Origin of the sequence: Aeromicrobium jepli (assembly GCF_047246605.1) — a bacterium.
Taxonomy (GTDB): domain Bacteria; phylum Actinomycetota; class Actinomycetes; order Propionibacteriales; family Nocardioidaceae; genus Aeromicrobium.
Genome location: NZ_JBFOKO010000011.1, coordinates 1 through 56471, shown reverse-complemented (window position 1 = coordinate 56471; position 56471 = coordinate 1). Strand labels below are relative to the sequence as shown.

The 56471-nt window shown below is 73.0% G+C and carries 56 protein-coding genes and 1 tRNA gene (1 of these 57 running past the window's edge); 21 read left to right on the top strand and 36 right to left on the bottom strand.

What is annotated here, in order from left to right; genetic code table 11:
- Positions 1 to 1474 carry the 5' portion of a long-chain-fatty-acid--CoA ligase gene (locus AB3M81_RS16785; RefSeq protein WP_412905075.1) on the bottom strand. 89 nt of this gene lie to the left of the window's left edge, so the window shows 1474 of its 1563 coding nt (coding positions 1-1474); the start codon lies at positions 1472 to 1474; the stop codon falls past the left edge of the window.
- An 87-nt stretch (positions 1475 to 1561) separates the two neighbouring features.
- Positions 1562 to 2422, bottom strand: coding sequence for a phosphoribosylaminoimidazolesuccinocarboxamide synthase (locus AB3M81_RS16780; protein ID WP_412905074.1), 861 nt, complete (start codon positions 2420 to 2422; stop codon positions 1562 to 1564).
- Between the two features lie 82 nt (positions 2423 to 2504).
- Here AB3M81_RS16780 and AB3M81_RS16775 point away from each other — a divergent pair, with 82 nt between their 5' ends.
- Positions 2505 to 3689 (top strand): MFS transporter, encoded by a 1185-nt coding sequence (locus AB3M81_RS16775; RefSeq protein ID WP_412905073.1) that lies wholly within the window; start codon positions 2505 to 2507, stop codon positions 3687 to 3689.
- Positions 3690 to 3707: 18 nt separating this feature from the next.
- The gene (locus AB3M81_RS16770) at positions 3708 to 4256 is read left to right on the top strand and encodes a maltokinase N-terminal cap-like domain-containing protein (protein ID WP_412905072.1); all 549 of its coding nucleotides are present in this window, start codon (positions 3708 to 3710) and stop codon (positions 4254 to 4256) included.
- Between the two features lie 248 nt (positions 4257 to 4504).
- Here AB3M81_RS16770 and purB read toward each other — a convergent pair whose 3' ends face one another.
- The 8 genes from purB to AB3M81_RS16730 form a co-directional block, all read right to left on the bottom strand.
- Positions 4505 to 5926, bottom strand: coding sequence for an adenylosuccinate lyase (gene purB, locus AB3M81_RS16765; protein ID WP_412905071.1), 1422 nt, complete (start codon positions 5924 to 5926; stop codon positions 4505 to 4507).
- A gap of 40 nt (positions 5927 to 5966) precedes the next feature.
- Complete coding sequence (locus AB3M81_RS16760) at positions 5967 to 6962, bottom strand: Lrp/AsnC family transcriptional regulator (protein ID WP_412905070.1); 996 nt, start codon at positions 6960 to 6962, stop codon at positions 5967 to 5969.
- Between the two features lie 102 nt (positions 6963 to 7064).
- Complete coding sequence (purD, locus tag AB3M81_RS16755) at positions 7065 to 8309, bottom strand: phosphoribosylamine--glycine ligase (RefSeq protein WP_412905069.1); 1245 nt, start codon at positions 8307 to 8309, stop codon at positions 7065 to 7067.
- 58 nt (positions 8310 to 8367) lie between these two features.
- A complete protein-coding gene (locus AB3M81_RS16750; protein WP_412905068.1) occupies positions 8368 to 8895 on the bottom strand; it encodes a hypothetical protein in 528 nt (175 codons plus the stop codon).
- A 43-nt stretch (positions 8896 to 8938) separates the two neighbouring features.
- Complete coding sequence (locus AB3M81_RS16745; RefSeq protein WP_412905067.1) at positions 8939 to 9853, bottom strand: hypothetical protein; 915 nt, start codon at positions 9851 to 9853, stop codon at positions 8939 to 8941.
- Positions 9854 to 9886: 33 nt separating this feature from the next.
- On the bottom strand, positions 9887 to 10600 hold the full coding sequence (locus AB3M81_RS16740) for a hypothetical protein (RefSeq protein ID WP_412905066.1): 714 nt from the start codon (positions 10598 to 10600) through the stop codon (positions 9887 to 9889).
- A gap of 63 nt (positions 10601 to 10663) precedes the next feature.
- Positions 10664 to 11179 (bottom strand): hypothetical protein, encoded by a 516-nt coding sequence (locus tag AB3M81_RS16735; RefSeq protein WP_412905065.1) that lies wholly within the window; start codon positions 11177 to 11179, stop codon positions 10664 to 10666.
- Positions 11180 to 11208: 29 nt separating this feature from the next.
- Entirely contained in the window at positions 11209 to 12492 is a 1284-nt protein-coding gene (locus AB3M81_RS16730; RefSeq protein ID WP_412905064.1) for an adenylosuccinate synthase, read from the bottom strand.
- Between the two features lie 242 nt (positions 12493 to 12734).
- On the opposite strand from AB3M81_RS16730, the gene AB3M81_RS16725 reads away from it, so the two are divergent.
- The 3 genes from AB3M81_RS16725 to AB3M81_RS16715 are packed head-to-tail and all read left to right on the top strand — an operon-like array spanning position 12735 to position 16412.
- Positions 12735 to 14129: a condensation domain-containing protein gene (locus tag AB3M81_RS16725; RefSeq protein WP_412905063.1), complete on the top strand. Its 1395-nt coding sequence runs from the start codon at positions 12735 to 12737 to the stop codon at positions 14127 to 14129.
- Positions 14126 to 15526 (top strand): condensation domain-containing protein, encoded by a 1401-nt coding sequence (locus AB3M81_RS16720; protein ID WP_412905062.1) that lies wholly within the window; start codon positions 14126 to 14128, stop codon positions 15524 to 15526. Before AB3M81_RS16725 ends, AB3M81_RS16720 begins: the two co-directional genes overlap by 4 nt.
- Positions 15527 to 15536: 10 nt before the next feature.
- Positions 15537 to 16412, top strand: a complete 876-nt coding sequence (locus AB3M81_RS16715) for a diacylglycerol/lipid kinase family protein (protein WP_412905061.1) — start codon at positions 15537 to 15539, stop codon at positions 16410 to 16412.
- A gap of 3 nt (positions 16413 to 16415) precedes the next feature.
- Here AB3M81_RS16715 and AB3M81_RS16710 read toward each other — a convergent pair whose 3' ends face one another.
- The 6 genes from AB3M81_RS16710 to AB3M81_RS16685 all read right to left on the bottom strand — a co-directional run bounded on the left by AB3M81_RS16710 (position 16416) and on the right by AB3M81_RS16685 (position 20527).
- Positions 16416 to 16820: a DUF3151 domain-containing protein gene (locus AB3M81_RS16710; protein ID WP_412905060.1), complete on the bottom strand. Its 405-nt coding sequence runs from the start codon at positions 16818 to 16820 to the stop codon at positions 16416 to 16418.
- A 30-nt stretch (positions 16821 to 16850) separates the two neighbouring features.
- Positions 16851 to 17288: a universal stress protein gene (locus AB3M81_RS16705; protein WP_412905059.1), complete on the bottom strand. Its 438-nt coding sequence runs from the start codon at positions 17286 to 17288 to the stop codon at positions 16851 to 16853.
- A gap of 173 nt (positions 17289 to 17461) precedes the next feature.
- Positions 17462 to 18478, bottom strand: coding sequence for a class II fructose-bisphosphate aldolase (gene fbaA / locus AB3M81_RS16700; RefSeq protein WP_412905058.1), 1017 nt, complete (start codon positions 18476 to 18478; stop codon positions 17462 to 17464).
- Between the two features lie 31 nt (positions 18479 to 18509).
- Positions 18510 to 19118 carry a TrmH family RNA methyltransferase gene (locus AB3M81_RS16695; protein WP_412905057.1) on the bottom strand — a complete coding sequence of 203 codons (609 nt, stop codon included), beginning with the start codon at positions 19116 to 19118 and terminating at the stop codon, positions 18510 to 18512.
- Positions 19115 to 19759, bottom strand: a complete 645-nt coding sequence (gene pyrE, locus AB3M81_RS16690) for an orotate phosphoribosyltransferase (RefSeq protein WP_412905056.1) — start codon at positions 19757 to 19759, stop codon at positions 19115 to 19117. The genes AB3M81_RS16695 and pyrE overlap by 4 nt, the downstream gene beginning before the upstream one ends.
- A gap of 111 nt (positions 19760 to 19870) precedes the next feature.
- Complete coding sequence (locus tag AB3M81_RS16685; protein ID WP_412905055.1) at positions 19871 to 20527, bottom strand: class E sortase; 657 nt, start codon at positions 20525 to 20527, stop codon at positions 19871 to 19873.
- A gap of 238 nt (positions 20528 to 20765) precedes the next feature.
- Here AB3M81_RS16685 and AB3M81_RS16680 point away from each other — a divergent pair, with 238 nt between their 5' ends.
- Positions 20766 to 21938 carry a pyridoxal phosphate-dependent aminotransferase gene (locus tag AB3M81_RS16680; protein ID WP_412905054.1) on the top strand — a complete coding sequence of 391 codons (1173 nt, stop codon included), beginning with the start codon at positions 20766 to 20768 and terminating at the stop codon, positions 21936 to 21938.
- 77 nt (positions 21939 to 22015) lie between these two features.
- The gene (locus AB3M81_RS16675; protein WP_412905053.1) at positions 22016 to 24061 is read left to right on the top strand and encodes a discoidin domain-containing protein; all 2046 of its coding nucleotides are present in this window, start codon (positions 22016 to 22018) and stop codon (positions 24059 to 24061) included.
- Positions 24062 to 24139: 78 nt separating this feature from the next.
- On the opposite strand, the gene AB3M81_RS16670 is transcribed toward AB3M81_RS16675, so the two are convergent.
- Positions 24140 to 24215 (bottom strand) — tRNA-Thr (locus AB3M81_RS16670).
- 84 nt (positions 24216 to 24299) lie between these two features.
- On the opposite strand from AB3M81_RS16670, the gene AB3M81_RS16665 reads away from it, so the two are divergent.
- Positions 24300 to 24599 (top strand): chorismate mutase, encoded by a 300-nt coding sequence (locus AB3M81_RS16665; protein ID WP_412905052.1) that lies wholly within the window; start codon positions 24300 to 24302, stop codon positions 24597 to 24599.
- Between the two features lie 96 nt (positions 24600 to 24695).
- Here AB3M81_RS16665 and AB3M81_RS16660 read toward each other — a convergent pair whose 3' ends face one another.
- The 5 genes from AB3M81_RS16660 to topA form a co-directional block, all read right to left on the bottom strand.
- Positions 24696 to 26216 carry an alpha/beta hydrolase gene (locus tag AB3M81_RS16660; protein WP_412905051.1) on the bottom strand — a complete coding sequence of 507 codons (1521 nt, stop codon included), beginning with the start codon at positions 26214 to 26216 and terminating at the stop codon, positions 24696 to 24698.
- Complete coding sequence (locus tag AB3M81_RS16655) at positions 26213 to 27343, bottom strand: DNA polymerase III subunit delta' (protein WP_412905050.1); 1131 nt, start codon at positions 27341 to 27343, stop codon at positions 26213 to 26215. The genes AB3M81_RS16660 and AB3M81_RS16655 overlap by 4 nt, the downstream gene beginning before the upstream one ends.
- A complete protein-coding gene (gene tmk / locus AB3M81_RS16650; RefSeq protein ID WP_412905049.1) occupies positions 27340 to 28002 on the bottom strand; it encodes a dTMP kinase in 663 nt (220 codons plus the stop codon). The genes AB3M81_RS16655 and tmk overlap by 4 nt, the downstream gene beginning before the upstream one ends.
- A 63-nt stretch (positions 28003 to 28065) precedes the next feature.
- Positions 28066 to 28674, bottom strand: coding sequence for an aquaporin Z (aqpZ, locus tag AB3M81_RS16645; protein ID WP_412905048.1), 609 nt, complete (start codon positions 28672 to 28674; stop codon positions 28066 to 28068).
- A gap of 200 nt (positions 28675 to 28874) precedes the next feature.
- Positions 28875 to 31550, bottom strand: a complete 2676-nt coding sequence (topA, locus tag AB3M81_RS16640) for a type I DNA topoisomerase (RefSeq protein WP_412905047.1) — start codon at positions 31548 to 31550, stop codon at positions 28875 to 28877.
- Positions 31551 to 31661: 111 nt separating this feature from the next.
- Between topA and AB3M81_RS16635 the strand changes: the two genes are divergently transcribed.
- Entirely contained in the window at positions 31662 to 32834 is a 1173-nt protein-coding gene (locus tag AB3M81_RS16635; protein ID WP_412905046.1) for an MFS transporter, read from the top strand.
- Here the strand turns inward: AB3M81_RS16635 and AB3M81_RS16630 are convergent, their stop codons facing one another.
- Both AB3M81_RS16630 and AB3M81_RS16625 read right to left on the bottom strand, forming a co-directional pair.
- Positions 32835 to 34286 carry a DUF7059 domain-containing protein gene (locus AB3M81_RS16630; RefSeq protein WP_412905045.1) on the bottom strand — a complete coding sequence of 484 codons (1452 nt, stop codon included), beginning with the start codon at positions 34284 to 34286 and terminating at the stop codon, positions 32835 to 32837.
- A gap of 2 nt (positions 34287 to 34288) precedes the next feature.
- A complete protein-coding gene (locus AB3M81_RS16625) occupies positions 34289 to 34621 on the bottom strand; it encodes an STAS domain-containing protein (RefSeq protein WP_412905044.1) in 333 nt (110 codons plus the stop codon).
- Between the two features lie 114 nt (positions 34622 to 34735).
- Between AB3M81_RS16625 and AB3M81_RS16620 the strand changes: the two genes are divergently transcribed.
- On the top strand, positions 34736 to 37024 hold the full coding sequence (locus AB3M81_RS16620; RefSeq protein ID WP_412905043.1) for a DEAD/DEAH box helicase: 2289 nt from the start codon (positions 34736 to 34738) through the stop codon (positions 37022 to 37024).
- 113 nt (positions 37025 to 37137) lie between these two features.
- Positions 37138 to 38883 carry a BCCT family transporter gene (locus AB3M81_RS16615; protein WP_412905042.1) on the top strand — a complete coding sequence of 582 codons (1746 nt, stop codon included), beginning with the start codon at positions 37138 to 37140 and terminating at the stop codon, positions 38881 to 38883.
- 20 nt (positions 38884 to 38903) lie between these two features.
- Here AB3M81_RS16615 and AB3M81_RS16610 read toward each other — a convergent pair whose 3' ends face one another.
- From AB3M81_RS16610 to ssd, 8 genes are all read right to left on the bottom strand, one after another.
- Positions 38904 to 39254, bottom strand: coding sequence for an Rv3654c family TadE-like protein (locus AB3M81_RS16610; RefSeq protein WP_412905041.1), 351 nt, complete (start codon positions 39252 to 39254; stop codon positions 38904 to 38906).
- Positions 39251 to 39586 (bottom strand): TadE family type IV pilus minor pilin, encoded by a 336-nt coding sequence (locus AB3M81_RS16605; protein ID WP_412905040.1) that lies wholly within the window; start codon positions 39584 to 39586, stop codon positions 39251 to 39253. The genes AB3M81_RS16610 and AB3M81_RS16605 overlap by 4 nt, the downstream gene beginning before the upstream one ends.
- A complete protein-coding gene (locus AB3M81_RS16600; protein WP_412905039.1) occupies positions 39583 to 39771 on the bottom strand; it encodes a DUF4244 domain-containing protein in 189 nt (62 codons plus the stop codon). The genes AB3M81_RS16605 and AB3M81_RS16600 overlap by 4 nt, the downstream gene beginning before the upstream one ends.
- Before the next feature lie 66 nt (positions 39772 to 39837).
- A complete protein-coding gene (locus tag AB3M81_RS16595) occupies positions 39838 to 40026 on the bottom strand; it encodes a DUF4244 domain-containing protein (protein WP_412905038.1) in 189 nt (62 codons plus the stop codon).
- Positions 40027 to 40147: 121 nt separating this feature from the next.
- Entirely contained in the window at positions 40148 to 40837 is a 690-nt protein-coding gene (locus tag AB3M81_RS16590; protein WP_412905037.1) for a type II secretion system F family protein, read from the bottom strand.
- Positions 40834 to 41622, bottom strand: coding sequence for a type II secretion system F family protein (locus tag AB3M81_RS16585; protein ID WP_412905036.1), 789 nt, complete (start codon positions 41620 to 41622; stop codon positions 40834 to 40836). The genes AB3M81_RS16590 and AB3M81_RS16585 overlap by 4 nt, the downstream gene beginning before the upstream one ends.
- Positions 41619 to 42737, bottom strand: coding sequence for a TadA family conjugal transfer-associated ATPase (locus AB3M81_RS16580; protein ID WP_412905035.1), 1119 nt, complete (start codon positions 42735 to 42737; stop codon positions 41619 to 41621). Before AB3M81_RS16580 ends, AB3M81_RS16585 begins: the two co-directional genes overlap by 4 nt.
- Positions 42734 to 43768, bottom strand: a complete 1035-nt coding sequence (gene ssd, locus AB3M81_RS16575) for a septum site-determining protein Ssd (RefSeq protein WP_412905034.1) — start codon at positions 43766 to 43768, stop codon at positions 42734 to 42736. The genes AB3M81_RS16580 and ssd overlap by 4 nt, the downstream gene beginning before the upstream one ends.
- A gap of 132 nt (positions 43769 to 43900) precedes the next feature.
- Here ssd and AB3M81_RS16570 point away from each other — a divergent pair, with 132 nt between their 5' ends.
- Positions 43901 to 44710 (top strand): HAD family hydrolase, encoded by an 810-nt coding sequence (locus tag AB3M81_RS16570; protein WP_412905033.1) that lies wholly within the window; start codon positions 43901 to 43903, stop codon positions 44708 to 44710.
- 1 nt (position 44711) lies between these two features.
- Here the strand turns inward: AB3M81_RS16570 and AB3M81_RS16565 are convergent, their stop codons facing one another.
- A complete protein-coding gene (locus tag AB3M81_RS16565) occupies positions 44712 to 45428 on the bottom strand; it encodes a Fic family protein (protein ID WP_412905032.1) in 717 nt (238 codons plus the stop codon).
- Between the two features lie 62 nt (positions 45429 to 45490).
- Here AB3M81_RS16565 and AB3M81_RS16560 point away from each other — a divergent pair, with 62 nt between their 5' ends.
- The 3 genes from AB3M81_RS16560 to AB3M81_RS16550 are packed head-to-tail and all read left to right on the top strand — an operon-like array spanning position 45491 to position 48792.
- Positions 45491 to 46171: a methyltransferase domain-containing protein gene (locus AB3M81_RS16560; RefSeq protein ID WP_412905031.1), complete on the top strand. Its 681-nt coding sequence runs from the start codon at positions 45491 to 45493 to the stop codon at positions 46169 to 46171.
- A 3-nt stretch (positions 46172 to 46174) separates the two neighbouring features.
- Entirely contained in the window at positions 46175 to 47299 is a 1125-nt protein-coding gene (locus AB3M81_RS16555; protein WP_412905030.1) for a sensor histidine kinase, read from the top strand.
- 20 nt (positions 47300 to 47319) lie between these two features.
- Positions 47320 to 48792: a GuaB1 family IMP dehydrogenase-related protein gene (locus tag AB3M81_RS16550; RefSeq protein ID WP_412905029.1), complete on the top strand. Its 1473-nt coding sequence runs from the start codon at positions 47320 to 47322 to the stop codon at positions 48790 to 48792.
- 114 nt (positions 48793 to 48906) lie between these two features.
- Here AB3M81_RS16550 and AB3M81_RS16545 read toward each other — a convergent pair whose 3' ends face one another.
- From AB3M81_RS16545 to AB3M81_RS16535, 3 genes are all read right to left on the bottom strand, one after another.
- The gene (locus tag AB3M81_RS16545; protein WP_412905028.1) at positions 48907 to 49833 is read right to left on the bottom strand and encodes a hypothetical protein; all 927 of its coding nucleotides are present in this window, start codon (positions 49831 to 49833) and stop codon (positions 48907 to 48909) included.
- Between the two features lie 197 nt (positions 49834 to 50030).
- Positions 50031 to 51239, bottom strand: a complete 1209-nt coding sequence (locus AB3M81_RS16540) for a hypothetical protein (RefSeq protein ID WP_412905027.1) — start codon at positions 51237 to 51239, stop codon at positions 50031 to 50033.
- Between the two features lie 88 nt (positions 51240 to 51327).
- Positions 51328 to 51810 carry a TetR family transcriptional regulator gene (locus tag AB3M81_RS16535; RefSeq protein ID WP_412905026.1) on the bottom strand — a complete coding sequence of 161 codons (483 nt, stop codon included), beginning with the start codon at positions 51808 to 51810 and terminating at the stop codon, positions 51328 to 51330.
- A gap of 60 nt (positions 51811 to 51870) precedes the next feature.
- On the opposite strand from AB3M81_RS16535, the gene AB3M81_RS16530 reads away from it, so the two are divergent.
- From AB3M81_RS16530 to AB3M81_RS16505, 6 genes are read left to right on the top strand one after another with little or no spacing between them, the layout of a single operon-like run.
- Positions 51871 to 52464 (top strand): biotin transporter BioY, encoded by a 594-nt coding sequence (locus AB3M81_RS16530; RefSeq protein ID WP_412905025.1) that lies wholly within the window; start codon positions 51871 to 51873, stop codon positions 52462 to 52464.
- Positions 52461 to 53123, top strand: a complete 663-nt coding sequence (locus AB3M81_RS16525; protein WP_412905024.1) for an energy-coupling factor ABC transporter ATP-binding protein — start codon at positions 52461 to 52463, stop codon at positions 53121 to 53123. Before AB3M81_RS16530 ends, AB3M81_RS16525 begins: the two co-directional genes overlap by 4 nt.
- Positions 53120 to 53722: an energy-coupling factor transporter transmembrane component T family protein gene (locus AB3M81_RS16520; protein WP_412905023.1), complete on the top strand. Its 603-nt coding sequence runs from the start codon at positions 53120 to 53122 to the stop codon at positions 53720 to 53722. The genes AB3M81_RS16525 and AB3M81_RS16520 overlap by 4 nt, the downstream gene beginning before the upstream one ends.
- Before the next feature lie 45 nt (positions 53723 to 53767).
- Positions 53768 to 54505 carry a LytR/AlgR family response regulator transcription factor gene (locus AB3M81_RS16515; protein WP_412905022.1) on the top strand — a complete coding sequence of 246 codons (738 nt, stop codon included), beginning with the start codon at positions 53768 to 53770 and terminating at the stop codon, positions 54503 to 54505.
- Positions 54502 to 54888: a DUF485 domain-containing protein gene (locus AB3M81_RS16510; RefSeq protein ID WP_412905021.1), complete on the top strand. Its 387-nt coding sequence runs from the start codon at positions 54502 to 54504 to the stop codon at positions 54886 to 54888. The genes AB3M81_RS16515 and AB3M81_RS16510 overlap by 4 nt, the downstream gene beginning before the upstream one ends.
- Complete coding sequence (locus tag AB3M81_RS16505) at positions 54885 to 56393, top strand: sodium/solute symporter (RefSeq protein ID WP_412905020.1); 1509 nt, start codon at positions 54885 to 54887, stop codon at positions 56391 to 56393. The genes AB3M81_RS16510 and AB3M81_RS16505 overlap by 4 nt, the downstream gene beginning before the upstream one ends.
- Positions 56394 to 56471 lie beyond the last annotated feature (78 nt).

Below are 56471 nucleotides of genomic sequence, written 5' to 3'. Positions count from 1 at the left end.
CGAACTGGCCCTTGGCCCACTCGCGCAGCTCGGCCTCGGTGGTCTCGTCACCGGGCGTGCGCACGACGACGGCCTTGATCTCCTCGCCGTGGGACTCGTGCGGGACGCCGATGACGGCGACCAGCGAGACCGCGGGGTGCGTCATCAGCACCTCCTCGAGCTCGCGCGGGTACACGTTGTAGCCGCCGCGGATGATCATGTCCTTGCTGCGGTCGACGATGTAGAAGTAGCCGTCCTCGTCCTTGCGCGCGAGGTCGCCCGTGCGGAACCACTCGCCCTGGATCGCCTCGGCCGTCGCCGCGGGACGGTTGTAGTAGCCCTTCATGATGCCGTGGCCCTTGATGGCGATCTCGCCGATGGCCTCGGGGTCCTCGGGCAGGTCGCTCCAGTCGTCGTTGATGAGCTTCATCTCGACGCCCTCGACCGGCTTGCCGATCGAGCCGACGCGCACGGGCTCGCCGCGGACGCCGAACGAGGCGACGGGCGACGTCTCGGACAGGCCGTAGCCCTCCTGGATGACGATGCCGAACTTCTCCTCGAACTGGCGGTGGATGTCGGCCGGCAGCGCCGCGCCGCCGGACGCGGCCGTGCGCATGTTCTTGGCGATCGTGGCGACGTCGACGTTGCCGTCGGACGCGGCGAGGGCCTGCAGCAGGCCCCAGTACATCGTCGGCACGCCCGCGAAGAACGTGATCTGCTCCTTGAGCAGGATGTCGAGCGCGGCCTGCGGCTCGAAGCGCGGCAGGTAGACGATCGTGCCGCCGTAGAGGACGGCGCTGTTCTGGATCACCGTCTGGCCGAAGATGTGGAACAGCGGCAGCACGGCCAGGTACGTGTCCGGGTCGCTCTCGTCGGCGCCGAACAGCGAGACGCCCAGGCCCGCGTTGGCGCGCAGGTTGCGGTGCATGAGCTCGGCGCCCTTGGGCTGGCCCGTGGTGCCGGACGTGTAGAGGATGACGGCCGTGTCGTCGTCCTCGCGCTCGACGGTCTCGAACGCGGGCGACTGCTCGGCGACGAGCGGGCCGTAGAACTCCGGGCCCTCGATGGGCTTCGGCGCGGCCGAGTCGAGCTTGATGAGGAAGAAGTCCTTGCAGCCCTCGACCTGGTTGAAGCCCGCCCACGCGCGGTCGCCGATCGGCAGGTCCGGGGTGCCCTCGAAGGCGAAGAACGCGACGGCGTCGGAGTCGTCGAGGTGGTAGGCGACCTCACGCTCGCTCAGCAGGACGTTGAGCGGGACGACCGTCGCGCCGGCCTTGAGGATGCCGAAGTAGATGACCGTGAAGTACGGGACGTTCGGGATCGAGATCGCGACCTTGTCGCCGGGCTTGATGCCGCGCGACACCAGCAGGTTCGCCACCTGGTTGGCGGCGCCGTTGAGCTGCGCGTAGGTGAGGCGGGTGTCGCCGAAGACGATGGCGGTGCGCTCGGGGTACTTCGCGGTGGTGTCGTCGAGGATGGCGGCGAGGTTGGTCACGATGCCTGCTTTCCGGGGGTGTGGCCTGGCTTACATCGTCACTGTAATCGAGGCGCAGTCCACCCCGTCAGGCCGCCCGGACCGCGGTCACCAGGTCAGGCCGGTGAGCCGCTCGTAGGCCTCGATGTAGCGCTCGCGGGTGCGCTCGACGATCTCCTCGGGCAGCCGCGGCGGGGGCGTGTCCGAGGCCCGGTCCCAGCCGGACGCGTCCGAGGTGAGCCAGTCGCGGACGAACTGCTTGTCGTAGCTGGGCTGGGCGCGGCCGGGCTCGTAGCGGTCGGCCGGCCAGAAGCGCGAGGAGTCGGGCGTGAGGACCTCGTCGGCCAGCACGACGGTGCCGTCCGGGCGCGCGCCGAACTCGAGCTTCGTGTCGGCCAGGATGATGCCGCGGTCACGGGCGATCTCCTCGGCGCGGCCGTACACGGCCAGGGTCAGCTCGCGCAGCCGCTCGGCCATCTCGACGCCGACCGTCTCGACGACGGCCTCGAAGGAGACGTTCTCGTCGTGCTCACCGAGGTCGGCCTTCGTCGCGGGCGTGAAGATCGGCTCGTCCAGGCGCGACCCGTCGACGAGGCCGTCCGGCAGCGGGATGCCGCACACGGCGCCGGTCTCGCGGTAGTCGATCAGGCCCGAGCCGGTCAGGTAGCCGCGCGCGACGCACTCGACGGGGAACATGTCCAGCCGCTCGACGACGAGGGCGCGTCCCTTCACGACCTCGGGGACGTCGGTGCTCACGACGTGGTGCGGCACGAGGTCGCTGAGCTGGTCGAACCACCACAGGCTCATCCGCGTGAGGATCTCGCCCTTGTCGGGGATGCCCGGCTCGAGGATGAAGTCGTACGCGCTGACGCGGTCGGACGCGACCATCAGCAGGTGGTCGCCGTACGTGTACAGGTCGCGGACCTTGCCCGAGTGCAGGTGGGTGGCTCCGGGGATCTCCAGCGGCATGGCATCAGGCTAGAGGTTGCGTCACCCGTCCTGCCCGTCGATCCTCTGTAAACATCAGTTACAGATGTGGCAGGCTGACCCCGTGTCCTCCACCCGGGCCCTCATGGCGACGCTGCTGACGGCGGCACTGGTCGTCTACAGCGCGCAGGGCATGCTCGTGCCGGTCCTGGCGCCGGTCACGCGGCTCGTGGGGCTCGGCGAGGTCGACCTGGGCGCGGTCATGACGCTCTCGGCCGCGATGCTCGTCGTCACCGGACCGTGGTGGGGCCGCGAGGTCGACCGCCGCGGCGTGCACGCCGTCCTCGTCCGCGGCCTCGCCCTCGCGACGATCGGGTCGGCCGGCTTCGCCGTGATGACCGAGATCGCCGCCCACCAGGAGCTGCCGCGCTGGCTCGTCCTCGCGGTGTTCGCCCTCACCCGTGGCGTCCTCTACGGCCTGGGGTTCGCCGCCGTGCCCGTCGCCGGCCTGACCTACCTCGCGTCCACGAGCGAGGGCGCCGCCGCCCGCACACGGGCCATGGGCGCGTTCGGGGCGGTGCAGGGCGTCTCGCTCGTCCTGGGGCCGGCCCTCGGCGGGCTGGCCGCGATCGGCGGGCTGCTGCTGCCGGTGCACGTCGCCCCCGTGCTCGTGGGCGCCACGCTCGTCGCCGTGTGGCTGCTGCCCGCACCCGAGCGGCAGGAGCGCCCCGAGCGCGAGCGCCTGGGCTTCCGCGACCCGCGCGTCCTGCCCTACCTCGTGGCGGGAGCGTCGCTGTTCCTCGGCCTGGCGCTGGTCGAGATCATCCTGGGCTTCCTCGTGCAGGACCGGCTCGGCCTGACGGACGCCGAGACCGCCCGGGTCGTCGCGGTCGCGGGCGTGCTGATCGGCATCGGCTTCGCCCTGACCCAGGCGCTGCTCGCGCCGCGGATGCCGGGCGGGCCGCGGGGACTGCTCGTGGTGGGCAGCCTGGTCGCCGCCGCCGGCTACGTCGCGGCGATGTTCGCGGACTCGCCCCTGACCCTGCTTCCGGCCATGGTGGTCATCGCCGCCGGGCTGGGCCTCGCACTGCCCGGCTACAACGCGGGCGCGACGCTCGCCGTCGAGCCGTCCGAGCACGCCGCCGTCGCCGGGCAGCTGGCGGCCACCGTCGGCCTGACGTACGTGGCCGGACCCGTGCTCGGTGCGGCGCTGTACTCGCTCGACGACCTCGCCCCCGTGATCGGCGCCGCCGTGCTGTCGGTCGCGGCCGCGGCCCTGGCGGCCACGCGGCTCTCGCGCCCGGCCTGAGCCGTGCCACGATGACGCATGGGCATCGTTCATCCCGGCTCCGAGCTGACCCCCACCAAGGCGCAGCTGCTGCAGCAGTGGGCGCCGCGCCAGTCGTGGTGGCCCGGCGGCGACACCGTGCCGGACTTCCAGGCGAACTTCCGCTTCGACGACCCCGAGGGCGAGGTCGGCATCGAGACGTTCCTCATCCCCCTCGGCGACCAGGTGCTGCACGTCCCGCTGACGTACCGCTCCGCGCCGCTCGACGGCGGTGAGCTGCTCGGCGAGATGGACCACTCGGCACTCGGCCGGCGCTGGGTCTACGACGGCGTCAGCGACCCCGTCTACGTCGCCGAGGCGACGCGCGTCATCCGCGAGGCCGACACCGAGGTCACGATGCTCATGCCCGACGGCACGCCCATCCCGCGCCGCCGCGTGACGGCCGCCGTGCGGGGCAGCGGCCACGGCGACGGCACCCTCCACGTGGAGCGCGTCCTCCAGGCCGACCTCCCCGACACCGCGACGGGCTCCCTCACGGCCACGTGGCGCGAGCACCCCGCCCCGCTCGTCCTTGCCTGGCTGGGCTGAACCGACCCGGCAAGCGCAGCGAGACGGCGTATCGAGACCACCCGAGGAGCGTGGGCCGCAGCGTCACGATCACGCGAGCACCCGCCCCCGGTGATCGAGTGCCGGCGAGCGCAGCGAGACGGTGTATCGAGATCACCCGAATCGGACGTGGTCTCGATACACCCGCTCGTTCCTCGCGGGCACTCGACCACCGGGGCCTCCCGGGCACTCGACCACCGGGGCCTCGCGGGCACTCGTCCCCGGCAGGGTCAGAGGATCGCGCCGGGGGTGTAGGCGGCGGCGTCGCGGTGGCGGGCCATGACCTGCTCGGCCTGGGCCACGACCGCGCCGACCTGCGAGACGGCCGCGCCGGTGAACGTGAGCGGCTCGGCGACGAGGCGCTGCAGGTCGTCCGACGTCAGTCCGAGTCGCTCGTCGGCCGCCAGCCGGTCGAACAGGTCGTTCTCGGCCGTGCCCTTCTCGCGCATCTCGAGCGCGACGGCGACGGCGTGCTCCTTGATCGCCTCGTGCGCGTTCTCGCGCCCCACGCCGTGGCGCACGGCCGCCATCAGGACCTTGGTGGTCGTCAGGAACGGCAGGTAGCGGTCGAGCTCGCGCTGGATGACGGCCGGGAAGACGCCGAACTCGTCGAGCACCGTCAGGAACGTCTCGAACAGGCCGTCGGCGGCGTAGAACGCGTCCGGCAGCGCCACGCGGCGCACGACCGAGCACGACACGTCGCCCTCGTTCCACTGGTCGCCGGACAGCTCGCCCACCATCGAGGCGTAGCCGCGAAGCACGACCGCGAGGCCGTTGACGCGCTCGCACGAGCGCGTGTTCATCTTGTGCGGCATCGCCGAGGAGCCGACCTGGCCGGGCTTGAAGCCCTCGGTGACCAGCTCGTTGCCGGCCATGAGGCGGATCGTCAGCGCGAGGCTCGAGGGCGCGGCCACGAGCTGCACGAGCGAGCTGATCGCGTCGAAGTCGAGGGAGCGCGGGTAGACCTGGCCGACGCTCGTGAACGTGCGCTCGAAGCCCAGGTGCGCGGCGACGCGCTGCTCGAGCTCGGCCAGCTTGGCCTCGTCGCCGCCGAGCAGGTCGAGCATGTCCTGGCCCGTGCCGACGGGGCCCTTGATGCCGCGCAGCGGGTAGCGGGCGATGAGCTGCTCGACGCGCTCGATGCCCACGAGCAGCTCGTCGGCCGTCGTGGCGAAGCGCTTGCCGAGCGTCGTGGCCTGCGCGGCGACGTTGTGGCTGCGGCCGGCCATGACGAGCTCGGCGTGCTCGGCCGCGAGGCGGGCCAGACGAGCGAGCGCGGCGACGGCACGGTCGCGCAGCAGCTCGAGCGAGGCGCGGACCTGCAGCTGCTCGACGTTCTCGGTGAGGTCGCGCGACGTCATGCCCTTGTGGATGTGCTCGGTGCCGGCGAGCGCGGCGAACTCCTCGATGCGCGCCTTCACGTCGTGGCGGGTGACCCGCTCGCGCGCCGCGATGGACTCGAGGTCGACCTGGTCGACGACCGCCTCGTAGGACTCGATGACGCCGTCGGGCGTCTCGATCCCGAGGTCGCGCTGCGCACGCAGCACGGCGATCCAGAGCCGGCGCTCCAGGACGATCTTGTGCTCGGGCGACCAGATGCGGGCCAGCTCGGCCGAGGCGTAGCGGGAGGCGAGGACGTTCGGGGTGGTCACGGCCCCATTGTCGCAGGGGCTTCGGACGGCCCGACGCCCGTCACGCCACGTGGACGATGCGACCCTCGTCGTCGAGCACGTGACCTTGGCGCTTGACGCTGCGCGCGACGGTGGCCCGGCTCTTGACCTCCCAGCCCGAGGCGAGGCCGGACGCCGCGGACTCGAAGACCGGCAGCCGGTCGAGCGAGCCGAAGCGGGCGATCACCGCCAGGTTGGCCGGACCGACGATCGCGGCGCAGCGCAGCACCGCCGGCAGCTCGGCGATGGCACGGCCCGCGACGTGCGGGTCCTCGACGCACGCCTCCAGCAGGACGCCGCGCGCGGCACCACCGGCGGAGGCGACGACGTCGCAGCCGAGCCGGACGGCGCGCGAGCGCAGCACGCGGTCGAGCAGCCGGCGCGCGGTCGGCTCGGACAGGCCCATGCGGCGACCGAGGTCGGCCAGGCTCATCCGCGGGTCCTCGAGCAGCACCTCGGTGATCTCGTGGACGACGTCGGGCGCGGGTGGCGTGACCCGGCCGGTCTTCGCCGGCAGCAGGTCGCGAGCCTTCTCCGGCGCGAGGGCGCCGAGGCGCCACTGCGCGTCCTCACGGTGCACCTGCGACAGGAAGTACGCGCGGACGCCCGTGACGTCCTCGTCGCGGCCGACGAGCTCGTCGACGGTGGCGCGCATCGCGCCCAGCCCTCGGCCGACCAGCGTCATCATGACGTCGTCGTCGCCCGCCAGCAGGTCGACGGCGTAGGCCTCACGGACCTCGGCCAGGCGCTGCGCGACCGCGACCTGGGTGCCCGGGCGCGTGCGCAGCATGACGAGCACGGCGTCGCGCCCGGGCGCGAGCTGCTCGGCGCTGGGCCGGACGACGAACCACGCGAGCCGCTCCTCCTGCAGCCGTCCCCAGCGACGGGCGGCGGTGACGGGATCGACGCCCACGGCACGGCCGATCGCGCTCCAGGGAGCGCGCGGCGCCACCTGTAGGGCGCTCACGAGAGCGAGATCGGTTTCCGACAGCACCGGGAGCGGTCGCGACTCGTCCATACGCCGCACGCTAGCGGAATCGCTCGTGAATGCGCACTCAAGTGACGTTTCTCGGACAAGTGCCCCAGACGAGTGACGGATCACGGCACGGCGACGCAGGCCTCAGCTCGGCAGGTGGAGCGCGATGTCCCGGCGGTGGTGCGCGCCGCGGATCGAGATGAGGTCCACGCCAGCGTACGCTCGCTCGCGCGCCTCGGCGAGCGAGCAGCCGACCGCGGTCACCGACAGCACGCGACCGCCGGCGGTCACGAGGTCGCCGTCCTCGTCGATCTTGGTACCGGCGTGGATCACGTCGACGCCCTCGAGCGCGTTCGCCTCGTCGACGCCCTCGATGCGGTCGCCGGTGACGGGCGCCTGCGGGTAGTCCTCGGAGGCGATCACGACCGTCACCGCCGCGCCGTCGTGCCACTGCGGCAGGCCGACCTCGCCGAGCCGGCCGGTCGCCGCGCCGTGCAGCAGCGCCGACAGCGGGGTCTTGAGCAGCATGAGCAGCGCCTGGGTCTCGGGGTCGCCGAAGCGCGCGTTGAACTCGACGACTCGGACGCCACGACTGCTGAGCGCGAGGCCGGCGTAGAGCAGCCCCTGGAACGGCGTGCCGCGCGAGGCCATCTCCTTGACGGTCGGCACGAGGACGCGACGGCACACGTCGGCGACGAGGTCCTCCGGCGCCCAGTCGAGCGGCGTGTACGCGCCCATGCCGCCCGTGTTGGGGCCCTCGTCGCCGTCGAGCGCGCGCTTGAAGTCCTGCGCGGGCTGCAGCGGCAGCACCGTCTCGCCGTCGGTGATCGCGAAAAGCGACACCTCGGGGCCGTCGAGGTACTCCTCGATGACGACCCGGTCGCACGCGACACCGTGGGCGAGCGCGGCCTCGCGGTCGTCGGTGACCACGACCCCCTTGCCGGCGGCGAGCGCATCGTCCTTGACCACGTACGGAGCGCCGAACGTGTCGAGCGCGTCGGCGACCTGCTCGGGCGTCTCGCACACGCGCGCCATCGCGGTGGGGACCTCGGCGGCGGCCATGATCTGCTTGGCGAACGCCTTGGAGCCTTCGAGCTGCGCGGCCTCGCGGCTGGGACCGAAGCACGCGACCCCGGCCTCGCGCACGGCGTCGGCGACGCCCGCCACGAGCGGTGCCTCGGGGCCCACGACGACGAGGTCGACACCCGTCCGCACGGCCAGGTCCGCGACGGCCGAGCCGTCGAGCGGGTCCACTGGGTGCAGGGTCGCGATCGACGCCATGCCGGGGTTGCCGGGCGCCGCGTGCACCTCGGTGACCTGCGGGTCGCGGGACAGGGCCAGGGACAGGGCGTGCTCGCGGCCGCCGGTGCCGATGACGAGAACCTTCACGCGCCGAGCCTAGCGAGCCGCCGGCGCCGGGCCGACCCTCCGCACGCCGACGGGACGCTCAGCCGCGCTCGCGGTCGGCGGCCGCGCGCTCCCGCGCGGTGCGCGCGAGCTCCGTCCAGGGCTGTGCGCCGTCGGTCCGGGTGAGGAACGAGCTCCACGTCAACGGCACGTCGGCGGGCAGCTGCAGGGCGTCGAACGCGCGGCTCCAGCCCGCCAGCAGGCGCGCGTCGTACCGGCCCGCGGCCAGCAGGAACGAGGTCACCGCCGCGACCGTGGCGCGACGGTCGTCGTCGGCGCCGTGCAGCAGGGCGGCGAGGTCGGCGCCGAAGGCCTCGGCGTCGAACTCGGGCCAGGTCGCCGCCGTGTGCAGGCCGTCGCGCAGCAGCACGGGCAGGCGGTCCCACTCGGTCGAGTCCTCCCGGCCCGGACCGAAGGCGACCGTGGCGAGAGCCGCCACGACCCCTGCCGCGCCGATGCCCGAGAAGAAGCCGGCCATCGCCTCGGGACGCGACCGCTGACGCTCCAGGACACGCACGAAGCGCGTCAGGCGAGCGGCGTCCCGAGCGCTGACGGGCGGTTCGGTCATGGCCGGTCCGGTGCCTTCCGGGGTGAGTGAGGTGGTCATCGCGTCAGTCCCAGAACGAGACGGTGTCCCAGACCTTGCCGGCGGTCTCGGAGATGTCGTCCCAGTGGTCGACGACCTCGGCCCCGGCCCACACGAGGCCGCTGCCGACCGCGAGGGCGCCGGTCACGGGGTTGGGCGCGATGAGGAACGCGGTGGTGGACGCACTGAACGCGGTCTCGGCGACGTCCGCGACGTAGCCCGCGCCCTCGCGCTGGAAGGCGTCGACGGGATTGCCCTGCTGCACGAGGTTGGCGACGCCGGCGCCGGTGCTGACGACGCCGCCCACGATGCCGAGCCCGCGCATGAAGCCCAGGCCGCTCGCGCGGAAGTTCAGCGGGTCGCCCCAGCCGCCGTTGCGCAGCATCGAGCCGGGCGCGTTGACCCACTTGGGCGCCTTGAGCAGGCTCGTCGGGGGCGCGGCGTGGCGCGGGCCGGCGAGCATCCAGCGCGCCCAGTCGCCTGCGCGGCCGGACTGCTGCGCGAGCCGCGTCAGCATCGAGCGGCCCACCATGCCGGTCTGGAACACCGGGGCGACGCCGCGCGCCATCTTGGTCATCTTGCCCAGCGACGTGGCGATCGAGACGAGCGGGAAGTCCTCGTCGTTGCCGAAGATGTTGCCGAACTCGGCGCCGAGGTACTCGCCGAGCAGGTCGTTGAGCTTGTCCTGGATGCCGGCCATGGACATCGAGACGGTGCCCTCGCCGGACTCGTCCAGCAGCACGGCCACGTCGGCCAGCCCGTAGAGCATCGTGGCCTGCTCCTCGAGCCACGTCGCCTTGTTCTCGATGTCGTCCAGGCTGGGCAGCGCGATGGGGCTGGACCGGCGGGCGGACGCCGCGTTGGTGCGGATCGCCTGCGCGAGCTCCTCGGCGCGGCCGGCGGCGGTGGTGAGCTTGCCGTAGTCGAGTTCGACGGTCATGGGTGCGTTCCTCTCCCGAGCGCAGGACGGGGATCAGGCCTCGGCGGGCTGCGAGGCCCGGCCCGTGACGACGTCGCCGAGGACCGCGAGGACCTCGTCCAGGCCGAGCGGCACGAGCGTGACGTCGACCTGCTCGTCTCCCGTGCGCGGCGGGTGGTCGACCCGGTACCAGCCCTGCGTGCCCGCGTCGACGATCGTCACGCTCGCGTCGACCGGGCGCTGGGCCCAGTTGCCGCTCGCGCGCCACGCCAGGCGCCACTGCTCGATGACGTCGTCGAGCGCGGCGTCGCCCGTGGCGCGGACGCCGCGGGCCGAGACGGCCGCGTCGATGACGGAGGTGTCGGTGGCGACCGGCTGCCGGTCGGGGACGATCTCGCGATCGAAGATGCCCAGCCACTGGCGCAGCTGGTCGCGCACCAGGGGGAACTCGGTGGCCGTGACGACGACCTGGCCGTCGGCGTCGGGCGTGCTGGTCGTGGCGCGGCCGTCGGGGCGCCAGCCGATGAACAGGGGCGTGAGGCTCGCACCGTCGAAGCGCTCGACCACGACCGACCGCGCGGGCGCGACGGCGATCTCGACGAGCCCGGCCGCGACGGGGTTCAGCCCGGTGCCCTCGACGATGCCCGCCTCGCGCAGCCGTCCGGGCACGTCGCCGGGCGCCGTGGTGCCGGCGTGGACCTCCGCCAGCAGCAGCAGGTCGTCGTAGCCGACCGTGAGTTGCAGGAAGGTCTCGTCGAGGTGGGGCACGGAAGCTCCTGGGGTCGCGGGGGTGGTCATGGCGTCAGGCGGTCCGGCCGCGCGGCTGTGCCCTCACAGGCACTCCCGCATCGCGAACCACAGGGCGACGTGCTCGTCCGTGGCATCGGACGACACGCGGGGCGGGACGAGGTCGTGCTCGCGCACGAACGAGAACTCGGTCACGAGCATGTTCAGCGGCGCGGCCCAGCGGCGGGAGGTGACGAGCACCCCGCGGTCGCTGCGCAGCGTCAGCAGCGTCGGCAGGCCGCGGTCGGTGAAGCGCAGCCCCGGCAGGGCGAGGGCGCCGTCGCCCGCGACGTCGTGGCGGCGGCGGCGCACGAGGCCCGCGGCGCCGGACGGGCGCGTGATGGTCCCGGCCCGGGTGCCGTCCACGACGACGGGGACGCCCGCGTCGAACGGGCTGCGCCACGGCTCGCGCTGGCGCTCGCTCGCGGGGCGCGGGTCGGTGAGGTCGATCTGGACCGTCGCCCGGCCCACCGTGGCCACGACGGCGTCACCGCGCCGGCTCACCCGCACGGGTCCCCACGAGGCCCGGCCGAAGGCCTGCCAGTCGTTCGCGTCGCTCACACCATCTCCCCCATGAATGTGATCGGATCCTAGAGCAGGTCGTGCAGGACCACCGTCTGGTCGCGGCCGGGGCCGACGCCGACGGCGCTGATCCGCGAGCCGCTGATCGCCTCGACCTCGCGCACGTACGCCTGGGCGTTCGCCGGGAGGTCCGAGAGCTCGCGGGCGCCGCTGATGTCCTCGTCCCAGCCCGGGAAGAACTCGTAGATCGGCTTGGCGTGGTGGAAGCCGGTCTGCGTCATCGGCATCTCGTCCACGCGCTCGCCGTCGACGTCGTAGGCGACGCAGACCGGGATGCGGTCCCAGCCGGTCAACACGTCGAGCTTGGTCAGCACGAAGTCGGTGACGCCGTTGATGCGCGCCGAGTAGCGCGCGACGGGCGCGTCGTACCAGCCGCAGCGGCGCGGGCGGCCCGTCGTGGTGCCGAACTCGCCGCCGTTCTTGCGCAGGCGCTCGCCGTCCTCGTCGAACAGTTCGGTCGGGAACGGGCCCTCGCCGACGCGCGTGGCGTAGGCCTTGACGATGCCGATCACGCGGCTGACCTGCGTGGGCGGGATGCCGGAGCCGGTGCACGCGCCGCCGGCCGTGGCCGACGAGCTCGTGACGAACGGGTACGTGCCGTGGTCGACGTCGAGCAGCGTGGCCTGGCCGGCCTCGAGCAGCACCGTCTTGTCGGCCTTGAGCGCCTGCTCCAGCACGAGGCTGGTGTCGGCGACCATCGGGCGGAGGCGGTCGACGTGGCCGAGCAGCGACTCGACGATCTCGTCGGCCTCGACGGCCCGGCGGTTGTAGATCTTGGTGAGGATCTGGTTCTTGAGGTCCAGGGCGCCCTCGACCTTGGCGCGCAGGATCTTCTCGTCGAACAGGTCCTGGATGCGCACGCCGAGGCGGTTCATCTTGTCGGCGTACGTGGGGCCGATGCCGCGACCGGTGGTGCCGATGCGGCGGCTGCCCAGGAAGCGCTCGTTGACCTTGTCGAGCGTGCGGTTGTAGTCGGCGATGACGTGCGCGTTGGCGCTCACGAGCAGGGCCGAGGTGTCGATCCCCCGCTCGTTCAGCCCGTCGATCTCGTGGAACAGCACGTCGAGGTCGATCACGACGCCGTTGCCGATGACGGGGACGCAGCCGGGCGTCAGGATGCCGCTGGGCAACAGGTGCAGCGCGTACTTCTCGTCGCCGATGACGACGGTGTGGCCGGCGTTGTTGCCGCCGTTGAACTTGACGACGTAGTCGACGCGGCTGCCGAGGAGGTCGGTGGCCTTGCCCTTGCCCTCGTCACCCCACTGGGCGCCGACGATCACCACTGCGGGCATGCGGTCCACCCCTCTCAGACGGAAAGCCCGCCAAGCGGGCTCGTGCGGGCCCATCCTACCGATCCGGGACGCCGGGCGGCCCGTCCCGTCGCGCGACCCGCCTCGATCCGCACCTGTTCGCGGACTGGACAAACGTGACCGCCGTCACTCGAAGGTGGGGTAGCCTCCGCGTAACTGCTCGTGTAACGCTGAGTTGCAACGCTCTCCGGGGCACCTCGTGGCAGCCGAAGGAGGACTCCTGGATGCAGCATCCCCACCGCTTGACGCTCGTGCCCGCCGGCGACATCCACCTGTGGGTGCCCCGCTCCTCGACGCTGCGCGCGTTCGCCACCGCCGCCCCGGACCCCCGACCGGTGACCCCCGACCAGCAACGCCGGCTCGAGGTCGCCGGCGAGCCGCGCGAGGTCGACGACGACGTCAACCCCTGGATCGGCCTGCGCGCCACGCTCCACGAGGCGGACTTCACGACCTTCGCCGGCACGCTGCGCCGCTTCTGCGCGCGCCACGAGAGCCTGCGCTGCATGTTCGTGCGACGTCCCGACGGCTCGTTCGAGCGCCGCATCGTCGACGCCGCCCAGATCGCCTTCCAGCCGCACTTCCTCGGCCACCACGACGACCCCGCCGAGGCGTTCGACGCCGTGATGGCCGAGCTCGACGACCGCACGGGGCCGCTCAGCTGGCCGGCGGCCACCGTCGTCACCGTCACCGACGAGCACGGCGACATCACGGTCTTCGCCGCCTTCGACCACGTGACGTTCGACGGGTACAGCGCGTACCTGACGATGGGCGAGCTCAAGCAGCACCTGCGCGACGAGCTGAGCCACGCTCCCCTGCCCGAGCCGGTCGGCAGCTACGTCGACTTCGCGGTCGAGCAGCGGGCGGTCCAGGACGCGATCGGCCCGGACGACCCGGCCCTCGAGCCGTGGCGCCGCGCCGCCGACGCGACCGGCGACCTCCCGGGCCTGCCGCGGGCGACCGGTGTCCGCCGCGGCGACCGGCTCCGCCACCGGCTGCGCTTTCCCACGTTCGCCGGGCCCCGGCTCAGCACCGCGTTCGAGCAGTGGGCGGACGACCTGGGGATCCCGCGCGCGCTGGCGTACACCGCCGTCCTGCTGCAGGCGATGGGCGCCGAGGAGGACGACCGCGTCCTGACGGTCCTCATGTCGACCCACAACCGCCACCGGCCCGAGTACCACGAGGCGATCGGCTGGTTCTCCGGGATCGTCCCGCTGACGGTCGACCTCGGCCGCGACCTGCCGCTCGTCGAGGTCGTCCGCCGCACCGCCGAGGCCTGGCGGTTCGCCCGGACGGCCGAGACGGTGCCGCTGCCCCTGGCGAACTCCCTGCTCGGCACCCGGATGCGCCCGTCGGTCGTGCTGTCGTTCCTGGAGTCGCGGCACTGCCCCGGCCGCGACGACTGGGAGGAGCTCAACGCGACCGTCTTCCTCGGCGAGGTCGAGCCCAGCGACGAGATGCACGTCTACATCAACGCGATGCCGTACGGCACCGAGCTCGCGCACCGCTCCCCCGACACCCCGCCGTGCACCGAGTGGCTGGACCGCGTCATGGCCCGCATGCGCGAGCAGATGACCACCGTCACGCGGCGCGCGACCGATCCGCTGGAGGCCCGCCGATGAAGATGAGCCGGCTCGAGGAGCTCGACACGATCGACGGGGAGGTCTTCCTGCTGCGGCCCTCGGCCGCGTCGCAGGCCGCCGTGGCCGCCGCGCCGGCCAACGGCCACCTCCCGTCGTACATGCAGGACCAGCACATCCGCCTGCGCCGGGCGATGGAGCGCGAGGGCTCGGCCGACGCGAACTGGCTCGGGCTGTGCTTCGACGTGCAGGGCCGGCTCGACGTGCCGGCCCTGCACCGCGCCGCGACCACGTGGGTGCGCCGGCACGAGGTCATGTGGGGCACGTTCCGCGAGGACCCCGAGGACTCGAAGCGCCCGCTCACGCGTCACGCCATCGAGCCCGAGGAGCTGACGCTCAGCGTCACCCCCCTCGGCACGTACCCCGGCCCCGAGGTGAACCGCGTCCTGCTGGAGCACCTGACCGCCTCCGTCGACCCGGTCGACAACCTCGGCTACGCGCTCGCCGGCATCGCGGGCGAGGACCGCTCGACGATCTTCTGCGCGCTCGACCACTGCTACGGCGACGGCTTCAGCGTCCTGCTCGCGTACATGGAGCTGTCGGCCCTGTACGCCGCCGAGACCGGCGGCCCGCCCGCCGAGCTGCCCGAGCAGAAGGGCTACATGACGTTCGCCCAGGAGGAGCGCGCCGCCGCGCGCCGGTTCGGCATCGACCATCCCGCGATGCAGTTCTGGGCCGACCACATGATGGACGGCGCGGGCGAGAAGGACGGCTTCCCGATGGACCTGGGCATCGCGGAGGGCGAGCGCTTCTGGCTCATCCCGATGTCCTACGACATCCTCACCGGCGAGGAGTGCGACCGGCTCGAGGCGATCGCCAAGGACGAGCAGGCCACGTTCCCGTCGCTGGTCTACGCCTCGTTCGCGATGGCCGCGCGCGACCTCGCCGGCCGCAGCGCGTACCGGTTCCTCAATCCCGTCGCCACCCGCACCAGCCCGGACCTGCTGCCCACGATGGGCTGGATGGTCAACGTGCTGCCGATCCACATCCCGGTCGGCCCCGACGACGGCCTGTTCGACCTCGCGCGCGTCGTCCGGGCGCGGTTCCGCGAAGCACGGGTGTGCGAGCCCGTCCCCGCCCTGCGGGTCGTCGAGGTCATGAGCGAGGCCTTCGGCTTCTCGGTCGAGGGCACGCACCGGCCCTCGATCGTGTCCTACCTGGACGGTCGCATGATCCCCGGCCAGGAGCGCTGGGCGGCGGACCGCTTCCACGGCACGACCGGCCAGGGCTACGACGACGACGTCAACGTGTGGGTCAACCGCACCCCCACCGAGCTCTACGTCATGTGCAGCGTGCCGCAGACGCCCACGGCCGTCGAGAGCGTCGACCGGTTCTTCACCCACGCGTCCGACCTGCTGCGGGGCGCGTTGTCGCGATAGCGTCGAGCCCGTGCAGACCTGTCTCGCGATCAGCAACGCCTCCGCCGGCTCCTCGGACGAGCGCACGATCGGGCAGGTGCTGGACGCGCTGCGCGAGACGTGCGACGTCACCCACGTCGCCACGCGCGACCCCGAGCACCTCGCCGAGACGCTCGCCGCCCACCCCGACGTCGACCTCGTCGTGTCGATGGGCGGCGACGGCAGCCTCCACGCGGTGGTGCAGGCGCTGCACGACGCCGGGCGACTGCCCGACACCCCGGTCGGCCTCGTGCCGCTGGGCACCGGCAACGACTTCGCCCGCACCCTCGAGCTCGACGAGGACCCCGTCGCGGCGGCCCGCGCGATGGCGGCGGGCCGGGTGCGGCGCATCGACGTCCTGCTCGACGGCGACGGCACGGTGGTCGTGAACGCCGCCCACGTCGGCATCGGCGCCGAGGCCGCGGCCCGCGCCGAGCCGGTCAAGAGGTTCCTCGGACCGCTCGCGTACGTCGTGGGCGCGGTCTCCACGCTCTTCACGCCCGCCGCGGACGTGCGCGTCACGATCGACGGCAAGCGGCTCGAGGGGCGCGTCGCGCAGGTGGCGGTGGGCAACGGCCGCTTCGTGGGCGGCGGCGGCGAGCTGCTGCCGCGCGCGATCGTGGACGACGGCGCGATGGACGTCGCGGTCGCGTTCGCCGCGACGGTGCGCCAGCGCATCCTGTACGCGCTGCACCTGCGCCGCGGCACGCACCCCGACCAGGACTTCGTCCACTACACGCGCGCCGCCACCGTGGAGGTCACCGGCGAGCACACCCGGTGCACCACCGACGGCGAGCTCTCGGACCCGCGTGCGGAGCACCGCTGGGACGTCGTGCCCGACGGCCTCGCGATGCGCCTGCCCGCCTGAGGGTCAGCCGACGAGCGCCTCGTAGCCCTCGCGGCTCGACTCGCGCAGGAACTCGCGGCAGCGGTGCGCCTCCTCGTCGTCGCCGAGGCGCTCGGAGGTGTTCGCCAGCGCCGCGAGCGAGTGCAGGAAGCCACGGTTGGCCTCGTGCGACCACGGCACGGGGCCGTGCCCGCGCCAGCCGTTGCGGCGCAGCGCGTCGAGCGAGCGGTGGTAGCCCGTGCGGGCGAACGCGTACGCCTCGATCTCGCGGCCCTGCGCGAGCGCCTCGTCGGCCAGCAGCGCCCAGGCACGCGTCGAGTCCGGGTGCCGGCGCGCGACCTCGGCGGGCTCGACGCCCTCGGCGAGCAGGCCGGCGCCGGGGTCGGCGGGCAGCAGGGTCTCGGGCGGCTCTCCCAGCAGGTTCGTCATGTCCCCGAGCCTAGGCGGCGGCCGGTGGCCTCAGGCGCGCTGGTGGGTGTGCGCGATGTAGACGTCGCACGGGGCGTGCGCGGCGACGTAGCGCGCGATGCTGCCCAGGATGCGCGAGACGCCCTGCACGCGCTTGTTGCCCACGACGATGACGTCCGCGTCGAGCTCGGTCGCCGCGGTCACGAGCGCCTCGCCCGGCGTGCCCGCCGACGGGCCGAACGTGATCTCCAGGTCCGGGAACTCCTGGCGGATCTCGACGAAGACGTCGTGCGCGACGCCCTCGGCGGTCTTCTCGTTGCTGACCAGGATCTCCTCCTGGCCGACGCTGATCCGCTCGGCCTCGAAGCTCCCGTACGCCGACAGGATGTGCAGCCGCGCTCCGTAGGCGGCCGCCAGCTCGGCGGCCGTGCGGGCGGCGGCGGCCGCGGTGCGGGAGTTGTCGACGCCGGTGACGACGATCTTGGGCATGGTGGTCCCCCTTCTGCCGGGCACGGGCTGCCGGTCTCGCCAGAGCCTACTGGCCGATCGGGGCACGGGCGCGCCGGACCACGGCATCTGGACACCGAGTTACACCTGTGGTGCCAGGGGTGGGAACGCCGACGGCGGGGACGACCTTGTCATCCCCGCCGTCGGTGGGTGGATCAGTGCGTGCCGGCGCTGCGCAGGTTCTGGCAGGCCTCGACGACGCGCGCGGCCATGCCGGCCTCGGCGGCCTTGCCCCAGGCGCGCGGGTCGTAGGTCTTCTTGTTGCCGACCTCGCCGTCGACCTTCAGGACGCCGTCGTAGTTGGCGAACATGTGCCCCGCGACGGGGCGCGTGAAGGCGTACTGCGTGTCGGTGTCGACGTTCATCTTCACGACGCCGTAGTCGACGGCCGCGCTGATCTCCTCGGGCAGCGAGCCCGAGCCGCCGTGGAACACGAAGTCGAAGGCGCGCTCCTTGCCGAAGCGCTCGGCGACGGCCTCCTGCGCGGCCTTGAGGACCTCGGGACGCAGCTTGACGTTGCCCGGCTTGTAGACGCCGTGGACGTTGCCGAACGTGAGCGCCGTCAGGTAGCGGCCCTTCTCGCCCAGGCCGAGCGCCTCGACGGTGGCGATGGCGTCCTCGGGCGACGTGTAGAGCTTGTCGTTGATCTCGGCCTCGACGCCGTCCTCCTCGCCGCCGACGACGCCGATCTCGACCTCGAGGATGATGTTCGCCGCGTGCGCCTTGGCCAGCAGCTCCTCGGCGATCTGCAGGTTCTCGTCGAGCGGCACGGCCGAGCCGTCCCACATGTGCGACTGGAAGTACGGCAGGCCGCCGTTCCTCACGCGCTCGGCCGAGGCCTCCAGCAGCGGGCGGACGAAGCCGTCCAGCTTGTCCTTGGGGCAGTGGTCGGTGTGCAGCGCGACGTTGATCGGGTACTTCTTGGCGACCTCCTGCGCGAACGCGGCGAAGGCCAGCGAGCCCGAGACCATGTCCTTGACCGTGGGGCCCGAGAGGTACTCGGCGCCGCCGGTGGAGATCTGGATGATGCCGTCGCTGCCGGCCTCGGCGAAGCCCGCCAGCGCGGCGTTCAGGGTCTGCGAGGACGAGACGTTGATCGCGGGGTAGGCGAACGAGTTGGTCTTCGCCTTGTCGAGCATCTCGGCGTAGACCTCGGGAGTGGCGACGGGCATGGGTCCTCCTGTGTGGGAACTCGAGTTGCGGTCAGTATTCCACCGACGACAGGTCGGCATGCTCACGGATCCAGGCGTGCATCGCGATCGCCGCGGCCGCTCCGGCGTTGATCGACCTCGTGGACCCGAACTGCGCGATCGCGACCATCCGGTCGCACGCGCGCGCGACCTCGTCGGTGAGTCCGGGGCCCTCCTGGCCGAAGACGAGCACGGTGTCGCGCGGCAGGCGCGTGGTCTCGAGCGGGACGGCGCCGGGCAGGTTGTCCACGCCCACGATCGCCAGCCGCTCCCCGGCCGCCCAGGCGACGAAGTCCGCGGCGTCCGCGTGGTGCCGCACGTGGACGTAGCGGTCGGTGACCATCGCGCCGCGGCGGTTCCAGCGGCGGCGGCCGATGATGTGCACGCCAGCGACGTTGAACGCGTTGGCGGTGCGCACGATCGAGCCGATGTTGAAGTCGTGCTGCCAGTTCTCGATCGCGACGTGCAGCCCGTGGCGGTGGGTGTCGAGGTCCGCGACGATCGCCTCGACCGTCCAGTAGCGGTACCGGTCGACGACGTTGCGGGCGTCGCCGTCGCGCAGCAGCTCGGGGTCGTAGCGCGGGTCGTCGGGCCACGGCCCCTGCCACGGGCCGACGGTCACGCCACCCCGTAGGTCTCGCGGTAGGCGCGCACGGCGGGCAGGTGCTCGGCGAAGCGGCCGGTCTGCTCGAGGTACTCGATGATGTCGTCGAAGCTGACGATCGACGTGACGGTGATGCCATGGTCGCGCTCGACCTCCTGGATCGCCGAGAGGTCGCCCGTGCCGCGCTCGCGGCGGTCGACCGCCACGACGACGCCGGCCACCGAGGCGTCGAGGCCCTCCACGAGCGCGATGACCTCGCGGATCGCGGTGCCGGCGGTGATGACGTCGTCGATCACGAGCAGGCGGCCGCGCGGGGCGGCACCGACGAACAGGCCGCCCTCGCCGTGGTCCTTCGCCTCCTTGCGGTTGAAGCACCACGGCACGTCGCGCTCGTGGTCCTGCGCGAGGCGCACCGCCGTGGCCGCGGCCAGAGGGATGCCCTTGTACGCGGGACCGAGGAGGACGTCGAACTGCGTCCCGGACTGCGCGATCGCGTCGGCGTAGAAGCCACCGAGCGCGGACAGCCGGGCCCCGGTGTCGAAGGCGCCGGCGTTGAAGAAGTACGGCGACGTGCGCCCGGACTTCAGCGTGAACTCGCCGAACCTGAGGACCTCGTGCTCGAGGGCGAACTCGATGAAGCGGCGCTGGTAGTCGTGCACGCCGCCAGCCTAGGGCGCCGTCGGTTTCCCCGGTTAAGTAGGTTTCCTGTCACTTCGCGAGGTTCGCGAACCACACGAAGTGACGGATTCCCCGCTTAACCGGGGAAACCGTCACCCCTTGCGCTCGGCCGAGACCAGCTCGCCGGTCACGACGTTGCGGTCGTCGGTGCGGAAGATCTCCGAGCACGTGACCAGGGTGATGAGCCGCTCGGTGGGCTCCTCGCCGGCGGCGTCCGGGTCCGGCACGGGCCACAGCGGCCACGAGGTGGTGAACGGGACGCGGATCTCGTCGCCGTCCTGGCGCAGCGTGTAGGTCAGCACGTGCGTGCGGGTCTCGACGACGACCTCGTCGCCCTCGCGCAGCTTCGGGAAGTCGCGGAACGGCTCGCCGTGGGTCACGCGGTGACCGGACAGGACGAGGTTGCCGACGCGACCCGGCTGGGCGCCCTCGGTGTACCGGCCGACGCCGCGGGCGAGGGTGGCGTCGTCGTCGCCGTTGAGGATCGGCACCTCGAAGTCGTCGCCGAAGCGCGGGATGCGCAGCAGGCCGACGCCGTCGATCCGCTTCGCGTCACCGGACTCGCCGGCGTCCCACTGCTGGACGATCTCGGTGCGCAGGCGCTCGTGCTCGCGCTGCGCCACGACGTTGGTCCCCCAGAACTGCCACGCGAACCAGCCCAGGATGCCGACCCCGGCGAGGACCAGCACGAGGCCCACCACGAGGAGCAGGCGCGAGCCCCGCGAGCGCCGGGCGGAGGTCGTGGTCATGGGCTCCATTGTCCAGTTCAGCGCAACGAGCGCGGGATCCGTGTGACCAGTGTGACGCAGATCTTGTCAATTTCCCTCCCGAGCCCTGGATCGCGCATGTATGCTGAAGGTGCAGTTCAGGAGCCCCTCCGGGAGCTTCGAGAGACTAGCCATCGGCCCGCCGTTTCACCCCCCGAGAACGGCGGGCCGACCTCTTTCCTCCACCGCCTCCCCGGCCCCGCGCGGCTAGGGTCGAGGCGTGAAGCACAGCAGCGCTCGCCTCGACGGCCTCGGCGTCACGATCTTCGCCGAGATGAGCCGCCTGGCCGTCCGGACCGGCGCGGTGAACCTCGGCCAGGGCTTCCCCGACGAGGACGGGCCCGAGCAGGTCAAGGAGGCCGCGCGCCGCGCGATCTCCGAGGGCCACAACCAGTACCCGCCCGGCACCGGCATCCCCGCGCTGCGCGAGGCGATCGCCCGGCACCAGCGGCGATTCCACGGCATCGAGCTCGACCCCGAGCGCGAGGTCATCGTCACCACGGGCGCGACCGAGGCGATCGCCAGCGCCGTGCTCGGCCTCGTCGACCCGGGTGACGACGTGCTCGTCCTGGAGCCCTACTACGACTCGTACCGCGCGGTGATCCAGATGGCCGGCGGCCGGCACCGCGCCGTGACGCTGCGCGCGCCGGACTTCCGGTTGCCCGTCGACGAGCTCCGGGCCGCCGTCACGCCGCGCACCACGGCGATCCTGCTCAACACCCCGCACAACCCGACCGGCACCGTGCTCGACGCGGCCGAGCTGGCCGCCATCGCCGAGGTCGCGATCGAGCACGACCTCGTCGTCATCAGCGACGAGGTCTACGAGCACCTGACGTTCGACGTCCCGCACGTGCCGATCGCGACCCTGCCCGGCATGGCCGAGCGCACGCTCACGATCAGCAGCGCCGGCAAGACGTTCTCGTTCACCGGGTGGAAGGTCGGCTGGGCGACGGGTCCGGCCTCGCTCGTCGACGCGGCGTTCGGCGCGAAGCAGTTCCTCAGCTACACCTCCGGTGCGCCGTTCCAGCACGCCGTCGCCGAGGCCCTCGACCTGCCGGACGCGTTCTACGCGGACCTCAACGCGAGCCTGCACCGCCGCCGCGACCTGCTGTGCGACGGGCTGGAGCAGGTGGGCCTCGAGGTCTTCCGGCCCGCGGGCACCTACTTCGCCTCGACGGACATCGCCGGATGGGGCCACGCCGACGGACTGGAGTTCTGCCGGGCACTGCCCGAGGCCGCGGGCGTGGTCGCCATCCCGAACCAGGTGTTCCACGACGACCGCCCGGACGGCTCGAACCCCGGCCGGACCTCGGTGCGCTGGGCGTTCTGCAAGCGGCCCGAGGTGATCGAGGAGGCGCTGCGCCGTCTCGCGGGCGCACGACCCTCCGGATGAGCCCGGTGTAACTGGGTGTTGCCCCCGGGACGTCGGGCGTCCTACAGTCCATGGAACACGTGAGACCGGGGGGATTCATGAGACGAAGGATCAAGGCTGCGGCGATCGCGGCGCTGACGGCGGTCGTGCTGGCGACCGGCAGTGGGGCCTCGGCCGAGACCGGATGGTGGGTGCCGACGTCGACGCCCTCTCCCGAGTCGGAGGTCAACGCGACGGGTGAGCCGGACCGGGGCACGAACGCCGACGGCACCGTCACGGGCTACATCGACGCCCACACGCACATGTTCATGGACCTGGGCATGGGCGGGAACGCCGTCTGCGGGTCGACGTGGAGCGAGAAGGGCATCGCGGACGCGCTCAAGGACTGCGACCGCCACCAGGTCTCGCTGCTGGAGAACCTGACCAACAGCGCCGCCGGACGCGGACCGCTCGACCAGCACGACCCCGTCGGCTGGCCGACGTTCAAGGACTGGCCGAGCTACTCGTCGCTGACCCACCAGCAGATGTACTACAAGTGGGTCGAGCGGGCGTGGCGCGGCGGCCAGCGGATCATGGTCAACGACATGGTCTCGAACCCGGGACTGTGCCCGATCCTGGGCGTCCTCGCGGGCCCCAACAAGTACAGCTGCGACGACATGGACACGGTCCGCCGCGAGATCCAGGCGACGTACGACCTGCAGGACTTCATCGACCGGCAGTACGGCGGCACCGGCAAGGGCTGGTACCGCGTCGTCCGCACGCCGCAGGAGGCCCGCAAGGTCGTCGCCGACGGCAAGCTCGCCGTGGTGCTGGGCGTCGAGGTCTCGGAGCCGTTCGGCTGCAAGCAGGTGCTCGGCGCGCCGCAGTGCACGAGGGCCGACATCGACAAGGGCCTCGACGAGATGAAGGCCAAGGGCGTCACGAGCATGTTCCTGTGCCACAAGTTCGACAACGCGCTGTGCGGCGTGCGGTACGACGAGGAGACCACCGGCCTGCTGGTCAACCTCGGCCAGTTCCTGACGACCGGCACGTGGTGGAACCCCAAGACGTGCCGTGAGGGCGAGGTCCCGGACAACACCGTCATCGGCGGCGTCCTGCCGAGCCAGCTGGCCAGCCTCGACGGCGTGCCGTCGGTCCTGCCCATCTACCCGAAGGGCCCGCACTGCAACCCCCGAGGCCTGACCGAGCTGGGCGAGTACGCGCTGCGCGGGATGATCAAGCGCAACATGATCGTCGAGCTCGACCACATGAGCGCCAAGGCCGCCGGTCGCGCCCTCGACATCCTCGAGTCCGAGGCGTACCCCGGCGCGGTGTCGAGCCACGACTGGCTCGCCCCGGCGTACATGGAGCGCCTCTACGGCCTGGGCGGCTTCGCGACGCAGTACGGCCACGGCGCCGAGGAGTTCGTCCAGCAGTGGCGCGAGACGAAGCCGATGCGCGAGAAGTACGGCGTCGCCTACGGCTACGGCACTGACATGAACGGCTTCGGCGGCACCGCCCCGCCGCCGTCGGAGCGGGCGAAGATCACCTACCCGTTCACGGGCCGCGACGGCACGAGATTCGACCGTCAGGTCACCGGCGAGCGCACGTGGGACTACAACGCCGAGGGCGTCTCGCACTACGGCATGATCCCCGACTGGATCGAGAGCCTGCGCACCCTCGCGGGGTCCGAGATCGTCGAGGACCTCGCCGCCGGCTCCGAGTCGTACCTGCGCACGTGGGGCGCGACGACGGCGTTCGCACCCGGCCAGAACCTTGCCCGCAACGCGATCGCCTCGGCCAGCTCGACCGAGCGGAACCTGCTGACCGACCTCAGGCCCGGCCTGGCGATCGACGGCAAGACCTCGACGCGATGGGCCAGCCGGTGGGGCCAGGACGACGCCTGGCTCCAGGTCGAGTTCCCCGCCGTGCGTCCCGTGCGCAAGGTGACGATCGAGTGGGAGGACGCGTACGCCCGCCAGTACCGGGTGCAGACCTCGCTCGACGGCCGGACGTGGCGCGACGCCGCCGTCGTCGGCACCGGCAACGGCGGCCTGGACACCGTGACGTTCAAGCCCACCAGCACGCGATACGTGCGGGTGCAGGGCGTCGAGCGCGCCACGCGGTACGGCTACTCCATCAAGGAGCTCGGCGCCTTCAGCTGAGTCGCCACACGACGATGCCTCCGGTTCCCGTGGGAGCCGGAGGCATCGTCGTTCTGCTGGAAAGTCAGGAAGGAGTGGTGGAGCCGCCTGTCGGAATCGAACCGACGACCTTCTCATTACGAGTGAGATGCTCTACCGACTGAGCTAAGGCGGCACGATCCGGCGAGGATCGCCCGCCGAACCAAGTGTGAACTATACCGGGTCCGGACAGCGAACCGGAAACCCGGGGGGCCGCCGTATGATTCAGCGCGTGGACGCAGCGACCCGGGCCGAGCTCGACGACATCCGATCGAGCATCGACAACATCGACGCCGCCCTCGTGCACCTGCTCGCCGAGCGGTTCAAGTGCACCAAGCGGGTGGGTCGCCTCAAGGCGGACCACGACCTGCCGCCGGCCGATCCCGAGCGCGAGGCGCGCCAGATCGACCGCCTGCGGCAGAAGGCGCTCGAGGCCGATCTGGACCCCGCCTTCGCGGAGAAGTTCCTGAACTTCATCATCAGCGAGGTCATCCGCCACCACGAGGCCATCCGGGACTGAGGGTCCCCGGGACGGCGTGATCTCGATGCACCGTCTCGCTGCGCTCGCCGGCACTCGATCACCGGTGGTCGAGCCGCGTATCGGGACCCCCGCTGCTCACTCCTCGCAGACGGTGCCGTCCTTCGGGGGCTTGCCGGTGCGGAAGTAGTCGTTGACCGCGTCCTGGATGCACTCGTTGCCGGACGTGTAGGCCGTGTGGCCGTCGCCCTCACGGGTCAGCAGGACGCCTGACTCGAGCTGCTCGGCCATCGCCTGCGACCACGCATACGGCGTGGCCGGGTCGCGCGTGGTGCCCACGACGAGGATCGGCGGGGCGCCCTCGGCGCGGACGGGCTGCTGCGGGTGCTGCGCCTCGATCGGCCAGTCGTGGCACGCCATGACGCCCCAGCCGAGCGCGGCGCCGAAGACGGGCGAGACCTCGCGGAACTCGGGGATGAGCGCCTTCGTCTCGGCCGCGTCCGGGGCGTCGTCGGTGTCGAGGCAGTTGACCGCGTAGATCGCCTGGCCGGAGTTGTTGTCGAACGAGCCGTCCTGCTTGCGCTCGAAGTACGCGTCGCTCAGCGTCAGCATGACCCGCGCGTCGCCCTGGGCGAGGCCCTTGAGCGCCTGCGTCAGCAGCGGCCACGTGTCGCGCGCGTAGAGCGACATCGCGATGCCGTAGAACGCGCGTCCCTGCGTGAGCATCCGGCCGCTGGGCGCCTCGAGCGGCTCGCGGCTGAGGTCGGCCATGAGCTTCGCGATCGTCGCGGACGCCTCCTGGACGGACGAGCCGACCGGGCACGAGTCGCCGTCGACGCACTGCCGCAGGTACGCCTCGAGGGCCTGCTGGAAGCCGCCCGCCTGGCCGAGACCCTGCTCGGCCGACGACAGCGTCACGTCGATGGCGCCGTCGAGCACCATGCGGCCGACCTTGTCCGGGAACAGCTCGGCGTACGTCGCGCCCAGCTGGGTGCCGTAGGAGAAGCCGAACCAGTTCATCTCGTCCTGGCCGAGCACGGCGCGGACGATGTCGTGGTCTCGCGCGGTCTCCTCGGTCGACACGTGGGCCGCGAGGGCGCCGGAGTTCTTCTCGCACGCCAGGCCCATGTCGCGGACCGAGGCGCTCAGCGCGGCGATGCCCGCGGCGTCGTCGGGATCGGGGTCGGTGTCGATGAAGTCGTCGAACTGCTCGTCCGAGAGGCACTCGAGCGGCTGGCTGGCTCCGATGCCGCGCGGGTCCACGCCGACGACGTCGAAGCGCCGGCGCAGGTCGTCGGGCATCGAGGCCGCGATGTAGCCGGCGAAGCTCCGGGCCGCGCCGCCCGGACCGCCCGGGTTGGTGAAGATCGCCTCGCCGCCGTCGCCCTGGGCCGGCACGCGCCGCACCGCGAGGCGCAGCGTCTCGCCGGTGGGGTCCTCGTAGTCCACCGGCACCTCGACCGTGGTGCAGCGGGCGTCGCGGCAGTCGGTCCAGTCGACCTCCTGCGTGTAGAAGCGCTCGAGGGCCGCCGGGCCGCTCTCGCCCGTCGACGTGGGGTCGGGCGCGTCCCGTTCCACGAGGAAGATCGCGCTGACGGCACCGGCGACGAGGGCGACCGCCAGCAGCACGGCCAGCGCCGCGACGACGACGCGCCTCACCCGAGGAACCTCGACATCATGTGCTCGAGCGCCAGCTGCGGGGCTGCGTTGGCCTGCAGCGCCTCGCGGCACGCGACGATCGCATCGATGGCGCCGATCGTGTGCTCGGCCGTGGTGCGGCCCGCCATGGTGGCGATGTCGTCCGCGACGTCGGCGTTGATCGGGTCGACGCCGGCCCCCAGCTGCGCGGCGAGCACGTCGCGCTGGAACGACAGCAGGTCCAGCAGGACGCCGTCGATCGCGTCGCGCGCCATGCGCTTGCGGCGGCGCTCCTGCTCCTTGGTCAGGGCCGAGAGGGCGCCGGCGTAGCCCGCGGGACGGCGGCCGCGGTCCTCGACGCCCCACGCCTCCTTGAGCCCCGCGAGCTCCTTCTCGTCGAGCACGTCGCAGCGCTCGGTGGCGCGGGCCGTGGCCTCCTGGTCGATCCGCTGCGCCGCGCGCAGGCAGTCGCCGAGCCCGCGCAGGCCGACCGGCAGGGCGAGGATCTCGGCCCGGCGGCGGCGCGCCTCGGGATCGCGCGCGAGGCCTCGCGCGCGGCCGATGTGGCCCTGCGAGGCGGCGGCGGCCCGGTGGGCGACCTCGGCGTCGATGCCGTCGCGCTCGCTCAGCAGCCGGGCGATCGCCGGCGCCGAGGGCGTGCGCAGCAGCACGGGGCGGCACCGCGACCGGATCGTCATGATCACGTCCTCGACGGCGGGCGCGCACAGCAGCCACACGGTGCCGGGCGCCGGCTCCTCGATCGACTTCAGCAGCGCGTTGGCGGCCTGGTCGGTGAGCCGGTCGGCGTCCTCGACGATGAGGATCTGGAAGCGGCCGACGGACGGGTGCAGGGCCGAGCGCCGGACCGCGTCGCGGGCCGCGTCGACGCCGATGCTGAGGCCGTCGGTGTTGATGACCGCGATGTCGGGGTGACTGCCGGCCGCCGCCGTCACGCACGAGCGGCACGTGGTGCAGCCGCCCTGCTCGCACTGCAGCGCGGTCGCGAACGCGACCGCCGCGTTGGACCGCCCCGAGCCGGGCGGGCCCGTGAACAGCCAGGCGTGCGTCATCTGCCCGGCCACGGCGGCGCTGAGCGTGGAGACGACGTCGTCCTGGCCGACGAGCTCGTCCCAGACCGGGGCCGTCACGACGCCACCTCGCGCGCCTGGCCGAGCCACGGCGCGACGGCGGCGCGCACGCGCTCGTGGATCTCGTCGGGCGACTCGGAGGCGTCCAGGACGACGTAGTGCGCGGGGTCGGCCGCCGCGAGGTCGAGGAAATGCCGGCGAACCCGCTCGTGGAACTCGACCGGCTCGCCCTCGATGCGGTCCGGCTCGCCGGCGCGCGACAGTCCCGTGCGCGGGTCGACGTCGAGGACGACCGTCAGGTGGGGGCGCAGGTCGGCGGTGGCCCAGCGGGCGAGCGACTCGAGCTCGCCGTCGTGCAGCGCTCGGCCCGCGCCCTGGTACGCCAGCGTGGAGTCGACGTACCGGTCGGTGATGACGACCGTGCCGTCCGCGAGCGCCGGGAGGATCGTCGTGTCGACGTGCTCGGCCTTGTCCGCGGCGTAGATGAGCGCTTCGGTGCGCGGCGAGAGGTCACCCGTGGCCGGGTCCAGCAGGATCGACCGCAGCCGGGCGCCCACCTCGGTGCCTCCGGGCTCGCGGGTCAGCAGCGTGCGGTGGCCGAGCGACTCGAGCCACTGCGCCAGCAGGCGCGACTGGGTCGACTTGCCCGAGCCCTCACCGCCCTCGAACGCAACGAACACCCCGACCTCGGTGACGAGAGGATCCTGCCCTGACTGCATGGGTGCGAGCCTAGTCGGCGGCCCCGACACGGGTCCGTGGTGGCGAGGATCCGGCACGACGGGTCAGGTCGTCTCGCGGTCCAGCAGCGGGCCGTGCGCGAATCCCGCGATCGCCGCGCCGATCACCGGCGCGAGGATGAACACCCAGACCTGCTCGAGGGCGTCCGCCCCGGCGAACCAGGCGACGCCGAGCGACCGCGCGGGGTTCACCGACGTGTTCGAGATCGGGAGGCTGATGAGGTGGATGAGGGTGAGCGTGAGCCCGATCGAGAGGCCCGCGAACCCGACGGCGGCACGGCGTGCCGTGGCTCCGAGGATGACGAACAGGAACACGGCGGTCAGGACGATCTCGGCGATGACGACGGACGTCAGGTCGTAGCCCATCGGCGAGCGGTCGCCGTAGCCGTTCGTCGCGAAGCCGTTCTCCACCGGGTCGAACCCGCCCTCGACCCCGCGCGCGACGAGCAGCAGCACGGCACCCGCGACCGTCGCGCCCACCGCCTGGGCGACCACGTAGCCCGGCAGGTCCCTGAGCGGGAACCGCCGCGCCACGACGAGCCCGACCGTCACCGCGGGGTTGAAGTGACCTCCGGAGACGGGCCCGAAGGCGTAGGCGCCGGTGAGGACCGTGAGGCCGAACGCCAGCGCCACGCCGAGCCAGCCGACGTTCACCGCCGCACACGCCCTCGGGCTCCGCGGCCGCGGCGAAGATCGCGGTGCCGCACCCGCCGAGGACGAGCCAGAACGTGCCGAGCGTCTCGGCACTCCAGCGCTGGGCCAGCGTGTACGTCGGAGCCTCGGTCATGGCGCCCCCGTCCCGTGGGATTTGTCCCACGGTAGGACAGGGCCGGCCCGCGGCGCGAGACCCGAGGTCAGGACTTCTTGGCGGTCTTCTTCGCGGTCGTCTTCTTGGCCGTGGTCTTCTTGGCGGCGCTCTTCCTGGCCGGGGCCTTCTTCTTCGAGGCCTTCTTGGCGGGCCCCTTGGCGCGGCGCTCGGCGAGCAGCTCGACCGCCCGCTCGTGCGTCAGCGTCTCGAGGTCGTCGTCCTTGCGCAGCGTCGCGTTGTACTCGCCGTCGGTGACGTACGTGCCGAAGCGGCCGCTCTTGGCCACGATCGGCTTGCCGCTGGTGGGGTCCTCGCCGAGCTCCTTGAGCGGGGCCGCCGCCGCACGCCGGCCGTAGGTCTTGGGCTGGGCGTAGATCGCCCGCGCCTCCTCCTCGGTGATCGTGAGCAGCTGATCCTCCGACTCCAGCGACCGCGAGTCCGTGCCCTTCTTCAGGTACGGGCCGTAGCGGCCGTTCTGCGCGGTGATCTCGGTGCCCTCCTCGTCCGTGCCGACGACGCGCGGCAGCGTGAGCAGCTTGACCGCGTCCTCGAGCGTGACCGAGTCCAGGTCCATGGACTTGAACAGGCTGGCCGTGCGCGCCTTGGTGCCCTTCTTCGCGTCCTCGGGCAGCGCCTCGGTGACATACGGGCCGTAGCGGCCGTTCTTCGCGACGATCTGCAGGCCGGTCTCGGGGTGCGTGCCCAGGACCTTCTCGAGGCCGGCCGGGGTGGCCAGCAGCTCCTTGGCCATGTCGAGGGTCAGCTCGTCCGGGGGCAGGTCCTCGGGGATGTTGGCGCGCGTGGGCTGCTCGCCGCCGTCCTTGGCGGGGACCATCGGCGGGCCCTCGATGTACGGGCCGTAGCGGCCGACGCGCACGGCGATGCCCTCGCCGAGGTCGAACGTCGCCAGGTCGCGCGCGTCGATGTCGGGCAGGCTGTCGATGAGGCGCTTGAGGCCGGTGTCGCCCTCGCCCTCGCCGGACCAGAACGCCTCGAGCACGGCGACGCGGTCCTCGCGGCCGTTGGAGATCTCGTCGAGGACGCCCTCGAGCTCGGCGGTGAACTCGTACTGGATGAGCCGGCCGAAGTGCTGCTCGAGCAGGCGGGTCACGCTGAACGCGACCCACGCGGGCACGAGCGCCGTGCCCTTCTTGTAGACGTAGCCACGGTTCTGGATCGTGTTGACGATCGAGGCGTACGTGGAGGGACGACCGATCTCGCGGTCCTCGAGCTCCTTGATGAGGCTGGCCTCGGTGTAGCGCGCCGGCGGCTTGGTCTGGTGACCGGCGGCGGCCAGCTCGACGGCCGTGACGTGCGCGCCCTCGGAGAGGTTGGGCAGCTTGGTCTGCTGGTCGTCGCCCTCGGCGTCGGGGTCCTCGACGGACTCGACGTACGCCTTGAGGAAGCCGTGGAACGTGATCGTGCGGCCCGACGAGGTGAACTCGACGTCGCGGCCGTCGGACGCCTCGGCGCCGATGCGGATCGAGACCTGGTTGCCCTTCGCGTCGGCCATCTGCGAGGCGATCGTGCGCTTCCAGATGAGCTCGTAGAGCTTGCGCTCGTCGCCGGACAGGCCCGTCTCGGCCGGGGTGCGGAAGGACTCGCCCGCGGGGCGGATCGCCTCGTGCGCCTCCTGGGCGTTCTTGACCTTGGAGGTGTAGACGCGCGGCTTGTCCGGCAGGTGGTCGGCGCCGTAGAGCTCCTTGACCTGGGCGCGGGCGGCGTTGAGGGCCGTCTGCGAGAGCGTCACCGAGTCGGTGCGCATGTAGGTGATGTAGCCGCCCTCGTAGAGCTTCTGGGCGATCGACATGGTGCGCTGCGCGCCGAAGCCGTGCTTGCGCGAGGCCTCCTGCTGCAGCGTGGTGGTGCGGAACGGCGCGTACGGGCGGCGCGTGTACGGCTTCGACTCGACCGAGCGCACGACGAAGTCACGACCCTCGAGGCCCGCGGCGAGCGCCCGCGCGCCGGCCTCGTCGAGGTGGACGGCGTCGCCCTTGAGCTGCCCGGAGCTGTCGAAGTTCGAGCCGGACGCGACGCGCTTGCCGTCGACCGTGGCCAGGCGCGCGGGGAAGCGCGAGGGCTCGAGGTCGCAGCCGAACGTGGCCTCGAGGTTCCAGTAGCTGGCGACGCGGAACGCCATCCGCTCGCGCTCGCGCTCGACCACGAGGCGCGTCGCGACGGACTGCACGCGGCCGGCGGACAGGCCGCTCATGACCTTCTTCCACAGCACCGGGCTGACCTCGTAGCCGTAGAGGCGGTCGAGGATGCGGCGGGTCTCCTGCGCGTCGACGAGGTCCTGGTCGATGTCGCGCGGGTTGGCGATCGCGCGCTGGATCGCCTCCTTGGTGATCTCGTTGAAGGCGATGCGCTTGACCGGGACCTTGGGCTTGAGCTCGTCGAACAGGTGCCACGCGATGGCCTCGCCCTCGCGGTCCTCATCGGTCGCGAGCACGAGCTCGTCGGCGTCCTTGAGCAGCTTCTTGAGCTCGGCGATCTGCTTCTTCTTCTCGGAGGGGACGACGTAGACCGGCTCGAAGCCGTTGTCGATGTCGACGCCGAGGCGAGCCCAGGCCTGCCCCTTGTACTTCGCGGGGATCTGGTCGGCACCCTGCGGCAGGTCACGGATGTGCCCCACCGAGGACGACACGACGTAGCCGTCGCCCAGGTACGCCTTGATGCTGCGCACCTTGTTGGGCGACTCGACGATCACCAGTGATGTCACTTCTGCTCCTCCGAGCTGGCCAAACGGGGAATCTGGGCCGATGGACGCCCACCGTAGCGCCTCCTGTCAACCTTTTTCGTCACCGGTGTGGCCCGTGGGAGAATCGGCCGAGTGGAGAAGGTGACCTATGGAGCCGTGCTCAGGGCACCCGGCACGATCCCGCTGTACGTGGCCGCCTTCCTCGCCCGGATCCCGATGATGGCGGTGCCCCTCGTCCTCACGCTCCTGGTCGTGGAGGGCCTCGGCGCGTCCTACGGACAGGCCGGGATCGTGGCCGCGGTCGAGACCGTCGGCGCGGGCCTCGGAGCACCCTGGCGCGGCCGGATGATCGACGCGCTCGGCGTGCGTCGCGCGCTCGTCCCGTCGATCGGCGTGCTGTTCGTCGTGTACCCGCTGGCGGCGATGGCGTCCTTCGCGTGGCTGCTGCCGCTGGCGTTCGTCATGGGGCTGTTCCTGGCGCCGGTCCACTCGATCGTGCGCGTCTCGCTCGCGGCGAACCTGCCGTCGTCGCACCACCGCAGCGCGTTCGCGCTGGACTCGGTCATGGCCGAGGCCTCGTTCATCATCGGCCCGGCCGCGGCCGGCGCCCTCGTCGTGGCGGCGTCGCCCGAGGTCGCCCTGCTGGCCGTCGGCTTCACCGTGGCGCTCGGCCTGCTGATCCTTTGGTGGCTCGACCCGCCGACCCGCAGCGCCGAGGCGACGCCCGCGCCGCCCGGGCCGCGCTTCGGCTGGGTGACGCGCGACCACCTCTTCCTCTTCCTCGTCTCCGGCGGCGCGATGATCGCGCTGATGGCGACGGACCTGGGGATCATCGCCGTCCTGCGCGAGCTGGACGCCGTGGGGCTGGTCGGCATCGTCTACCTCGGCTGGGGCCTGTCGTCGCTCGTGGGCGGGCTGATCTACGGGGCGCGGCCGGCCTCGGTGCGTCCCACGCACCTGCTGCTGGCGATGGGCGTGCTGACGATGCCGGTCGGCATCGCGCACGCGCCGTGGACGCTCGCGCTCGCGGCGATCCCCGCCGGCCTGCTGTGCGCGCCGATCATGACGGCGTGCAGCGAGTACATCGCCAAGCTGACCGACGAGGCGCGCCGCGGCGAGGCGATGGGCTGGCAGGCCACCGCCTTCACGGTGGGTGGCGCCATCGGCTCGCCGATCATCGGCTTCGCGATCGACGAGTGGGGCGCCGCGGCCGGCTTCGCCACCGGCGGCGGGGTCGCGGCGCTCATCGCGCTGCTGTCGCTCGCGGGCCAGCGCCGGGACGTGGCGCCGGTCCCGGCGAAGTAGTCAGACCAGGAAGCCGTCGGCCACCAGGTCGGCGACGACCGGCGTGTACGTCTCGCGCAGGCCGGCCGCGTCGCGGTCGAGCAGGTGGGCGAGCGCGTCGAGGATCTGGCCCGCCGTGAGGTCGCCGTCCGACGCCGACAGCAGGCCGGCCTCGATCGTGTCCGCCTGGTGCGCGGGACGCAGGCCGCCGGTGCGCTGGACGCGGATCACCGCCGGGTCCTCGGCGCCGACCGGTCCGACCGTCTCCTGCACCACGTCCGGAGCGAGCCGCCAGCACCGGTCGAGCAGGTCCCCCGCCGCGAGCGCGTCCGTCCGGTCGGCCCACGCGAGGAAGTCGGCGCCGACCGGCTGCGCGACGGGCGCGGTGTACTCCTCGATCCGGACCTGCGGCACGTCGCGCCCGGCCTTGCGCAGCGTGATCCAGCCGAAGCCCATGGCCTCGATCCCCTGCTCGGCGAACCACGAGAGCCAGCGGTCGTAGCGCTCGACGTGGCCGGGAGCGTGGCGCAGGCCGGCGTCGGCGAGCCACATCTCGGCGTACTCGGGCAGGTCGACCCGCTCGCGCTGGACGACCCACGCGTCGAGTCCCGTCGGCTCGATCCAGGACGCGAGGCGTTCGTCCCACGGCACGCCGTCGCGGTGGATCCACGCGGCGAGCAGCTGGCACCAGCCGCCGTCGTGCAGGTGGTCGGACGCGCCGCCCACGATGCGGCGGACCACGTCGTCGCCGTCGAAGCGGGTCTCGCGGTAGACGAGCCGGTCGCCCTCGGGCGGCGAGACGACGAACGGCGGGTTCGTCGCGATGAGGTCGAACCGCTCCCCCGCGACGGGCTCGAACAGGCTGCCCTCGCGGACGTCGAGGTCGAGGCCGTTGAGCTCGGAGGTGAGTCGCGCCAGCCGGACGGCGCGCGGGTTCAGGTCGGTGGCGACGACCTCGCCGGCGTGCCCGGCCAGGTGCAGGGCCTGCACACCGCAGCCCGTGCCGAGGTCGAGCGCCCGGCCGACCGGCGGCCGCACCGTCAGCTGCGCGAGGGACGAGGACGCCTCGCTGATGCCGAGGACGTAGAGCGGGTCGCGCGGGTTCTCGCGGCCGTCGAGCCCCGGGGTCAGGTCGCACACGACCCACCAGTCGTGGGACTCGTCGCCGTAGGGGCGCACGTCGAGGAGGGCGCGCACCTCGTCGCCGTCGGCCTCGACCAGGCCCAGCTCCTGCGCGGCGGGCCACGCGGCACCGAAGGCGCGCTCGGCGGCGGCCAGCGGGACGGGCGCCTGCAGCTGGAACAGCCGGATCAGCGTGGAGAGTGCCGAGCCGTCGGCGGTGGCGCGCAGGCCGGGGACGGTCTCGGACCGGGCGAGCGCGCGCCAGGCGTCGTCGCCGAGCACGCCGTGCACGGCGTCGACCGTGAAGCCGTCGATGGCCTCGCGCAGGAGGCGGACGGGCTGGGAGGCCACGCTCAGTGGACCAGCTCGTCGATCGAGGCGTGCAGGCCGAAGACCTTGTCCAGGCCCGTGATGGCGAAGATGCGCAGCAGGCGGTCGCTCGTGCAGATGATGTCGAGCGAGCCGTTGTCCGCGCGCACCCGCTTGAGTGCGCCGACGAGGACGCCCAGGCCGGTGGAGTCGAGGAACGCCACGTTCTCGATGTCGATCACGAGCCGGGTGTGCCCGTCGTCGATCGCCGAGACGACGACCTCGCGCAGCCGCGGAGCGGTGTACACGTCGATCTCCCCCGCGACCTCGACGACGTGGAACGGGGGTGACTCCCGTTCGATGAGCGTCAAGTCCATGTCGGTCATTGAATCATGCACGGACCTTTCCGTCGCGACGCGAAACAACGTCGTGTCACCCGGCGTGACAGATGTGACGCGGGGACCGTCAGGACCGTGCAGGACACTGGGAGCATGCAGCTGCACCCGGTTCTCGCGCGTCATCGCGAGCGTCTCGTGCACGTGCAGCAGCACCCGGCCGTCGAGGCGGTCGTCGAGCCGTGGCCCGAGTGGATCGACCCCGAGATCCGCGAGCTGTTCGCCGCCGAGGGCGCGGACGCACTGTGGGGTCACCAGGCCGAGGCGCTCCGAGCCCTGCACGACCGCCGCCACGTCGTCGTCGCGACCGGCACGGCCTCGGGCAAGTCCCTCGTCTACCAGGCCGCGGCACTGCAGTCGCTGCGCGACGGCCGCGGCGGCAGCGGCCTGTCCGGCGCGCGCCGCCCGTCGGTGCTGTACCTCGCCCCGACGAAGGCGCTGGCCGCCGACCAGCTGCGCCGCCTGCCCACCAGCGTGCCCGGGCTCCGCCCGGCCACCGTGGACGGCGACAACAGCCGCGAGCAGCGGGCATGGGCGCGCGACCACGCGAACTGGGTGCTGGCCAATCCCGACATCCTGCACCGCACGATCCTGCCCACGCACGAGCGGTGGGCCCGCCTGCTGGCCGGGCTGCGCGTGATCGTGGTGGACGAGTGCCACCACTACCGCGGCGTGTTCGGTGCGCACGTCGCCCTCATCCTGCGCCGGCTGCGCCGCGTGTGCGAGCACTACGGCGCCGATCCGCTGTTCGTCCTGTCCTCGGCCACGGTGGCGGACCCCGCGGCCTCGGCCGAGCGGCTCATCGGGGCGCCCGTCACCGCCGTGACCGACGACGCCTCGCCGCGCGCCGGCCGCACGGTCGCGTTCTGGCAGCCGCCGCTGAGGTCCGACCGCGAGGGCGTCGAGGTGCGGCGGGCCGCGGGGGCCGAGGCGGCGGACCTGCTGACCGACCTCGTCGTCGGCGGCACGCGGACGCTGGCGTTCGTCCGCTCGCGGCGCGGCGCCGAGCAGCTCGCGCTGACGACGCGGCGCGCGCTGGAGGAGGTCGACCCCGAGCTGACGAAGCGCGTCGCCACCTACCGCGGCGGCTACCTGCCCGAGGAGCGGCGCGAGCTCGAGGCCCGGCTGCGCTCGGGCGACCTGCTCGGACTGGCCAGCACCAACGCGCTCGAGCTCGGCATCGACATCGCCGGGCTGGACGCCGTGCTGAGCGTCGGCTTCCCCGGCACTCGCGCCGCCCTGTGGCAGCAGTGGGGCCGGGCGGGGCGGGCCGGCGTGGACAGCCTGGGCGTGATGATCGCACGCGACGACCCGCTCGACTCGTTCCTCGTGAACCACCCCGAGACCGTCCTGGGCGCGCCCGTCGAGGCGACCGTGTTCGATCCCGAGAACCCCTACGTCCTGGGGCCGCACCTGGCCGCCGCCGCGCAGGAGCTGCCGCTGACCGAGAAGGACTTCGACCGGTTCGGTTCGCGGGCCGCCGAGGGGGTCGCCGCGCTCGAGGCCGCCGGCCTGCTGCGCAAGCGGTCGGCCGGCTGGTTCTGGACGAGCCGCGAGCGGGCGGCCGACCTGGCCGACATCCGCTCGGCGGGCGGGCACCCCGTGCAGATCGTCGAGGCCGGCACCGGCCGCCTCATCGGCACGGTCGACGCCGGCTCGGCCGACGCCGAGGTGCACGAGGGCGCGATCTACGTCCACCGCGGCGAGGACCACGTCGTCGAGCGGTACGACCCCGAGCAGGGCGAGGCCGTCGTGCGGCAGCTGGAGGTGCACCACACGACGAGCGCCCGCTCGGCGTCCGCCGTCACGATCGTCGACCAGCGCCGCCGGACCGACTGGGGCGCCGCGACCGTGGCCTTCGGCGACGTCGAGGTGGCCAGCCAGGTCATCGGGTACCAGATCCGCGACCGCAGCACCGGGCGCGTGATCGGCGAGGAGCCGCTGGACCTGCCCGAGCGCTGCCTGCCGACCGCGGCGGTGTGGTGGACCCTGGACCCCGCCGTGGCGAACGACCTCATGGACCCCGAGCGCCTGCCCGGAGCGGCGCATGCCGCCGAGCACGCCGCGATCGGCATCCTGCCGCTGCTGGCGACGTGCGACCGCTGGGACATCGGCGGCCTGTCGACGGCGCTGCACCAGGACACGGGGCGGCTCACGGTCTTCGTTCACGACGGGCACGCGGGCGGCGCCGGCTTCGCCGAGCGCGGGTACGAGCAGATGGCGCGCTGGCTGCGCATGACGCGCAGCGCGATCGACGACTGCGGCTGTCGCGACGGCTGCCCGTCGTGCGTGGTCTCGCCCAAGTGCGGCAACGGCAACAGCCCCCTGGACAAGGCCGGTGCGGTGCTGCTGCTGGACGCCGTCCTGGCCGGCGCCCCGGCCTGAGCCGGCACCCCGGGAGGGGGCCACCGGGACGCTCCGGTGGCCGATGAGGCCTGATGTGACAGGGTTGAAAGGTTTGACGTAGCACCTCGACCCCCATCAGGAGGAGAGCATTGATGGCCAGCGGCCTCGACACACCGACCGACGACATCCGCGAACCCGAGGGCGAGCCACACACCGACACGGTGCTCGACAAGGCCGTGTTCGGCGTGGCGGCGACGCTCGCCCTGGCCGTCCTGCTGTGGGGCGTCATCGACCAGGTCTCGCTCGGCAAGCGCGCCGCGCAGGCCCAGTCGTGGGTCATCGAGTACACCGGCTGGCTGTTCGTCATGTCGACGACCGGCTTCGTCGTCTTCGCGATCTGGCTGGCCGCCAGCCGCTACGGCAAGATCCCGCTGGGCCGTGACGGCGAGAAGCCCGAGTTCCGCACCGCCTCGTGGATCGCGATGATGTTCAGCGCCGGCATGGGCATCGGCCTGATGTTCTGGGGCGTCGCGGAGCCGCTCACCTTCTACCTGTCTCCCCCGCCCCAGGGCGCGGAGTCGAGCACGAACGAGGCCGCCCACGCGGCCATGGCGCAGACCCTCTTCCACTGGACCCTGCACCCGTGGGCCGTCTACGCGGTCGTCGGCCTGGCCATCGGCTACGGCACCTTCCGGCTGGGCCGCCCGCAGCTGATCTCGGCCGCGTTCACGCGCCTGCTGGGCCGCCGCCGGGTGGAGGGACCGCTGGGCAAGGTCATCGACATCATGGCGATCTTCGCGACGCTCTTCGGCTCGGCGGCCTCGCTGGGCCTGGGCGCGCTGCAGATCGCCGCCGGCATCGAGCACAACGGCTGGACCGACAGCATCAGCGAGATCCTCGTGGTCTCGATCATCGTGGTCCTGACGATCCTGTTCATCCTGTCCGCCGTCTCGGGCGTCGCCCGCGGCATCCAGTGGCTGTCGAACATCAACATGGTGCTCGCGCTCGTGCTGGCCGCCTTCGTCTTCCTGGCCGGCCCGACGCTGATGATGCTCAACCTCATCCCCACCACGATCGCCGACTACGTCGCGTTCCTGCCCCAGATGGTCGGCCGCACCAACGCCGGCGGCCAGGAGGTCGCGGACTGGCTGGGCGCGTGGACGATCTTCTACTGGGCCTGGTGGGTGTCGTGGACGCCGTTCGTCGGCATGTTCATCGCCCGGATCAGCCGGGGCCGCACGATCCGCGAGTTCGTCACGGGCGTGCTGCTGGTGCCCAGCTTCGTGAGCCTGCTGTGGTTCGCGATCTTCGGCGGCGCGGGCATCGACCAGGCCGAGGCCATCGCCGGCAACGACGGCTCGGTGGACTCGAACTACGCGCTGTTCGACCTGCTGCAGCAGTACCCGGTCGCCTCGATCACCACCGTCCTGGTCATGATCCTGGTCGGCATCTTCTTCGTGTCCGGCGCCGATGCCGCGTCGCTCGTCATGGGCACCCTGTCGCAGCGCGGCTCGATCGAGCCGTCGACGTGGACCGTCGTGTTCTGGGGCGGCGTGACCGGCGCGATCGCCGCGATCATGCTGGTCATCGCCGACCCCGACGACCCGGTCGCCCTGCAGGGCCTGCAGGCGCTGACGATCGTGGCCGCCCTGCCGTTCCTGCTGGTCATGGTGGCGCTGTGCGCCGCCCTGCACCGCGACCTGCGCCAGGACCCGATCATCCTGCGCGAGAACCTCGGCCAGAGCCTGGTCGAGGGGGCCGTCCTGGCCGGCGTCGAGCAGCACGGCGAGGACTTCGCCCTCGTGGTCGAGGAGGCGCCGCCGGCCGAGCCGGAGGCCGATCCCGGCCCGGCCGAGGGGGCCGGGAAGGACGACCGCGCGCCGCGCACCGACGCCTGACCCGCGCGCTCCGGGCGGCATCAGTCGAGGTACCACGACGGTGCCGCCCGGGCGCGCTGCTCGGCCGCCCAGCGACCGATCAGCCACCTCGGGCCGCGGGCCCGCACACTGACGGTGGCCACGGCGGCGTCGAGTCGACACTCGCGCAGCCGGCCTCCGTTCTCGCGGGCGATCCGGCGGGCCGCGGCGCAGCCGTCCTCGCCCTCGACGCTCGCGCGCGACGCGGCCAGCGCCGCCAGGTCGGCCGCGGCGGACGCCCGCTGCCGCAGCCCCACGACGAGCGCGACCTGCAGACACGTCGCCGCCACGAGCGCCAGCAGCGTCACGACCGTGACGGCGTGGACGGACGCCGCGCCTCGCTCGCTGCTCACTCCATCACCGTCACGGCCCGGGCCGCCAGGTCGATGCGGACCCGCGGGACGAGCGGCAGGCGCGCGCGGTGCCGCACCTGCACCTCGGCCGTGCCGCCGTGCGTCTCGATCCTCACCCGCGCGCCCGGGACGAGCCGGATGGCCGCGTCACGTCCGTCGGCGACCGACTCGCCCCGGGCGACCACGCGTGCCGCCTCGCGCGCGGCGTCGGCCAGCCTCATCTGCGTCAGTCCCAGCGAGACGACCCACGTCAGCACGAGGGCCGTCAGCACGACGAACGGCAGGACGGTCGCGGTCTCGGCGGTGACCATCCCGCGGTCGCGGCGCCTCACCACGGCCACCGGAACAGGTCGGGCAGCGGGATCGTGAGGACTCGCCGCACGTAGTCCTCGATCCACGCGTGCAGCGCCTCCACGACCGGGCTGTCCGGATGGATGAGGACGGTGGCGATCGTGACGGCGCCCAGCACGCCGACGGCGTACTCGGCGGTGGCCTGACCGCGCTCGACTCGGTTCATCGGAACTCCTCTCGGGAGGTCCCGCGGCGCCCGCCGTCGGGGACGGGCGCCACGGGGCCACGGGTCTCAGAACGGCAGCAGGTCGGGGATCCGGCCGATGACGTCCTGGACGAGGTCGCCGAACCAGTCGGACTGGCCGATCTTGACCAGCACGCCGCCGATCGTGCAGGCGCCGAGCGTGCCCACGGCGTACTCCGACGTGCTCATGCCCTGCTCGGCGTCGCGACGGCGGGCCCAGGCGGTGAGGTTCTTCATGGCGTTCCTTTCCACGGAGGATGTGTCGCCGGAAGATGGGCGCCAGGAGCGCGGATGTGCGGCGCCGCCCGCGACCTGGGGACGAGCGGCGGGGCCACGTCGATCCGTTGGGGACAACCGGTCAGCCCAGCACGCTGCCGACGACGGCGATGACCGTCGGCGCGACGCCGACCAGCACGAAGGCCGGCAGCAGGCACAGTCCCAGCGGCGCGGCCGTGCGCACCGCGACGCGACCGACCGCCTCGCGGCGTGAGGCCCGCGCCCGGCGCCGCAGGTCCTCCGCGGTGTCACGGACGAGTGGGACGATCGCGGCGCCGGACGTCTCGGAGCGGGCGAACGCCCGGCCGACGGGCTCGAGCGGTCCGCCGTCGAGCGTGCGCCAGGCGGTGGCGGCGTCCGACGCGAGCCGGACGCGATGCGCGAGGGAAGTCAGCTCCTCGCCGAGTGGCGATGGCGTCTGCGTGGCGACGATGCGCAGCGCGTCGTGTGCCGAGCGTCCGGCCGCCAGCACGGCGGCCACCAGCTCCAGCGCCAGCGGCGCCTGCGCCAGTGCGGCCTCGCGTCGTCGCCGGGAGCGCGCCGACTCCAGGGACGCGACCTGCCGGTGCACGAGCGGCGCGACCGCGACGCCCACCACCAGCCCGATCAGGCCACCGAGCGCCAGGCCGAGGACCGGCGTCATGACGACCGCCGCGACGGCGGCGTCGATGCGCCGTCCGGAGGACGGGTGCAGCAGACGCCGGCGGCGACGGCGTGCCGGTCCCGGCCGGGCGACGAGGACCGCGACGGCCGCCAGCACCGCCGCGATCATGCGCCCGCCTCGGCGCGGTCGGCGATCAGGTCGATCCACAGCACCCCGGCCACGGCGCAGGCCACGCCGGCGGCCACGCACAGCGCTCCGGGCACCGTCGTCAGGACCACCGAGAGCGGGTCCACCCCGAGCCCCGTGCCGAGGGCGAGGCCGAGCGGCGGCATCGCGGCGACCAGGCTGGCCGTCGCCCGCGCCGGCGCCACGCCCGAGGCCACCTCCCGGCGCAGCTCCCGGTCCTCGCGGGCGGCCTCGCGCACCTGCTCGAGCACGCGGACGAGCGGCGCCCCGCATGCGTCGGAGACCGCCCACGCCCGGCCGACGTCGGCGAGGGGCGCCGCACCGGAGCCGCTGCCGGCGGCGACCAGCGCGGACGGCACGTCGCCGCCCGCGGCGGCCGCGACGGCGGCCGGGGCGAGGAGCCCGGACTCCACCGCGAGGCGCTCGAGGGCGACGGCCGGCGGGGCACCGCTGCGCAGCTCGGCGACGAGGGCGTCCACGACGCCGTCGGCCTCCTCGCGCACAGCGGTCCGTCGACGACGCTCGCGGGCGCGCACGACGCGGCGGGCCGCGGCGACCACGACACCTGCTCCGGTCCACACCAGGATCGCGGGTGCGGCGGGAAGGGAGAGGAGACTGAGCGGCAGGGCCCCGGCCACCGTCGCGACGAGGACGCGGCGCCCGGGTCGCGGGACGGCGACGCCGCGCACCCGGGCGAGCACCCACGAGGACGGCGGCCGCCACACCAGCACGGCGAGCGCGACCAGCACGGCGCTGAGCCCGCTCACGGGTCGACGACGCGGCCGCGCTCGACCGTGATCCTGGAGCGCACGACGAGTCGGCCGGACGTGTCGGCCCCGAGGTCCGCGACCTGCGCGACCTCGCGGTGGCCGTCACGGTGCCGGACCACGTGGACGAGGGCGTCCAGCGCGGCCGCGGCCTGGGCGTGCACCGCGGCGCGACTGAGACCCGCCGCGATCCCGAGGGCCTCGAGCCGGGCGGGGACGTCCTCGGGCGCGTTGGCGTGGACCGTCCCCGTGCCGCCCTCGTGCCCGGTGTTGAGGGCGGCGAGGAGGTCCACCACCTCGGCACCGCGGACCTCGCCGACGACGATGCGGTCCGGGCGCATGCGCAGCGCCTGGCGGACGAGGTCCCGCATGCCCACGGCCCCCGCGCCCTCGACGTTCGGCGGCCGCGCCACGAGTCCCACGACGTGCGGGTGGGCGGGGCGCAGCTCGTCGGAGTCCTCGACCACCACGATCCGCTCGTCGGGCGGCACGAGCTCGAGCAGGGCGGCCAGGACCGTGGTCTTGCCCGAGCCGGTGCCTCCGGTCACGAGGAAGCTGCGACGCGCGGCCACCAGGTCGCGCAGCACCTCGCCCATCGCGGGCGCGACCGCCCCGCGCCGCTCGAGCTCGGCCATCGGCAGCGCAGTGCGCGGTGGCACCCGCAGCGAGATCGCGGTGCCGGTGCGGGCGACGGGCGTGAGCACGGCGTGCAGGCGAGTGCCGTCCGCCAGTCGGCCGTCGACCCACGGCGACGCGTCGTCGAGCCGTCGCCCCGCGGAGGCGGCGAGTCGCTGCGCGAGCCGGCGGACGGCGGCCTCGTCGCCCAGGGTGACGTCCTCGCGGCGCCGCAGGCCTTGGCCGGCATCGACGTAGACGCCCCCGGCGCCGTTGACCAGCACGTCGGTCACGCCGGGGGTGTCCAGCAGCGGCTGCAGCACCCCGGCACCGAGTGCCTCGCCGCGCAGCAGGTCCACGATGGCCAGGACGGTCGTGGTGCCCCACAGGTGGTCCTCGGCACGGAGCGCCTCCGCGACGGTGTGCGGCGTCGGCTCGGTCCCGAGTGCGGCGAGCCTGCGCCGCACGCGGTCGACGACGTCGGCGGGCGGCCGGCTCACCGGAGGCCGACCGTGTCCAGGACCCGCCGGGCGGCCTGCACCACGGTGCGCGCCCGCATCGGTCCCAGGCCGTGCTCGAGGTCGGTCGCGAGACGCCGCGAGGTCCCGAGGTCGGCGACGACGGGCACGGCGACCTCGTTGGCCACCGCCGCGCGCGACATCCCGGCCGGGCAGCCGCGCGTGACGGCCACGACGGCGTCCGTCAGCGGCTCGAGCCGCTCGACGAGCCCCCGCGCCGCGACCACGCCCGCCAGCCGGCGCGGGACCACCACCACCGTCAGCACCGATCGCGACACCAGCTCGCGGCCGAGCTCGTCCAGGTGCCGCGGGACGTCGGCGACGACGACGTCGAAGCCGCGGACCGCCGCGGAGATCACCGGCGCCGGGCCGACCACGCGCCGCCCGGACCGGCCGAACGCCACGTGCGCGAGGCCGCGGTGGACGGGCAGCGTCGACCGCAGCTCGTCCGCGCCGACGTGGCCGACCACCTCGTCCAGGTCGTCCCAGCGGGACCCGGCGGCGGACTCGGCCCCCGTCACGAGGTCGAGCCCGCCGCCGGCCGCGTCCCCGTCCACCAGGACCGCGCTCAGCTCCCGTCGCACGGCCAGCTGGGCGGTGGCCGCGGCGAGGGTCGAGGCGCCCACGCCTCCGCACGCACCCACGACGGAGATCGCACACGCCTCGCCCACGCCGTCGAGCGCCCGCACGACCGCACCCACGATCGCCGCGTCCTGCTCGAGGTCCAGGACGTCCCGCGCGCCGAGGTCCAGCGCGGCCCGCCAGGCACCGGCCGGGTCGGCCGCGACGACCATGACGTCGTCGCGGCGCGGCAGGTCGGTGCCGAGGAGGCCGTCCAGCCGTCGCTCGTCCACCAGCACGAGCGGCGCCGACCGCCACGCCCGCCGGACGGAGCCGACGTCGGCGAGGGTCTCCGCCTCGCGTCCGGCGGCTGCACACCAGCGGCGCGCGCTCTCGGCGAAGGCGGGGTCGGCGGTCACCACGAGGGGTGGATCGGGAGCGCGGTCGTCCATGGGTCCAGCGTCCCGGCCCGGCACCGGGCTCGACAGGGGCCGGCGCCGCGCTGTGGACGACGGTGATGTGATCCGACTCGCCTGTGGACCGATCACCCCGTCTCCGCGACGGCGACCGCCTACGCTGGGGTCATGGCGACCCCCGCGGGACGTCCCGCCGCCTTCTTCGACCTCGACAAGACGATCATCGCCAAGTCGAGCACGCTCGCGTTCAGCAAGTCGCTCTTCGCCGAGGGCCTGCTGAGCCGCCGTGCCGTCCTGCGCAGCGCCTACGCCCAGCTCGTCTTCAGCGCCGGTGGCGCCGACCACGAGATGCTCGAGAAGATGCGCGCCGAGATCAGCAAGCTCGTCGCCGGCTGGGACGTCGTGACCGTCCGCCAGATCGTGCGGGAGGCCCTGCACGACGTCATCGAGCCGCTCGTCTACGCCGAGGCGCTCGCCCTCATCGAGGAGCACCGCGAGGCGGGCCACGACATCATCATCGTCTCGGCCTCCGGCGCCGAGATGGTCGAGCCGATCGCCGAGATGCTGGGCGCCGACCATGCCGTGGCCACCCGCCTCGAGGAGGTCGACGGGCGCTACTCCGGCCGGATCATCTACTACTCGTACGGGCCCACGAAGGTCACGGCGATGCTCGAGCTGGCCGAGCGCGAGGGCTACGACCTGTCGCGCAGCTTCGCCTACTCGGACTCGCAGACCGACGTGCCGATGCTCGAGGCCGTCGGGCACCCGTTCGCCGTCAACCCGGACAAGGGCCTGCGCCGCCGCGCGACCGAGGAGGGCTGGCCCATCCTCACGTTCGAGCGGCCCACGGCCCTGCGCCCGAGGCTGGTCCCCGAGACCACCACGGGCAAGGCGATGGCGGTCGGCGCGCTCGCGGCGTCCGCGTCGCTCGTCGCGGTGGGCATCGGGGCCGCCGTCCGGCGGCGCGCCCGGGTCTGACTCAGCGCGACGCGAGCGGCGACGCCTCGGCGCCCCGCGTGTACGCCTCGGCGGCGTAGAGCAGCCAGCGGTGGACGCCCGTCTCCTGCGTCCCGTAGGCGGCGAGCGCCTCGAAGTAGTCCGGCGCCGCGGCGACGTGGCCGGCCTCGGGGACGGTGACCGACGCCGGGTCGACCCCCCGGCCCACCAGCACGAGGCGCTCGGCGGCCCGCGCGACGACGGCGTTGTGCGAGACGAACGCACCGGCCGCGGCGATCTCGGCGTGCACGAGCGCCGCCACCACGAGGGCGGGAGCCTCGGTGCGGCCGGCCAGCATCGTGGCCAGCTGCGTCAGGCGCGCCGTGCCCTCCGGGTTCACGGGGCGGCCGAGGTCGACGTCCGGGACGGAGCCCGCGGCCGCGAGGGCGTGGATCCGCGCGAGCGCCTGCACGGGCGAGCGCTGCCACGTCGGCAGCAGGCCGAGCAGCTCGGTCGACAGCCGGACGGCGGCCCGCGCCGTGGCGTCGCCGCCACCGGCGCCGAGCTCGTCGAGGTCGCACTCGCTGCCCTCGAGCGTCGCGGTGGCCCACGCGCCGATCAGCAGCGATCGAGCGGTGTCGTCGGGTGTGCTGCGGCGCAGTCCGCGGTCGCGGAGCACCGCGTCGATCCCGTCGCGCGCGGCCCGGAAGGCCGACGGGACGCCCTCGAGAGAAGCGGCGGCGATGAAGGGATCTGACACGCACGCAGCGTACCCAGCGGTGCACGCCGTCCCGAGGCGCGCCCGGCGGTAGCCTCGGGAGCGTGGACGTCATCCCTGCAGCGCGCGCGGCCAAGTGGATGGTCGGCGAGCGGCTGTCCACTGTGCTGCACCTCGGCGACGGCGGGCTGGCGTACGAGCTCGCCGACCAGGGCCACGACGTCACGGTCCTGGGCGACGACGTCGAGCAGATCCGCAACCCCGACCTCACGTACGTCCGCTCCAGCGGCGACCGCCTGCCGCTGCGCTCGGAGACGTTCGACGTGGTCATCACCCCGTTCTTCGAGGAGTCGCCCGCGGCGCTCGCGGAGTATGCCCGGGTCCTCGTGCCGGGCGGCCTGCTGTCGAGCATGAGCCGCCGCTACGACGACTCCATCCCCTGGATGCGCCGCCTGCGGTCGATCACGGGCGACCGCGACGCCCCCGAGCCCACGGTCGACACCTTCTCGGCGTCCGGCCTGTTCGGCACGCCCGAGGTCGAGGTCTTCAACGCGTGGGAGGAGCTGGACCTGCCCCACCTGATCCGCTTCGCCGAGCAGACGCGACGCGCCTCGGTCCCCGAGTCCGCGCTGGGCGCGGTGCACGACCTGTGGCGCGAGTACGCCTCCGGCGCCTCGAAGCTGCGGCTGCGCCACGAGACCCGCTGCGTCCGTGCCGTCGTCGACAAGTCCGCGCTGGCCGTCGAGCCCGATCCGCCGGACGCCGTCCTGCTGTCGTTGGACTGACGCGTGACGGTCGCCCTCGGTGTCGCCGCCGCCCTCATCGGCCTCGCCGTCCTCGCGCGGTGGGTGCTGCTGAGTCGTCGCCGCAGCCTCGGCACGGCGGAGGACCGCGCCACCTACGAGACCCTGCACACCGCGGCCCTGGCCGCGCCCGCGCTGCGTGCCGGCCTCGATCCCGAGAGCGTCGCGCGCGCCCTGCCCCACCTGCGCCGGCTGATCGGGACGCGCACGGTCGGCATCACGGACACGCACGGACCCCTCGGCTGGGCCGGCGAGGACGCGACGGAGCACACGGCGGAGCTCGTCGCCGTCGTCCTCGAGCACGGCCGCAGCCAGGCCTCGAAGGGGGTCATCGTGGCGCCGCTCTCGGTGGAGGGACGCGTCGTCGGCAGCATCGTGGCGGTGGACGAGAGCGCCTCGGCCGGCGTCGCGCGCACCGTCACCGAGGTGGCGGGCTGGGTCTCGAGCCAGCTCGAGCTGGCCGAGCTCTCGGCCTCGCGCACCGCGCTGATGGAAGCCGAGCTGAGGGCCCTGCGCGCCCAGATCTCGCCACACTTCATCTACAACTCGCTCGGTGCCATCGCGTCCTTCGTGCGCACCGACCCCGAGCGCGCCCGCGAGCTGCTGCTCGAGTTCGCCGACTTCACCCGCTACTCGTTCCGCCAGCACGGCGACTACACGACCCTCGCCGAGGAGCTGCGGTCGATCGAGCGCTACCTCGTGCTGGAGAAGGCGCGGTTCGGCGACCGGCTCAAGGTGATCACCCGCATCGCGCCCGAGGTGCTGAGCCTCACGGTGCCGTTCCTGACGGTCCAGCCGCTCGTCGAGAACGCCGTGCGGCACGGGCTGGAGCGCAAGCCCGGGCCCGGCACGCTGACCGTCATCGCCGAGGACGCCGGCGCCGAGTGCCTCATCTCGATCGAGGACGACGGCGTCGGGTCCGAGCCCGAGACCGTGCGGGCGGCGCTGGCGGGCCGGACCAGCTCGCCCTCGGTCGGCCTCGCGAACGTCGACGAGCGCCTGCGCACGGTCTACGGCAACGACCACGGCCTCGTCGTGGAGACCGCGCCGGGCCTGGGCACGAAGGTCACGCTGCGCATCCCCAAGTTCACGCCGACCACGGTCGACTGATCCCTCCGTAGACTGGGACGGTGCGGTTCCTCAACGATCTCCAGCCCAGCCACGACCTGACGTACAACGACGTCTTCATGGTCCCCGGACGCTCCGACGTCGCGTCGCGATTCGACGTCGACCTGAGCACGACCGACGGCACGGGCGCCACCTTGCCGCTCGTCGTCTCCAACATGACCGCGGTCTCCGGCCGGCGCATGGCCGAGACGGTCGCCCGCCGCGGCGGCATCGCGATCCTGCCGCAGGACATCCCGGTCGACGTCCTCGCCGACACGGTCGGCCGCGTCAAGGCCGCCCACACCGTCTACGACACCCCCGTCGTGCTGACGCCCCACATGACGGTGGGCGAGGCCCTGAGCCTCGTGCCCAAGCGCGCGCACGGCGGCGCCGTCGTCGTCGAGTCCCTCGAGGGCCCCGAGATGAAGGTCGTCGGCGTCTTCACGCCGCAGCAGGCCGCCGAGATCGACCGCTTCGCGCAGGTCCGCGAGGTCATGCTCACCGATCCGTTCGTCCTGCCCGCGGGCGGCGACCCGCGCGAGCTGTTCAACCAGCTCTCGGACCAGCACGTGCCCTTCGCCCCCGTCGTCGACGGCGGCGCGCTCGCGGGCGTGCTGACCCGCAAGGGCGCCCTGCGCTCCACGATCTACACCCCCGCGGTCGACCCGAACGGCCACCTCGTCGTCGGCGCCGCGATCGGCATCAACGGCGACGTCCGCGGCAAGGCCGAGGCGCTCGTCGGCCTCGGCGTGGACGTGCTCGTCGTCGACACGGCGCACGGCCACCAGTCCAAGATGCTCGACGCCCTGCCGATCGTGCGCGAGGTGCGCGACGCCCACGAGGCCGCGACGGGCCGGCGCCTGCCGATCGCCGCGGGCAACGTCGTCTCCGCGTCCGGCGTGCGCGACCTCGTCGAGGCGGGCGCCGACATCGCCAAGGTCGGCGTCGGCCCGGGCGCGATGTGCACGACCCGCATGATGACCGGCGTCGGCCGCCCGCAGTTCTCGGCCGTCCTCGAGTGCTCCGAGGCCGCCCGCGAGCTGGGTGCCCACGTGTGGGCCGACGGCGGCGTCCGCTGGCCCCGCGACGTCGCGCTCGCGCTGGCCGCGGGCGCGGGCAGCGTCATGATCGGCTCGTGGTTCGCCGGCACGCACGAGAGCCCCGGCGACCTCATGCACGGTGCCGACGGGCGCGCCTACAAGGAGTCGTTCGGCATGGCGTCCTCGCGCGCCGTCGCGAACCGCACGCGCGACGCGGCCGGCTTCGAGCGCGCCCGCATGGCGCTGTTCGAGGAGGGCATCTCGACCTCGCGCATGTTCCTCGACCCGGAGCGTCCGGGCGTCGAGGACCTCATCGACCAGATCACCGCCGGCGTGCGCTCGTCGTTCACGTACGCGGGCGCCCGCACGCTGGCCGAGTTCTCCGATCGCGCCACGGTGGGCCTGCAGTCCAGCGCCGGCTACGACGAGGGACGCCCGCTGCACGCCTCCTGGTGAGCGGTGGGCGGCCAACCGATCCGTGCGGGTGGCGGTGAGCTGCCAACCGATCCGTGCGGGTCGCGGTGAGCTGTGAACCGAATGGGCACCCTGTTCGGTTGGTGACTCACCGCCTCACGGAAGGGCTCGGAAGAGGGACCCCCACCGCGCCGAGAACCTCGGCGGCGGCCCGGTGTACCCGTTGCGAGCGAGCGCAGCGAAGATCCGCTGCACGGCGCCGGCCGGGTTCGCAGTCATGGCGGCCGTGACCTGGACGTACGAGACGTCGTTGTCCCGGAACCCGGCATAGCGATCGATGTCCTTCCGGAACTGGGAAGGGTCCTCAGCGTGCTGGCGGCCTTCGTACTCGGCCACGAGCCGCCATCGGGGGAACCACAGGTCGCCGATGCCGAGCCGAGTCCCGTCGAGGGCGAGGACGTCGGCGTTCACCTCGGGCTTCGGCAGGCCGGCCGCGTGGACGTAGGCGCGGAGCTCGGACTCCTTCGGCGACCACGATCGATCATGCAGCCACGGTAGGACCGCGAACGCCTGCTTCGCCCCCGGTCTCCACGGATGGAGCCGACACACGTCCACGACCTCCTCGATCGTGGCGAGTCCCTCGCGCAGCAGGTGATCACCGATCACGATGAGGTCGAGCAGTCTCATCGACGCGCAGCACTGGACGAACGCTGCGGCCGGCGTGACGCCGACGGTGTCGCGCGGTGGCATGACCTCCGTGCGGTGCAGGAACGTTCCGTTCACGGCGAGGTGATGGTCCCCGGCGATCGTGAAGCGCACCGGACGCAGGGGTCCGATGTCCAGTCCCGACCGCTGGATCCGGCTCACGTGACTGAGTGCCGCCCCAGAGGGCATCGCCAGCTCCGCCGCCGCAAGCCAGTCGAGCGGCGTCATGTCGTACCCGGTCCACCTCCACACGCCCGGGTGGAGCCGCTCGAACTGCTGACCCTGCAGCCGACGGTCGCTGACGCCCGCGGCGCGTGCCTGGTCTCGGCTGAACGGTCCGCGGCGAGCCAGCTCGGGGATCTCGGGTTGTCGAGGCATCGCTCCACGCTGCCTCCATCACCTCGCCGGTGGTCGTGTCCGCGACACCCCTGTGGAGAGCGGTCCTCGCCCGGGCGCCCCTGTGGATTTCCCTCGGGCGGTCAGCCGTCAACCCCATCACCACCGCATTCGGTTGGTGGCAAACCGGAGGTACCAGGGAAAGGTTGACAGCTGACCGCTCACCCAAGGGGCCCGCGTCAGTGCACGCCGGCCGAGACGATCTCGTTCGGCACGCCCGGCAGCTCCACGCTGCGCGTGACCCGGCCCGCGGCGAGGTCGACCTCGTGCACGGTCGACGCCCCCGGCTCGGTGACCCAGGCGGTGTCGCCGTCGACCTCGAGCGTCGGTCGCGGTCGCTGCCAGTCGAGCGGCTCCTTCCACGGGTCGATCACCACGATCCGGTCGGAGACCTTGCCCGTCTCGGGGTCGATCACGTGCAGCGCGCCGTCGGTGCCGAGGACGAGCGCCTCCCCCGCGGGTCCGCGTCCCAGTGACCTGAACGAGTAGCTCGTGCCGAGGTCGACCAGCCGCAGCTTCCGCGTGGCGGTGTCGATCAGGCTGATCCGCTCGGGGCGCTCGAGCTCGGCGTCCGCGTCGACCTTGTAGTCGCCCAGGACGACGGTCGAGGCCGGGCTGCCGGCCTGGTTGCCGATGCGGCCGTACGCGTCCGGGCTGGAGACCTTGGTGATGGTCCCGTGGTCCACCACCACGACCCCGTCCTCGCAGCCGACGACGGCGCGGCCGTCGGCCGCGGTGGCCTCGCCGTGGACGCCGGGGCAGTCGTCGGTGCGCGCCTTCTCGTCCCCGTCGACGCCGTCGCGCAGGACGACGCTCGACCGGCTGTCCGCCGTGCCCTCGGTGTGCATCAGGTCGCCGGCCAGGTTGACCGCGACGCCATGGTGCGGGTCGGGCGTCTCGGTGGTCTCCAGCACCTGCGTGGGGTCCTGCGAGTCCAGGACGCGGATCGATCCGTCGCCGTCCCCGAACAGCACGGTCCGGCCGTCGCTCACCGTCACGTGCCCGGGCTCGGCCGCCTCGTAGGTCTCGCCCAGCTCGGGCTCGCCCGTCGTCCGGTAGTGCGCGTGGTCGCCGTGCGCCTCGGCCTCGACGCCGGTGTCGAGCAGCTGGAAGCCCTCCTCGGTCGACACGAACACGTGCCGTCCGTCCCCGGCGGCGTTGAGCCGGACGAATCCCTCGGCCGGCAGCGTCCCGACCGGCTCGAGGGAGTCGCGCTCGAGCACGAGCACACCCTCGTCCGTCGTCACCACGATCCGCGGGCCGGAGACCTCGGCCCCGCCGTGGCCGTCGTCGTGTCCGGCCTCGTCCGCCGCCTCACCGCACGCGGCGAGGGCGGACCCCGCCACCAGGGCCGCCACCACCACGCGCACGTGTCGCCATCTCGTCATCGTCGCTCCTTAATAGGAATGAATGTCATTCTCATTAGAACACGGTGCGACGGCCCGCCCCCGCATCGGGCGGCGGATCCGGCGTGGATCAGCGCAGGATGAGGGCGAGCCCGCGGTCGAACGAGGCGTCCAGGTCCGGGTCCTCGGCGAGGATCCCCACCTGCGCCGCCTGGCGGTGCATCTGCGTGGCCTGCGTGTGACCGAAGACGTAGAGCAGCAGCGTCCGCGCGAGGTCGGGCGACGTGAGCGCGGCCAGCTCGGTCTCGATGCGCGAGTCGCCGAGCCGGAACGCCGACGCGGTCGCCACGACGTCGGCGCCGTCGCGGACGGCGAGCATCGCCTCGCGCAGCGCGTGCGCGGCCTTGGCGGGGTCGTCGCCGACCTCGACATCGCGCACGATCCGGTCGGCCATCAGCGCGAGCAGCGTCTGCTTGTCCGGGACGTGGTGATAGAGCGCGCTGGGCTGGACGCCGAGCTGCCCGGCAACCCGGCGCATCGAGCAGAACTCGAGGCCGAACTCGTCCAGCACGCGCAGCGCCCCGGAGACGACGTCGTCGAGGGAGTTGGCCACGGCCCCAGCCTATCGGCTAGCCTGAACGCCGTTCAGGTGAACACCGTTCAGGAGACCATGATGACCACCACCGCCGCGGACAGCCGCCGCCTCAGCTCCACCGACCTCGCCCTCATCGCCGCCTTCGCCGCGCTCATCGCGGCCTGCGCGCTGCTGCCGGCCATCCACGTCGGCGCCGGCATCGTGCCGATCACCCTGCAGACGTTCGGCGTCCTGCTGTCGGGGGCGGTCATGGGCGCGAAGCGCGGCTTCCTCGCCGTCGTGCTCTATCTCGCGGTGGGCGCCGCCGGCCTGCCCGTGTTCTCGGGTGGCGCGGCGGGCCTGGGCGTCTTCGCCGGCCCGACGATGGGGTACCTGCTGGGCTTCCCGCTGGCCGCCGCGCTGTGCGGCTTCATCGTCGAGCGGCTCCCCCGCGAGCGGGTCGCCGCCAGCGTCCCGCTCATCTTCGTCGCGGGCCTGCTCTCCAGCGCGGTGTGCATCCACACCCTCGGCATCCTCGGGATGACGTGGCGGGTCCCGATGGACCTGGCGGCCGCCGCCAAGGTGGACCTGGCCTTCTGGCCCGGCGACGTCATCAAGAACCTCGCGATGGCGTCCGTCGCCACCGCGGTCCACCGCGCGTTCCCCGACCTGCTGCCGGCCCGCCGGAAGTGATCGACCTCCACGAGGCCGCAGTCGAGGGCCGGCTGCAGTCCACGAGCCTGCGGCTGGCCGAGCGACGCATCGCGGTCGTCGGCTCGAACGGCTCGGGCAAGTCGACCCTCGCGCGGCTGCTGAACGGGCTCGTCGAGCCGACCTCCGGCCGGGTGACGGTGGACGGGCTGGACACGCGCCGGGACGGTCGCGAGGTGCGCCGCCGCGTGGGCTTCGTGTTCACCGACCCGGCCGCCCAGCTCGTGATGCCGACCGTGGTGGAGGACGTCGAGCTCTCGCTGCGCAAGCGGCACCGCGACAAGGCCGAGCGCCACGTGGCCGCGCTCGCCGTCCTCGACCGCTTCGGGCTGGCGGAGCTCGCCGACCGCAGCGTCCACGCGCTCTCGGGCGGCCAACGCCAGATGCTGGCGATCGCGACCGTGCTCGCGACCGACCCGCAGGTGCTCGTCGCCGACGAGCCCACCACGTTGCTGGACCTGGCGAACACCCGCCGCGTCGGCGACGTGCTCCTGGGCCTCGCACAGCAGCTCGTGCTGGTGACGCACGACCTCGACCTGGCGGCGCGCTGCGATCGGGCCCTCGTCGTCCACGAGGGTCACGTCACGTTCGACGGGCCCGCCGCGACGGCGGTCGATCGCTACCGGGCGCTGGTGTCATGAGCACCTTGGGGATGTACCAGCCGGGCACGTCGCCGCTGCACCGCCTGTCGCCCGGGCCCAAGCTCGTCGCGCTGCTCGTGCTCGCGATCGTGGTGCTCGCCCTGAAGGGCCCGTGGAGCGGACTGGCCTTCGTCGGCGTCTCCCTCGCCCTGGCGGCCCTCGGCCGGCTGTCGCTGCGCTCGGTCGCCCGCGCCCTGCGCGGGTTCGCGATCGTGGCGGTCATGCTGCTGGCCTTCAACGCGTGGCAGAACGGGTGGCCGCGCGCCGTGGAGGTCGTCGCCGACCTCGTGGCGCTCATCCTCGCCGCGACGGTCCTGACCGCGACCACCGCGGTGAACGACCTGCTCGACACGATCGTCCGCTCACTCGCCCCCTTCCGGCGCTTCGGCGTCGATCCGCAGCGCGTGGGCCTCACGTTCTCGCTCGTGCTCCGAGCAGTGCCGGGCACGCTGGAGCTCGCCGCGGAGACCCGCGACGCCGCCCGGGCGCGCGGACTCGAGCGCAGCATGCGGGCGCGCACGACGCCGCTGGTCCTGCGGGCGGTCGCCCGGGCGCGCGACACCGGTGACGCGCTGCACGCACGCGGCGTGCTCGACTGAGTGCGCCGACTCGGCAGCGCCGAGGCCGGTGACTAGGCTCACACCATGGCGCGCGCACTGCGGACGCTGGTCGTCGACGACGAGCAGCCGGTCCTGGACGAGCTCGTCTGGCTGCTGGGGCGGGACGACCGCATCGGCACGGTCGTCACCGCGCGCTCGGGCGCGGAGGCGCTGCGGCGGCTCGAGACCGGCGACATCGACCTGGTCTTCCTCGACATCGCGATGCCCGGCCTGACCGGCATCGACATCGCCCGCCTGCTGGGCCGCTTCACCTCGCCGCCGCAGATCATCTTCGTCACCGCGCACGACGCGCACGCCGTCGAGGCGTTCGACCTCAACGCCGTCGACTACCTGCTCAAGCCGATCCGCGAGGAGCGCCTGCGCGAGTCCGTCCGCCGGGCCGCCGCCGACGCCGAGGCGCCCTCGGTGAGCCCCGACGACACGATCGCGGTCGAGCTGGCCGGCGTCACGCGGTTCGTCTCGCGCTCGCAGGTCACCCACGCCGAGGCGCAGGGCGACTACGTCCGGCTGCACCTGCTCGACGGCTCGAGCCATCTCATCCGCACGCCCCTGGGATCGCTCGCCGAGGACTGGGCCCCCGCCGGGTTCCTGCGGATCCACCGCAGCCTCGTCGTCAACCGCGCGCACATCCTCGAGGTCCGGATGTCGTCGGGCCGGGCCAGCGTCGTGGTCCCGGCCGCCGGCGGCCGCACCCTGGAGCTGCAGGTCGCCCGGCGCCACACGCGGGCCCTGCGCGAGCTGATCGGCGAGCACACGCCGTGACCGACGAGGCGACGAACGGCCGCGTCCGCATCACGAGCCCGCTCTCGTCCGCGCCCGCCCACGTCCGCAGCACCGTGGGTCAGGAGATCGACGAGGAGACCGGCGTCGGCGAGGTCTACATGCAGTCCCTCATCCGCTCGCAGCTGCGGGCGGCCCTGACCGTCACCGTCACGATCCTGCTCACCGTCGTGACGCTCCCCCTCGTGTTCTGGCAGCTGCCCGGCCTGAACGACACGGACGTGCTGGGCGTCCCGGTGCCGTGGCTCGTGCTCGGCGCGGGGGTGTACGCCGCCGTCATCGTCATCGGCTGGCTCTACGTCCGGCACGCCGAGCGCGCCGAGCGGCTGTTCACCGAGCTCGTCGAGCCGAGCGAGGGCCCGTGAACCCCACGTGGGGCATCGTCGCCGTCGCGCTCGTGGCCGTCGCGACGCTGGCGATCGGCGTCTTCGGCCTGCGGATCAGCCGCACGACGAGCGACTTCTACGTGGCCTCGCGCTCGGTCACCCCCGCCCTGAACGGCTCGGCGATCAGCGGCGAGTACCTCTCGGCCGCCTCGTTCCTGGGCATCGCCGGGCTCGTCCTGACGTACGGCGCCGACATGCTCTGGTACCCCATCGGGTGGACCTCGGGCTACCTGCTGCTGCTCGTCTTCGTCGCCGCTCCCCTGCGCCGCTCGGGTGCCTACACGATCCCCGACTTCGCCCAGGTGCGCCTGCAGTCCCAGGCGGTCCGCCGCGTCTCGACGGCCCTCGTGATCGGGGTCGGCTGGCTGTACCTGCTGCCGCAGTTCCAGGGCGCGGGGCTGACGCTGCAGACCGTGCTCGACGCGCCGCGCTGGGTCGGCACCCTGCTGGTCGCGCTCATCGTCACCGCCAACGTCGTGCTCGGCGGCATGCGGTCGATCACCTTCGTGCAGGCCTTCCAGTACTGGCTCAAACTGACCGCGCTGCTGGTGCCGCTCATGTTCCTGCTGCTGGCGTGGTCGCGCGACGGCCGGCCCGAGGCGCAGGCCCCCGCCGACTGGTGGGCGCCGCTCGGCGGTGCGGCGAGCCCGCAGACGATCTACTCGACGTACGCCGTCATCGCGGCGACGTTCCTGGGCACGATGGGCCTGCCGCACGTCGTCGTCCGGTTCTACACGAATCCCGACGGGCACGCGGCGCGGCGCACGACGCTCATCGTCCTGGTGCTGATCTCGGCGTTCTACCTGCTGCCGACGTTCTACGGCGTCCTCGGCCGGGTGTACGCGGGCGACCTCGTCGGCTCGGGGCGCGCCGACACCGTGGCGCTCGAGCTGCCGAGCCGGGTCATCGGCGGCTCGGCGGGCGAGCTGCTGACGGCCCTCATCACCGCCGGCGCGTTCGCGGCGTTCCTGTCGACCTCGTCGGGCGTGACGATGGCCCTCGCGGGCGTGGTCGGCCAGGGCCTGAGCGACCACGGCCCGTGGCGCGGCCGGCTCTCCTCGATCGCCGCGCTGCGGATCGCCGCGGCGGTCTGCGTCGCGGTGCCGCTGGTGCTGGCGTTCCGGGCCGAGGTCATCCCCGTGGCGAACTCGGTCGTGTTCGCCTTCGCGCTCGCCGCGTCGACGTTCTGCCCCCTGCTGGTGCTGGGCATCTGGTGGCGCGGCCTGACCGCGCCGGGCGCGATCGCCGGGCTCGTGGGCGGCGGCGCGTGCGCCGCGACCGGGCCGATCGTCACGCTCGCGTTCGACGTGGACGGCTGGTGGGGCACGCTCATGGGTCAGCCCGCCGTGTGGTCCGTGCCGGTGGGCTTCGCGCTGATGATCGGGGTCTCGCTGCTGACGCGCTCGCGGATCCCGGCGAACGTCACGCGCACGATGGTCCGCCTGCACACGCCGGAGCGCGTGCAGGTGGACCGGCGGTTCTAGCTGTACTCGGCTGAGACGTTCATGACAGTCGGCTGATCGGGGGTAGTCCTTCGAGGGCTGTGTGGCGTCGTCCAGTGT

Bases quoted from the DNA above. Each gene is read 5' to 3' on its own strand.
- AB3M81_RS16615 (WP_412905042.1), top strand. From the start codon at position 37,138: ATGGCCAGCGGCCTCGACACACCGACCGACGACATCCGCGAACCCGAG.
- AB3M81_RS16720 (WP_412905062.1), top strand. From the start codon at position 14,126: ATGAAGATGAGCCGGCTCGAGGAGCTCGACACGATCGACGGGGAGGTC.
- AB3M81_RS16760 (WP_412905070.1), bottom strand. From the start codon at position 6,962: ATGGACGAGTCGCGACCGCTCCCGGTGCTGTCGGAAACCGATCTCGCT.
- AB3M81_RS16590 (WP_412905037.1), bottom strand. From the start codon at position 40,837: ATGATCGCGGCGGTGCTGGCGGCCGTCGCGGTCCTCGTCGCCCGGCCG.
- AB3M81_RS16710 (WP_412905060.1), bottom strand. From the start codon at position 16,820: ATGACGAACCTGCTGGGAGAGCCGCCCGAGACCCTGCTGCCCGCCGAC.
- fbaA (WP_412905058.1), bottom strand. From the start codon at position 18,478: ATGCCCGTCGCCACTCCCGAGGTCTACGCCGAGATGCTCGACAAGGCG.
- AB3M81_RS16620 (WP_412905043.1), top strand. From the start codon at position 34,736: ATGCAGCTGCACCCGGTTCTCGCGCGTCATCGCGAGCGTCTCGTGCAC.
- AB3M81_RS16625 (WP_412905044.1), bottom strand. From the start codon at position 34,621: ATGGACTTGACGCTCATCGAACGGGAGTCACCCCCGTTCCACGTCGTC.
- AB3M81_RS16595 (WP_412905038.1), bottom strand. From the start codon at position 40,026: ATGAAGAACCTCACCGCCTGGGCCCGCCGTCGCGACGCCGAGCAGGGC.
- AB3M81_RS16725 (WP_412905063.1), top strand. From the start codon at position 12,735: ATGCAGCATCCCCACCGCTTGACGCTCGTGCCCGCCGGCGACATCCAC.
- tmk (WP_412905049.1), bottom strand. From the start codon at position 28,002: ATGCAGTCAGGGCAGGATCCTCTCGTCACCGAGGTCGGGGTGTTCGTT.
- AB3M81_RS16515 (WP_412905022.1), top strand. From the start codon at position 53,768: ATGGCGCGCGCACTGCGGACGCTGGTCGTCGACGACGAGCAGCCGGTC.
- AB3M81_RS16545 (WP_412905028.1), bottom strand. From the start codon at position 49,833: ATGCCTCGACAACCCGAGATCCCCGAGCTGGCTCGCCGCGGACCGTTC.
- AB3M81_RS16600 (WP_412905039.1), bottom strand. From the start codon at position 39,771: ATGAACCGAGTCGAGCGCGGTCAGGCCACCGCCGAGTACGCCGTCGGC.
- AB3M81_RS16770 (WP_412905072.1), top strand. From the start codon at position 3,708: ATGGGCATCGTTCATCCCGGCTCCGAGCTGACCCCCACCAAGGCGCAG.
- AB3M81_RS16745 (WP_412905067.1), bottom strand. From the start codon at position 9,853: ATGACCGTCGAACTCGACTACGGCAAGCTCACCACCGCCGCCGGCCGC.
- AB3M81_RS16540 (WP_412905027.1), bottom strand. From the start codon at position 51,239: ATGACGAGATGGCGACACGTGCGCGTGGTGGTGGCGGCCCTGGTGGCG.
- AB3M81_RS16530 (WP_412905025.1), top strand. From the start codon at position 51,871: ATGACCACCACCGCCGCGGACAGCCGCCGCCTCAGCTCCACCGACCTC.
- AB3M81_RS16750 (WP_412905068.1), bottom strand. From the start codon at position 8,895: ATGACCGAACCGCCCGTCAGCGCTCGGGACGCCGCTCGCCTGACGCGC.
- AB3M81_RS16685 (WP_412905055.1), bottom strand. From the start codon at position 20,527: ATGACCACGACCTCCGCCCGGCGCTCGCGGGGCTCGCGCCTGCTCCTC.
- AB3M81_RS16780 (WP_412905074.1), bottom strand. From the start codon at position 2,422: ATGCCGCTGGAGATCCCCGGAGCCACCCACCTGCACTCGGGCAAGGTC.
- AB3M81_RS16730 (WP_412905064.1), bottom strand. From the start codon at position 12,492: ATGCCCGCAGTGGTGATCGTCGGCGCCCAGTGGGGTGACGAGGGCAAG.
- AB3M81_RS16570 (WP_412905033.1), top strand. From the start codon at position 43,901: ATGGCGACCCCCGCGGGACGTCCCGCCGCCTTCTTCGACCTCGACAAG.
- AB3M81_RS16705 (WP_412905059.1), bottom strand. From the start codon at position 17,288: ATGCCCAAGATCGTCGTCACCGGCGTCGACAACTCCCGCACCGCGGCC.
- AB3M81_RS16675 (WP_412905053.1), top strand. From the start codon at position 22,016: ATGAGACGAAGGATCAAGGCTGCGGCGATCGCGGCGCTGACGGCGGTC.
- ssd (WP_412905034.1), bottom strand. From the start codon at position 43,768: ATGGACGACCGCGCTCCCGATCCACCCCTCGTGGTGACCGCCGACCCC.
- AB3M81_RS16520 (WP_412905023.1), top strand. From the start codon at position 53,120: ATGAGCACCTTGGGGATGTACCAGCCGGGCACGTCGCCGCTGCACCGC.
- AB3M81_RS16665 (WP_412905052.1), top strand. From the start codon at position 24,300: ATGATTCAGCGCGTGGACGCAGCGACCCGGGCCGAGCTCGACGACATC.